The 57,427-nt window shown below is 67.7% G+C and carries 50 protein-coding genes (2 of these 50 only partly in view); 26 read left to right on the top strand and 24 right to left on the bottom strand.

The genetic code is table 11. The features are described 5' to 3' along the window. The 6 genes in view from AAIL17_RS07160 to mnhG are tightly spaced (each overlapping or abutting the next) and all read left to right on the top strand, a layout consistent with a single transcriptional unit that may run on beyond the window. Positions 1-2,573 carry the 3' portion of a monovalent cation/H+ antiporter subunit A gene (locus AAIL17_RS07160; protein WP_424682142.1) on the top strand. 313 nt of this gene lie to the left of the window's left edge, so the window shows 2,573 of its 2,886 coding nt (coding positions 314-2,886); its start codon lies off the left edge, out of view; its stop codon occupies positions 2,571-2,573. Next, positions 2,573-2,911 carry a Na+/H+ antiporter subunit C gene (locus AAIL17_RS07155; RefSeq protein ID WP_424682141.1) on the top strand — a complete coding sequence of 113 codons (339 nt, stop codon included), beginning with the start codon at positions 2,573-2,575 and terminating at the stop codon, positions 2,909-2,911. Before AAIL17_RS07160 ends, AAIL17_RS07155 begins: the two co-directional genes overlap by 1 nt. After that, the gene (locus AAIL17_RS07150) at positions 2,908-4,473 is read left to right on the top strand and encodes a monovalent cation/H+ antiporter subunit D (RefSeq protein WP_424682140.1); all 1,566 of its coding nucleotides are present in this window, start codon (positions 2,908-2,910) and stop codon (positions 4,471-4,473) included. Before AAIL17_RS07155 ends, AAIL17_RS07150 begins: the two co-directional genes overlap by 4 nt. After that, complete coding sequence (locus AAIL17_RS07145; protein ID WP_424682139.1) at positions 4,470-4,985, top strand: Na+/H+ antiporter subunit E; 516 nt, start codon at positions 4,470-4,472, stop codon at positions 4,983-4,985. Before AAIL17_RS07150 ends, AAIL17_RS07145 begins: the two co-directional genes overlap by 4 nt. Beyond that, entirely contained in the window at positions 4,982-5,263 is a 282-nt protein-coding gene (locus tag AAIL17_RS07140; RefSeq protein WP_424682138.1) for a K+/H+ antiporter subunit F, read from the top strand. The genes AAIL17_RS07145 and AAIL17_RS07140 overlap by 4 nt, the downstream gene beginning before the upstream one ends. Beyond that, positions 5,260-5,601, top strand: a complete 342-nt coding sequence (gene mnhG, locus AAIL17_RS07135; RefSeq protein WP_424682137.1) for a monovalent cation/H(+) antiporter subunit G — start codon at positions 5,260-5,262, stop codon at positions 5,599-5,601. Before AAIL17_RS07140 ends, mnhG begins: the two co-directional genes overlap by 4 nt. A 229-nt stretch (positions 5,602-5,830) precedes the next feature. On the opposite strand, the gene AAIL17_RS07130 is transcribed toward mnhG, so the two are convergent. Next, positions 5,831-6,946 carry a PilT/PilU family type 4a pilus ATPase gene (locus AAIL17_RS07130; RefSeq protein ID WP_424682136.1) on the bottom strand — a complete coding sequence of 372 codons (1,116 nt, stop codon included), beginning with the start codon at positions 6,944-6,946 and terminating at the stop codon, positions 5,831-5,833. A gap of 98 nt (positions 6,947-7,044) precedes the next feature. Here AAIL17_RS07130 and AAIL17_RS07125 point away from each other — a divergent pair, with 98 nt between their 5' ends. The 5 genes from AAIL17_RS07125 (at position 7,045) to glmS (ending at position 12,255) form a co-directional block, all read left to right on the top strand. Next, entirely contained in the window at positions 7,045-7,626 is a 582-nt protein-coding gene (locus AAIL17_RS07125; RefSeq protein ID WP_424682135.1) for a DUF4398 domain-containing protein, read from the top strand. Further along, positions 7,623-8,288, top strand: coding sequence for a hypothetical protein (locus AAIL17_RS07120; protein WP_424682134.1), 666 nt, complete (start codon positions 7,623-7,625; stop codon positions 8,286-8,288). Before AAIL17_RS07125 ends, AAIL17_RS07120 begins: the two co-directional genes overlap by 4 nt. A gap of 314 nt (positions 8,289-8,602) precedes the next feature. After that, positions 8,603-8,830: a YdcH family protein gene (locus tag AAIL17_RS07115; RefSeq protein ID WP_424682133.1), complete on the top strand. Its 228-nt coding sequence runs from the start codon at positions 8,603-8,605 to the stop codon at positions 8,828-8,830. Between the two features lie 154 nt (positions 8,831-8,984). After that, positions 8,985-10,355: a pyridoxal-phosphate dependent enzyme gene (locus AAIL17_RS07110; protein WP_424682132.1), complete on the top strand. Its 1,371-nt coding sequence runs from the start codon at positions 8,985-8,987 to the stop codon at positions 10,353-10,355. Between the two features lie 70 nt (positions 10,356-10,425). Further along, positions 10,426-12,255 (top strand): glutamine--fructose-6-phosphate transaminase (isomerizing), encoded by a 1,830-nt coding sequence (gene glmS, locus AAIL17_RS07105; protein ID WP_424682131.1) that lies wholly within the window; start codon positions 10,426-10,428, stop codon positions 12,253-12,255. Between the two features lie 17 nt (positions 12,256-12,272). Here the strand turns inward: glmS and AAIL17_RS07100 are convergent, their stop codons facing one another. From AAIL17_RS07100 to rfbB, 8 genes are all read right to left on the bottom strand, one after another. After that, a complete protein-coding gene (locus tag AAIL17_RS07100; protein ID WP_424682130.1) occupies positions 12,273-13,958 on the bottom strand; it encodes a hypothetical protein in 1,686 nt (561 codons plus the stop codon). 98 nt (positions 13,959-14,056) lie between these two features. Next, complete coding sequence (locus AAIL17_RS07095; RefSeq protein ID WP_424682129.1) at positions 14,057-14,212, bottom strand: hypothetical protein; 156 nt, start codon at positions 14,210-14,212, stop codon at positions 14,057-14,059. A 59-nt stretch (positions 14,213-14,271) separates the two neighbouring features. Further along, entirely contained in the window at positions 14,272-14,679 is a 408-nt protein-coding gene (locus AAIL17_RS07090; protein WP_424682128.1) for a hypothetical protein, read from the bottom strand. A 31-nt stretch (positions 14,680-14,710) separates the two neighbouring features. Beyond that, entirely contained in the window at positions 14,711-16,894 is a 2,184-nt protein-coding gene (locus AAIL17_RS07085) for a TIR domain-containing protein (protein WP_424682127.1), read from the bottom strand. 114 nt (positions 16,895-17,008) lie between these two features. After that, the gene (gene rfbD / locus AAIL17_RS07080) at positions 17,009-17,929 is read right to left on the bottom strand and encodes a dTDP-4-dehydrorhamnose reductase (RefSeq protein ID WP_424682126.1); all 921 of its coding nucleotides are present in this window, start codon (positions 17,927-17,929) and stop codon (positions 17,009-17,011) included. Next, a complete protein-coding gene (gene rfbC / locus AAIL17_RS07075; protein ID WP_424682125.1) occupies positions 17,926-18,483 on the bottom strand; it encodes a dTDP-4-dehydrorhamnose 3,5-epimerase in 558 nt (185 codons plus the stop codon). The genes rfbD and rfbC overlap by 4 nt, the downstream gene beginning before the upstream one ends. After that, entirely contained in the window at positions 18,480-19,367 is an 888-nt protein-coding gene (gene rfbA, locus AAIL17_RS07070; protein ID WP_424682124.1) for a glucose-1-phosphate thymidylyltransferase RfbA, read from the bottom strand. The genes rfbC and rfbA overlap by 4 nt, the downstream gene beginning before the upstream one ends. Positions 19,368-19,377: 10 nt before the next feature. Then, the gene (rfbB, locus tag AAIL17_RS07065; RefSeq protein ID WP_424682123.1) at positions 19,378-20,427 is read right to left on the bottom strand and encodes a dTDP-glucose 4,6-dehydratase; all 1,050 of its coding nucleotides are present in this window, start codon (positions 20,425-20,427) and stop codon (positions 19,378-19,380) included. Positions 20,428-20,585: 158 nt separating this feature from the next. Between rfbB and AAIL17_RS07060 the strand changes: the two genes are divergently transcribed. From AAIL17_RS07060 to AAIL17_RS07030, 7 genes are all read left to right on the top strand, one after another. Then, on the top strand, positions 20,586-21,749 hold the full coding sequence (locus AAIL17_RS07060; RefSeq protein ID WP_424682122.1) for a trans-sulfuration enzyme family protein: 1,164 nt from the start codon (positions 20,586-20,588) through the stop codon (positions 21,747-21,749). A 19-nt stretch (positions 21,750-21,768) separates the two neighbouring features. Continuing rightward, positions 21,769-22,614, top strand: coding sequence for an ABC transporter permease (locus AAIL17_RS07055; protein ID WP_424682121.1), 846 nt, complete (start codon positions 21,769-21,771; stop codon positions 22,612-22,614). A 73-nt stretch (positions 22,615-22,687) separates the two neighbouring features. After that, positions 22,688-24,004, top strand: coding sequence for an ABC transporter ATP-binding protein (locus tag AAIL17_RS07050; RefSeq protein ID WP_424682120.1), 1,317 nt, complete (start codon positions 22,688-22,690; stop codon positions 24,002-24,004). After that, complete coding sequence (locus tag AAIL17_RS07045) at positions 24,001-27,309, top strand: glycosyltransferase (RefSeq protein WP_424682119.1); 3,309 nt, start codon at positions 24,001-24,003, stop codon at positions 27,307-27,309. Before AAIL17_RS07050 ends, AAIL17_RS07045 begins: the two co-directional genes overlap by 4 nt. A gap of 54 nt (positions 27,310-27,363) precedes the next feature. Then, positions 27,364-28,476 carry a non-hydrolyzing UDP-N-acetylglucosamine 2-epimerase gene (wecB, locus tag AAIL17_RS07040; RefSeq protein WP_424682118.1) on the top strand — a complete coding sequence of 371 codons (1,113 nt, stop codon included), beginning with the start codon at positions 27,364-27,366 and terminating at the stop codon, positions 28,474-28,476. A 101-nt stretch (positions 28,477-28,577) separates the two neighbouring features. Beyond that, on the top strand, positions 28,578-30,350 hold the full coding sequence (locus AAIL17_RS07035) for an LTA synthase family protein (protein ID WP_424682117.1): 1,773 nt from the start codon (positions 28,578-28,580) through the stop codon (positions 30,348-30,350). 65 nt (positions 30,351-30,415) lie between these two features. Then, a complete protein-coding gene (locus AAIL17_RS07030; protein ID WP_424682116.1) occupies positions 30,416-31,702 on the top strand; it encodes a glycosyltransferase in 1,287 nt (428 codons plus the stop codon). 13 nt (positions 31,703-31,715) lie between these two features. Here AAIL17_RS07030 and AAIL17_RS07025 read toward each other — a convergent pair whose 3' ends face one another. From AAIL17_RS07025 to AAIL17_RS06960, 14 genes are all read right to left on the bottom strand, one after another. After that, positions 31,716-33,227, bottom strand: a complete 1,512-nt coding sequence (locus tag AAIL17_RS07025; RefSeq protein WP_424682115.1) for a hypothetical protein — start codon at positions 33,225-33,227, stop codon at positions 31,716-31,718. Positions 33,228-33,247: 20 nt separating this feature from the next. After that, positions 33,248-34,396 carry a dTDP-4-amino-4,6-dideoxygalactose transaminase gene (gene rffA, locus AAIL17_RS07020; protein ID WP_424682114.1) on the bottom strand — a complete coding sequence of 383 codons (1,149 nt, stop codon included), beginning with the start codon at positions 34,394-34,396 and terminating at the stop codon, positions 33,248-33,250. A 20-nt stretch (positions 34,397-34,416) separates the two neighbouring features. Next, complete coding sequence (locus tag AAIL17_RS07015; RefSeq protein WP_424682113.1) at positions 34,417-34,725, bottom strand: DMT family transporter; 309 nt, start codon at positions 34,723-34,725, stop codon at positions 34,417-34,419. Further along, positions 34,722-35,111, bottom strand: coding sequence for a hypothetical protein (locus AAIL17_RS07010; RefSeq protein WP_424682112.1), 390 nt, complete (start codon positions 35,109-35,111; stop codon positions 34,722-34,724). Before AAIL17_RS07010 ends, AAIL17_RS07015 begins: the two co-directional genes overlap by 4 nt. A gap of 106 nt (positions 35,112-35,217) precedes the next feature. Beyond that, positions 35,218-35,460 carry an acyl carrier protein gene (locus AAIL17_RS07005; RefSeq protein ID WP_424682111.1) on the bottom strand — a complete coding sequence of 81 codons (243 nt, stop codon included), beginning with the start codon at positions 35,458-35,460 and terminating at the stop codon, positions 35,218-35,220. Then, complete coding sequence (locus tag AAIL17_RS07000; RefSeq protein WP_424682110.1) at positions 35,457-36,398, bottom strand: ketoacyl-ACP synthase III; 942 nt, start codon at positions 36,396-36,398, stop codon at positions 35,457-35,459. Before AAIL17_RS07000 ends, AAIL17_RS07005 begins: the two co-directional genes overlap by 4 nt. Beyond that, a complete protein-coding gene (locus tag AAIL17_RS06995) occupies positions 36,395-36,952 on the bottom strand; it encodes a hypothetical protein (protein WP_424682109.1) in 558 nt (185 codons plus the stop codon). The genes AAIL17_RS07000 and AAIL17_RS06995 overlap by 4 nt, the downstream gene beginning before the upstream one ends. Continuing rightward, complete coding sequence (locus AAIL17_RS06990; RefSeq protein WP_424682108.1) at positions 36,939-37,877, bottom strand: DapH/DapD/GlmU-related protein; 939 nt, start codon at positions 37,875-37,877, stop codon at positions 36,939-36,941. Before AAIL17_RS06990 ends, AAIL17_RS06995 begins: the two co-directional genes overlap by 14 nt. Positions 37,878-37,939: 62 nt before the next feature. Beyond that, positions 37,940-38,986, bottom strand: coding sequence for a glycosyltransferase family 2 protein (locus AAIL17_RS06985; protein WP_424682107.1), 1,047 nt, complete (start codon positions 38,984-38,986; stop codon positions 37,940-37,942). Further along, complete coding sequence (locus tag AAIL17_RS06980) at positions 38,983-39,861, bottom strand: class I SAM-dependent methyltransferase (protein WP_424682106.1); 879 nt, start codon at positions 39,859-39,861, stop codon at positions 38,983-38,985. Before AAIL17_RS06980 ends, AAIL17_RS06985 begins: the two co-directional genes overlap by 4 nt. A gap of 84 nt (positions 39,862-39,945) precedes the next feature. After that, positions 39,946-40,893 carry an electron transfer flavoprotein subunit alpha/FixB family protein gene (locus AAIL17_RS06975; protein WP_424682105.1) on the bottom strand — a complete coding sequence of 316 codons (948 nt, stop codon included), beginning with the start codon at positions 40,891-40,893 and terminating at the stop codon, positions 39,946-39,948. A 27-nt stretch (positions 40,894-40,920) separates the two neighbouring features. Beyond that, positions 40,921-41,667 carry an electron transfer flavoprotein subunit beta/FixA family protein gene (locus tag AAIL17_RS06970; protein ID WP_424682104.1) on the bottom strand — a complete coding sequence of 249 codons (747 nt, stop codon included), beginning with the start codon at positions 41,665-41,667 and terminating at the stop codon, positions 40,921-40,923. A 96-nt stretch (positions 41,668-41,763) separates the two neighbouring features. Then, positions 41,764-43,776, bottom strand: a complete 2,013-nt coding sequence (locus AAIL17_RS06965) for a glycosyltransferase (RefSeq protein ID WP_424682103.1) — start codon at positions 43,774-43,776, stop codon at positions 41,764-41,766. Between the two features lie 100 nt (positions 43,777-43,876). Further along, entirely contained in the window at positions 43,877-45,478 is a 1,602-nt protein-coding gene (locus tag AAIL17_RS06960) for a 4Fe-4S dicluster domain-containing protein (RefSeq protein ID WP_424682102.1), read from the bottom strand. Between the two features lie 150 nt (positions 45,479-45,628). Here AAIL17_RS06960 and AAIL17_RS06955 point away from each other — a divergent pair, with 150 nt between their 5' ends. From AAIL17_RS06955 to AAIL17_RS06920, 8 genes are all read left to right on the top strand, one after another. Further along, a complete protein-coding gene (locus AAIL17_RS06955) occupies positions 45,629-47,026 on the top strand; it encodes an amidase (RefSeq protein WP_424682101.1) in 1,398 nt (465 codons plus the stop codon). Positions 47,027-47,177: 151 nt separating this feature from the next. Beyond that, entirely contained in the window at positions 47,178-47,738 is a 561-nt protein-coding gene (locus AAIL17_RS06950; RefSeq protein WP_424682100.1) for a class I SAM-dependent methyltransferase, read from the top strand. 66 nt (positions 47,739-47,804) lie between these two features. Further along, positions 47,805-50,390 carry a sulfatase-like hydrolase/transferase gene (locus AAIL17_RS06945; protein ID WP_424682099.1) on the top strand — a complete coding sequence of 862 codons (2,586 nt, stop codon included), beginning with the start codon at positions 47,805-47,807 and terminating at the stop codon, positions 50,388-50,390. A 179-nt stretch (positions 50,391-50,569) separates the two neighbouring features. Then, on the top strand, positions 50,570-53,155 hold the full coding sequence (locus AAIL17_RS06940) for a sulfatase-like hydrolase/transferase (RefSeq protein WP_424682098.1): 2,586 nt from the start codon (positions 50,570-50,572) through the stop codon (positions 53,153-53,155). 136 nt (positions 53,156-53,291) lie between these two features. After that, positions 53,292-54,392, top strand: a complete 1,101-nt coding sequence (gene gcvT / locus AAIL17_RS06935; RefSeq protein WP_424682097.1) for a glycine cleavage system aminomethyltransferase GcvT — start codon at positions 53,292-53,294, stop codon at positions 54,390-54,392. A gap of 83 nt (positions 54,393-54,475) precedes the next feature. Beyond that, positions 54,476-54,871 (top strand): glycine cleavage system protein GcvH, encoded by a 396-nt coding sequence (gene gcvH, locus AAIL17_RS06930; RefSeq protein ID WP_424682096.1) that lies wholly within the window; start codon positions 54,476-54,478, stop codon positions 54,869-54,871. Between the two features lie 485 nt (positions 54,872-55,356). Further along, a complete protein-coding gene (gene metJ, locus AAIL17_RS06925; protein ID WP_424682095.1) occupies positions 55,357-55,890 on the top strand; it encodes a met regulon transcriptional regulator MetJ in 534 nt (177 codons plus the stop codon). Positions 55,891-56,164: 274 nt separating this feature from the next. Further along, positions 56,165-57,157 carry an energy transducer TonB gene (locus AAIL17_RS06920; protein WP_424682094.1) on the top strand — a complete coding sequence of 331 codons (993 nt, stop codon included), beginning with the start codon at positions 56,165-56,167 and terminating at the stop codon, positions 57,155-57,157. A 146-nt stretch (positions 57,158-57,303) separates the two neighbouring features. On the opposite strand, the gene AAIL17_RS06915 is transcribed toward AAIL17_RS06920, so the two are convergent. Further along, positions 57,304-57,427: the 3' end of a serine hydrolase domain-containing protein gene (locus AAIL17_RS06915; RefSeq protein ID WP_424682093.1), read on the bottom strand. It continues 1,178 nt past the right edge of the window; 124 of the gene's 1,302 nt are visible here — the last part of the coding sequence; its start codon lies beyond the right edge, outside the window — the gene reads right to left on this strand; it ends in the stop codon at positions 57,304-57,306.

The raw sequence follows: 57,427 nt of genomic DNA, 5'->3' as shown, positions 1-57,427 counted from the left end.
AGGATCCACTTTCGCGCTTCTATGCGCTGCTGCTGGCGTTCATGGGCTCGATGCTGGGCGTGGTGATGTCCGGCAACGTGATCCAACTGGTGTTCTTCTGGGAACTTACCAGCCTGTTCTCGTTTCTGCTGATCGGCTACTGGAACCAGGGCGCGTCGGCGCGCGAGGGCGCGCGCATGGCGCTGATCGTCACTGGCGGCGGCGGCCTGTGCTTGTTCGCCGGCATGATGCTGCTGGGCCACATCGCCGGCAGCTACGACCTGGACGTGATCCTGGCCGCCGGCGAGCGCGTGCGTGCCTCGGCGTTGTACACGCCGATGCTGGTGCTGGTGCTGCTGGGCGCGCTGACCAAGAGCGCGCAGTTCCCGTTCCACTTCTGGCTGCCGCAGGCGATGTCGGCGCCGACGCCGGTGTCCTCGTTCCTGCACTCGGCGACGATGGTCAAGGCCGGCGTGTTCCTGCTGCTGCGCTTCTGGCCGGTACTCGCGGGCACCGAGGCCTGGTTCTGGATCGTCGGCGGCGCCGGCCTGCTCAGCCTGCTGCTGGGGGCGGCCGCGGCGGTGTTCCAGCAGGACCTGAAAGCCGTGCTGGCCTATTCGACGATCAGCCACCTGGGCCTGATCACCATGCTGCTGGGCCTGGGCAGCGCGCTGGGCGCGGTGGCGGCGATCTTTCATATCCTCAACCACGCCACCTTCAAGGCCTCGCTGTTCATGGCCGCCGGCGCGGTCGACCACGAAACGGGTACACGCGATTTGCGCAAGCTCGGCGGCCTGCGCCACGTCATGCCGATCACCGCCACGCTGGCGGTGGTCTCGGCCGCGGCGATGGCCGGCGTGCCGCTGCTCAACGGCTTCCTGTCCAAGGAGATGTTCTTCGCGGTGGCGCTCACTACCCATCGCGGCGTGATGGTCGATGCCCTGGCCGCCTCGATCGCGGTGCTGGCCAGCGCGTTCTCGGTCGTCTACTCGCTGCGCTTCGTGATCGGCGTGTTCTTCGGCCGGCCGCGCTCGGTGCTGCCGCGCCAGCCGCACGAGCCGCCGCGCTGGATGCGCCTGCCGATCGGCCTGCTGGCGCTGGCCTGCCTGTGGGTGGGCGTGCTGCCGGCGCTGGTGATCGGACCGTCGCTGCACGCGGCGGCGCTCGCGGTGCTGGGTGCGGCCACGCCGGCGTTCAACCTGATGGTGTGGCACGGGCTGACGCCGCCGCTGCTGATGAGCGCGGTGGCGTTCGCGTCCGGCTGCGTCGTCTATGCGCTGCTGCGTGGCTGGTTCGCCGGGCGCGAGACGCTGCCGCTGCTGGGGCGGTTGAGCGGCCGGCTGATGTTCGAGCGCCTGCTGGCGCTGCTCACCTCGACCTTGCCGGGCGTGCTGGAACGCGCCTTTCCCGGTCGCCGGCTGCAGCCGCAGCTGCTGCTGATCGTGCTGGCCGCGATGGTGGCGGCGGGACTGGCGATGTGGGGCACGCCGATGCGCTTCGGCCTGCGCGCCTCGGGCGTGGACCCGGCCTTCGCGCTGCTGTGGCTGCTCGGCGCCGCCTGCGCGGTCGGCGCGGCGTGGCAGGCCAAGTTCCACCGGCTGGTCGCGCTGCTGCTCACCGGCGGCGCGGGGCTGGTGTCGTGCGTGAGCTTCGTGTGGCTGTCGGCGCCGGACCTGGCGGCGACCCAACTGCTGGTGGAGGTGGTCACCACCATCGTGATCCTGCTCGGCCTGCGCTGGCTGCCCAAGCGCATCGCCGGACTGTCGCAGGACGCACCGCGCGCGCGGTGGCGCCGCCATCGCGACGTGCTGGTGGCCGCCGGCGCGGGACTGGGCCTGGCGGGGCTGGCCTACGCGGCGATGCTGCATCCGGTGGCCGATTCGATCTCGCACTTCTTCCTCGAGCGCGCCTGGCGCGAGGGCGGCGGGCACAACGTGGTGAACGTGGTCCTGGTCGACTTCCGCGGCTTCGATACGCTGGGCGAGATCAGCGTGCTGGCGATCGTGGCGCTGACCGTGTTCGCGCTGCTGCGTCGGTTCCGTCCCGCGGCCGAGAGCACCGGCGCGACCGCGCAGCAACGGCTGCAGGCGGCCTGGAACGAAGCGAACGGCGACGAGGTGCGGCCGGAGCTGGCCGACTACCTGCGCATCCCGGGCCTGATCATCCAGTTGATGGCGCCGGTGATCGTGCTGTTCGGCGTGCATCTGTTCCTGCGTGGGCACGATCTCCCGGGTGGCGGCTTCGCCGCCGGCATCACCGTGTCGGTGGCGCTGATCCTGCTGTACATGGCGCGCGGCGCGCGCTGGGTGGAAACGCGCCTGCGCGTGGCGCCGATGCGCTGGATCGGCGCCGGGCTGCTGCTGGCGGTGGCGACCGGCCTGGGCTCGATGCTGCTGGGTTATCCCTTCCTCACCTCGCATACCGGCCACCCGGTCGTGCCGTTGCTGGGCGAGCTGCCGCTGGCCACGGCGATGCTGTTCGACCTGGGCGTGTTCTGCGTGGTGGTGGGCGCCACTTCGCTGACGCTGGTGGCGCTGGCGCACCAGTCGCTGCGCCGTCCGCGCGTGCTGGCCGACGACGGGGAGGGCGGCTGATGGAGCTGGTGCTGGCGCTGGCGATCGGCGTGTTGGCGGGCTGCGGTGTGTGGCTGTTGCTGCGCCCGCGCACCTTCCAGGTGATCATTGGGCTGACGCTGTTCTCCTATGCGGTGAACCTGTTCATCTTCTGCATCGGCGGCCTGCGCACGGGCGCCGATCCGGTGCTGCGCGACGGCGCGGACCTCGCGCAGTACACCGACCCCCTGCCGCAGGCGCTGGTGCTGACGGCGATCGTGATCGGCTTCGCTACCACGGCGCTTTTTCTGGTGGTGCTGCTGGCCTCGCGCGGGTTGACCGGCAACGACCACGTCGACGGCAAGGACGGCACGCCATGAGCGCGCACCTGCTGGTCTGGCCGATCGTGCTGCCGCTCGTGGTCGGCGCGCTGCAACTGCTGCTGGGCGAACGCCGACGCGGCGCGGTGGCGTTGCTGGGCGCGGCCTCCTGCGTGGCGCTGGTGCTGCTGGCCGCGGCGCTGATGCTGCAGGTGGGCACGGGCGACGCAGTGGCCGCGGTCTACCGCATCGGCGACTGGCCGGCACGCTTCGGCATCGTGCTGGTCGCCGACCGGTTGTCGGCGCTGATGCTGCTGCTGACCGCAGTGCTCGCGCTGGCGCTGCTGCCGTGCGCGCTGGCGCGCTGGCGGCAACCGGGCGGGCCGGTGCAGCCGCTGGCGCAATTCCTGTTGATGGGCTTGAACGGCGCCTTCCTCACCGGCGACCTGTTCAACCTGTTCGTGTTCTTCGAGGTGCTGCTGGCTGCTTCCTACGGCCTGGCGCTGCACCGGCCGGGCGCGCGGCGGGTCAGCGCGGGCATGCACTACATCGTGGTGAACCTGCTCGCCTCGATGTTGTTCCTGGTCGGCGTGAGCCTGATCTTCGGCGTCACCGGCACGCTCAACATGGCCGCGCTGGCGAAGCTGGTGCCGCAGGTGCCACAGAACACGCGCGCGCTGTTGCACGCCGGCGCGGCGATCCTGGGCATTGCCTTCCTGGTCAAGGCGGCGATGTGGCCGCTGGGCTTCTGGCTGCCGCGTACCTACGCCGCCGCGCCGGCGCCAGTGGCGGCGATGTTCGCGGTGATGACCAAGGTCGGCGTGTACGTGCTGCTGCGGCTCAGCCTGCTGCTGTTCGGTGGCGATGCCGGTGCGGCCTCGGCGCACTTCGGTGCCGAGTGGCTGCTGTGGGGGGGCGTGGCGACGGTGGCGGTGGGCGTCGTGGGCATGCTGGGCGCGCGCGAGCTGGGCAAGCTGGCCGGCTACAACGTGCTGGTTTCCTCCGGCAGCCTGCTCGGCGCGATCGGTTTGCAGCAGCCGGCGGTGACGGCCGGTGCGCTGGCCTACCTGGTGATCTCAACGCTGGCGATCGCCGCGTTCTTCCTGCTGGCCGGTTTGATCGCGCCGCGTGAGGACACCGACGGCGCCTCGCTGCTGGAACCCTACGACCCGGCCGGCATGGCGCTTTACGCCGACGAGGACGAGAGCCATGCCACGGTGCCGGCGCCGGTGGCGCTGCTGGGCCTGTGCTTCCTCGCCTGCGCGCTGGTGCTCGCGGGCCTGCCACCGCTGTCCGGCTTCCTCGCCAAGTTCGCACTGCTGGCGCCGATGCTCGAGGCCGGTCCGCGCGTCGGCGCGGGGGCGGCGACGCTGTTCACGCTGGTGGTGGTGGCGGGCTTCTGCACGGTGGTCGCGATGTGCCGCACCGGCATCCAGATCTTCTGGGCTGACGAGGACTGGGTGTTCCCGGCCATCCGCCGCGGCGAGGCGGCGTCGGTGGTGATCCTGCTGGCACTGTGCCTGGGACTGACCGTGCTGGCCGAGGCGCCGCTGCGCTACGTCGCGGAGACAGCGGCGCAACTGCACGCACCATCCCGCTACATCCAGGCGGTGCTGCCATGAATCCTGCCGCCGCAGGGCCTTCGCGCATCCGGCGCTGGCTGCCGCATCCGCTGATGTCGGCCTTCCTGCTGCTGGCCTGGCTGCTGCTGCAGCGCAGCCTGGCGCCGGGCACGCTGCTGGCCGGCGTGCTGCTGGCGTTGGGCCTGGGCTGGGCCTTCGGCAAGCTGCGCCCGCCCGCGGCGCGCGTGCGCAACCTGCCGCTGCTGGTGCGGCTGCTGCTGCGGGTGGTGGTCGACATCGTGCGCTCCAACCTGGCGGTGGCGCGGATCGTGCTGAGGCCGCGCGGCCAGGTGCGCTCCGGCTTCGTGTCGATCCCGCTGGAGCTGACCGACCCCTACGGGCTGGCCGTGCTGGCGTGCATCATCACTTCCACGCCGGGCACCATCTGGGTGGACCACGACTCCGCACGCCGCGTGTTGCTGATCCACGTGCTGGACCTGGTCGACGAGGCGGCGTGGATCGGCGACATCAAGCACCGCTACGAGCGGCCGCTGCTGGAGATCTTCCAATGAGCCAGGGCTTCCTTGCGATCGCGATCGTCGTCGCGCAGCTTCTGCTGCTGCTGGCGATGGCCTGCGCGATCATCCGCATGGTGCGCGGCCCGCGCGCGCAGGACCGCGTGCTGGCGCTGGATGCGCTGTACGTCAACGCTATGCTGCTGCTGCTCTCGATCGGCATCCGCACCGGCAGCGTGCTGTACGTCGAGGCCGGGCTGATCATCGCGCTGCTGGGTTTTGCCGGCACGGTGGCGTTCGCCAAGTTCCTGCTGCGCGGGGAGGTGATCGAATGAATCCTCTCGATGCATTGCCGCCGTGGGTCGCCGTGCTGGTCGGTGTGATGGTGCTGCTGGGCGCCGGCTTCACCTTCGTCGGCTCGCTGGGGCTGCTGCGCCTGCGCGACTTCTACAAGCGCGTGCACGCGCCCACGCTCGGCACCACGCTGGGCACGTTCTTCATGGTGGCCGCGTCCATCGCGTGGTTTTCGGTGGCGCAGGGGCGGCCGGCCCTGCACGTCATCCTGATCGGCGTGTTCCTCACCCTGACCACGCCGATCACGCTGATGCTGCTGGTGCGCGCGGCGCTGTATCGCAACCGGGTGGAGGACCAGCGGCAGATGCCGCCGCAATGAACGCCTTGCCCCCTCTCCCCATCCCTTATCAAGGATGGGAGAGGGTTGGGATGAGGGGCGGGGCTCGGGGAAGCTTGTCTTTGCGACGAGCCAATAAAGCTCTTGCAGGCTCCGTCGGTACGCTACGGCCAGAGCGGCCCCTCACCCCAGCCCTCTCCCCGGAGGGGAGAGGGAGCCAAAAGAAAAGGCGCATCGCTGCGCCCTTTCTTCGATCCCGATAGGTCAGGGCTCAAAAGCCCAGCCCGTACGGATCGTTGCCCACCAGTTCGGTGTTCTCCGCACCGCCGCCTTCGGACAGCCGGATCTTCAGGGCCAGGCCGTCGCGCGAGTCGGCCTTGGCCAGCGCTTCCTCCAGTTCGATGCGGCCGTTCTTGTAGAGCTTGTACAGCGACTGGTCGAAGGTCTGCATGCCTTCCTGCAGGCTGCGGTCCATCGCCTCCTTGATCTCGTGGATCTGGCCGCGGCGGATCATGTCGCGGATCAGCGGCGTATTGAGCAGCACTTCCACTGCCGGCACGCGCCGCCCATCCTTGCCGATCACCAGGCGCTGGCTGATCACCGCGCGCAGGTTGAGCGCCAGGTTCATCAGCACGTTCTTGTGCGCCGATTCGGGGAAGAAGTTGAGGATGCGCTCCAGCGTCTGGTCGGCGTTGTTCGAATGCAGCGTAGCCAGGCACAGATGGCCGGTTTCGGAGAAGGCGACCGCCGCCTCCATCGTGTCGGTGTCGCGGATCTCGCCGATCATGATCACGTCGGGAGCTTCACGCATCGCGTTCTTCAGCGCCTCGTGATAGCTGTGCGTGTCCAGCCCGACCTCTCGCTGGTTGATGATCGACTTCTTGTGCCGGTGCAGGTACTCGATCGGATCCTCGATGGTGAGGATGTGGCCCGGCGAGTTCGAGTTGCGGTGGTCGAGCATCGCCGCCAGCGTGGTCGACTTGCCCGAGCCGGTGGCGCCGACCACCAGGATCAGGCCGCGCTGCTCCATGATCAGGTCGCGGAAGATGCTCGGCAGCTGCAACTGGTCGATCGAGGGGATCTCGCTCTTGATCGCGCGGATCACCATGCCCACTTCGCCGCGCTGCTTGAACACGTTGATGCGGAAGCGGCCGGCTTCCTTCACCGCCAGTGCCATGTTGAGTTCCAGGTCGCGCTCGAACTGCGGCACCTGGCCCTCATCCATCAGCGAGTAGGCGATCTTCTTGACCATGCCGCCGGGCAGGCCGGTGTTGCCCAGCGGGTAGAGCTTGCCCTCGACCTTGATGTTCACCGGGGCGCCGGTGGTCAGGAACATGTCCGACGCGCCCTTGTCTACCATCAGCTTGAGGAAGTAACCGATATCCACGAAGGACCCCTAGTTATCGCGCTTTCTTGCGGCGCGTTGCAAAGCAAGATTATGCCTGCCCACAATACGCGGCGACACTGCGCGAGGAATGAGTGATGGTGCACATCTTTTCCCGGCCGCCCGGGCGCTTCAAGCGTATCGGCAGGGCGTCGGGTGGCTTGACCCTGGTGGTGGCGCTGCTGGCGCTGGCCGGCTGTGCCAGCGTGCCCCCGCCGGACGCCTCGATGAACCAGGCGCAGGCCCTGCTGCAGTCCGCCCGCGACGCCGGCGCAGCCGACTACGATCCGGTCGATCTGGGCTTCGCCCAGGCCAAGTTCCAGCAGGCGCAGGCGGCCATGGCCGCGCGCAAGTACGCCGACGCGGCCAACCTGGCTGAGGAAGCCCGCGCCGACGCCGAGCTGGCGCGCACCCGCGCCCAGTTGGGCAGCGCACGGGCGCAGATCCAGGCCAAGGTGGACGAGAACACCCGCCTGCGCCAGCAGACCGAGCAGGCACCGGCGCAGCCGGCCCCGGCCCCGGCGGCCACGCCGGCCTCCGGCAGCAGCGCGCCGGAAACGCTGCAGGACATGCCGGCCCCGTCCTCGTCGGTGCTGTCCGCGCCGCTGCCGCAGGAAGGCGGTTTCCAGCCGGTCCCCGCGCCAGCCCAGAGCACCCAGCCGAACCAGGGAGGCCAGCGATGAAGCGCCTTGCCACCACCGCCTTGATCGGCCTGCTGGCGCTTGCCGGGCCGGCCCTGGCGCGCCAGGACGACATGGACGTCAACCGCCTCAATTCCAGCCTGAACCAGTTGGCCAGCGACCCGGTCCTGGGCACCTATGCCCAGGCCGAGCAGGCGCTGGCGCACGCCGCCATCGCGCGACTGGAGCAGGCCGGCCGCAGCGAACGGCCGCATGCCCTGTACCTGGCCGAACGCCGGGTCGACCTGGCCAAGGCCGCCGCCCAGTTGCAGGACGCGCAGGGCAAGCTGGCCCAGCTCGACCGTGAGCACGACCAGATCCTGCTGGAAGCCAGCCGCCGCGAGGCGGAAGCGGCCCGCATGGAGCTGGAGCGCCAGCGCATGCAGTACCAAATGGCGCAGGAAGAGGCCGCCCGTCTGCAGCAGCAGGGCATGGAGGCGTCGCAGGCCGCCGAGCAGGCGCGCGCCGAGGCCGAGCACGCCAAGAAGCTCGCCGCCGCGCAGAGCCGCGTCGCCCGCGCCGCCCGCAAGGAGGCCGAACTGGCCGCGCAGGCCGCACGCGCCATGCGGTCGCAGATGCAGGGCGACCAGTCGAACTCGTCCGAGCCCGAAAGGCCGGCGCCGACCAAGAAAAACTCCGGCAAGAAGACCTCCAAGGACCACTGAGCGTCCTTCGTCCCGCGCGGGCGGATGGCCGCCTGCGCCGGTGGATCGGCCCACCACGCAGGCGGGCTCGGCCGTGGGAAACGCCGCCCGTCGCGGGTTCCCGCGGTGGCTTGCGTGACCCTGGGGGCGGGAGTAGGGTCAGGGCTGCCATGGCGCACCCGTTCCATGGCTCACTGACCTGAACCATGCGCCCATTTCCCCCGCACGACTGGTCCCTGTTCCGCTTCCATGCGTACGGGGCGTGGGTGCGCGCGCTTCATCCGCCCGCGGGCGTGCCGATCACGCGCCCGCTCATCTCGCGAGGAGGTCGGATCATGTTCGAAAACCAGCAGCGTGACGACGTGGAAGCATTCATGAAGGCCGACGCCGAGTTCCGTCGGCTCTACCAGCATCACCGCGAACTCAAGAGCAAGGTGCATGACGCCGAGATCGGCGTGCTCCCCCTGGATGACGTCACCTTGGTCGGCATGAAGAAGGAAAAGCTGCACGCCAAGGAACGCCTGCAACGCATGTGGGATGCGCGCGTACCGCAGATGCACTGACTTTCCCCCTGTTTCCGATCGCGGCCCCGGCCCTTCCTGAGGAAGCGCCGGGGCCGCGTGTTTTCGGGGCTTCCACGCAACCGCAAACGGCGCCTCGGTTATCATCCACGGCTTCGCCGGCGCCCATTGGGCGCGGCCTTTCGACGGAGTCGCCATGACGGTTCACCAAAGCGTGCTGGAGCTGATCGGGCGGACCCCGATGGTCAAGGCCCAGCGCCTCGACACGGGTGCGTGCGAGCTGTTCCTCAAGCTCGAGAGCGCCAACCCCGGCGGCTCCATCAAGGACCGCATCGGCCTGTCGATGATCGAAGGCGCCGAGCGTGCCGGCAGGATCCGGCCGGGCGCCACGCTGGTCGAAGGCACCGCCGGCAACACCGGCCTGGGGCTGGCGCTGGTGGCGCAGGCCAAGGGCTACCGGCTGATCCTGGTGGTGCCGGACAAGATGAGCCGCGAGAAGATCTTCAACCTCAAGGCGATGGGCGCCGAAGTGGTGCTGACCCGCTCGGACGTCGCCAAGGGCCATCCCGAGTACTACCAGGACATGGCCGAGCGGATCGCCCGCGAGACGCCTGGCGCCTACTTCATCAACCAGTTCGGCAACCCGGACAACCCGCGCGCACACATCGAGACGACCGGGCCGGAGATCCTCGAGCAGATGGACGGGCGCGTCGACGCGGTGGTGGTCGGTTGCGGCTCCTCCGGCACCATGACCGGCCTCTCGCAGTTCTTCGCCGAACACTCGCCGCACACCGAGATCGTGCTGGCCGATCCGGTCGGCTCGATCCTTGCGCAGTACATCAACGAAGGCACGCTGTCGGACAAGTCGGCCAGCTGGATGGTCGAGGGCATCGGCGAGGACTTCCTGCCGACCATCAGCGACTTCTCGCGCGTGAAGAAGGCCTACGCGATCTCCGATCGCGAGAGCTTCCTGACCGCGCGCGAGCTGCTGGCCAAGGAGGGTGTGCTCGGCGGCTCCTCCACCGGCACTCTGGTCGCCGCGGCGCTCAAGTACTGCCGCGAGCAGATGCGACCGAAGCGCGTGGTGACGCTGGTCTGCGACACCGGCAACAAGTACCTGTCGAAGATGTACAACGACTACTGGATGCTCGACAACGGCTTCATCAAGCGCGAGCAGCATGGCGACCTGCGCGACCTGCTGCTGCGCCCGTTCGCCCAGCGTGACACGGTGGTGGTCGGGCCCAACGAGCTGCTGATGACCGCCTACACCCGGATGAAGCTGTACGACGTCTCGCAGCTGCCGGTGATGGACGGCAACCAGCTGGTCGGCATCCTGGACGAGTCGGACGTGCTGATGCACGTGCACGCCGACGAGGTGCGCTTCCGCGACCCGGTGTCCACCGCGATGATCACCTCGCTCAACAAGCTGGACGTGCACTCGCCGATCGAGGCGCTGCTGCCGGTGTTCGAGCGCGGGCACGTGGCGATCGTGGTCGACGGCGAGCAGTTCCTGGGGCTGATCACCCGCATCGACCTGCTGAACTACCTGCGGCGCAAGGTGCACTAAGGCTGTCGCGACGCCGTCTTCGCAGAACCGTAACTAGGCTCCGCCTCGCTCCGAAAGGAAACCAGACTCCATGTGTGGAATCGTTGCCGCCACCGCCCAGCGCGATGTCGCCCCATTGCTGATTGCCGGCCTCAAGGCGCTCGAGTACCGCGGCTACGACTCGGCCGGCCTGGCCGTGCTCGACGGCAGCGCCATCCAGCGCGTGCGCGCCAAGGGCAAGGTGCGCGAGATGGAGGCGCTGTACCTGGCCGATCCGTTGCGCGGTGGCACCGGCATCGCGCACACCCGCTGGGCCACCCACGGCGTGCCGAGCGAGGCCAATGCGCATCCGCACATGGTCGGCCGCGTGGCGCTGGTGCACAACGGCATCATCGAGAACTACGCCAGCCTGCGCGAGCAGTTGCAGGCGCGCGGCCACGTGTTCACCTCCGAAACCGACACCGAGGTGATGGCCGCGCTGATCGAGGAGCGCATCGCCGGCGGCATGAACCTGCGCGAGGCGGTGCTCACCACCGTGCGCGCGCTGGAAGGCGCCTACGCCATCGCGGTGGTCAGCCGCGACGAACCCGGCCACGTGGTCGGCGCCCGTCGCGGCGCGCCGCTGCTGGTGGGTGTGGGCATCGGCGAGAACTTCTTGGGCTCCGACGCGCAGGCGCTGATCCAGGTCACCAACCGCATGCTGTACCTGGACGAGGACGACGTGGTGGAGATCACCCGCGACAGCGTGCAGGTCTACGGCCTGGACGGCACGCCGGTGGAACGCGCGGTGCACCAGAGCGAGCTGTCCACCGATGCGGTCGAGCGCGGCGAATACCGCCACTACATGCAGAAGGAGATCCACGAGCAGCCGCGTGCGGTGAACGACACGCTGGAGGCGCGCATCGGCCCGCACGGCGTGCTGCCGAACATCTTCGGCGTCGGCGGCGACGAGCTGCTGGCGAAGGTGAAGGGCGTCCACATCGTCGCCTGCGGCACCAGCTACCACGCCGGCCTGGTCGCCAAGTACTGGATCGAGGAATACGCGCGGCTGCCGGTCAACGTGGAAGTGGCCAGCGAATACCGCTACCGCGATACGGTGGTGCCGCAGGACACGTTGTTCGTGGCCATCTCGCAGTCGGGCGAAACCGCCGACACGCTGGCGGCGATGCGCGAATCGCGTCGTCGCGGGTACATCGGCACGCTTGCGATCTGCAACGTGCCCGAGTCCTCGGTGGTGCGCGAGGCGGACCTCAAGCTGATGACCCGCGCCGGCCCGGAAATCGGCGTGGCGTCGACCAAGGCCTTCACCACCCAGCTCGCCGCGCTCGCCCTGCTGTGCCTGCGGCTTGCCGAACAGCGCGGGCTGGAGCGTGCGCGCTACGCGGACTTGTGCGCACAACTGGCGCACCTGCCGCGGGCGATCGAGCAGGCGCTCAGGCTCGAGCCGCAGATCGTCGAACTGGCGACGCAGTTCGTGCCGCTGGAGCACGCGCTGTTCCTCGGCCGCGGCGCGCAGTACCCGGTCGCGCTGGAAGGCTCGCTCAAGCTCAAGGAAATCTCCTACATCCACGCCGAGGCCTATCCGGCGGGCGAGCTCAAGCACGGTCCGCTGGCGCTGGTCGACGAGGCCATGCCGGTGGTCGCGGTGGCGCCCAACGGCCCGCTGCTGGACAAGCTCAAGTCCAACCTGCAGGAAGTGCGCGCCCGCGGCGGCCGGCTGATCGTCTTCGCCGACGACAGCGCCCCGATGGACGCCGGCAACGCCAACGGCACCACCCTGCGCATCGAAAGCGGCGGCAACTTCATCGCTCCGGCCGTGTTCACCGTGCCGTTGCAGTTGCTCGCGTACCACGTCGCCGTCCTGCGCGGCACCGACGTCGACCAGCCGCGCAACCTGGCCAAGTCGGTCACGGTGGAGTGAGCCTGGGCGGGCACGGGCTACATGGGCCCGTGCTCGACCTGCCGTTCTCGCTGCATGAGCGTCCACTCGGCGTGTTCGGTCAACGCGGCATGGCCGAGCGCGCGTAGGATGGAGCGTTGCTCGGCAGGGTCGTCGGTCTGGTCCAGCGCCGAGCGCGCGGTACCCAGGATGCGCTCCATGAAGCGGTACTGCTTGAGCAGCACCTTGTCCGCCTTGCGGTAGGCGTAGGCCTCGCGCACGGCGGCGATGATCGAGAGGATGCCCATCACCGCGACCAGGCTGGCCTTGGTCTCATCCTCCAGGCGCAGCGCGAACAGCGCCAGCAGCACACTGATCGATACGCCGCCCCACAGGCTCAGCGCGCCCAGCGCCTCGGTCACGCGGTGCAGCCCGGCGCATTCGATGCTCTTGCGCTCGTAGTAGTGCAGCTGGCCCGAGCGGCCCGGCTCGCCGACCCATTCGGCGATCACGCCGGCCAGCTCCGCGGTGCTGGCCGGCGGCGCGTGGCTGGGCGGCAGGCCGGAGGCACGCATCACGTTGCGGATCCAGCCCAGCTCCACGTTCTGACGCTGCAGGAAATCGTCGTGCGCAAAGGCGTGGTCGCGGGTGAGCGATATGCCCGCGCGGCGCCAATACGACTGAATCCGCAGCCCCTCGGCCAGCGCCCGGTAATCGAGGTACTTGCGGTGCCAGCCGCGGCGCTTGGCGATCGCGGTCATGGTGGTGCCGAGTGCGAACAGCAACAGGAACAGGTAGATCAGGTAGTTCTGCGCGGCGAAGTGGGCGTAGCAGGTGAACGCGATGCCCATCAGGGCGGCCAGCGTGTAGATCGTGCGCATGGCCAGCAGCACGCGGTGCTGGAAGTGCATCGCGAGCCAGTCGGCCTCGCGGAAGGTGCGTTCGATGCCCATGCGTGCCGATGCCGGCACGGGGGCGGCGGATGGCACGCCGGTGCGCGCAGCCGCGTCGATCGCGGCGGCGTAGGTGACGCACTCGTCGTTGAACTCGGCCATGCGGTCGAACATCAGCCGAAACGGCGCCGGCAAGTGTTCCTCCGGCGTTGCCGCCGAGGCGTGCCGCCAGGTCGCCGTGACCGCGGGGCGCTCCGCCGCGTCGGCTCGCCCGCACAGCACGTGGTAGAGCAGCCGTTCGTCGCCGGCGGCCAGGATGTGGTGCGGGTCGCGCTCCTCGCTGGGCGGCCCGGGCAGGGCGCCGCGCAGGTGATAGCGCACGATCTGCGCCGTGCCGCCGAGGCGGTCGGACGGCTGGCCGTCCCAGATCGCCAGCAGGATGTGGCAATGGCTGGCGATGTACACGCCAGCCTGTGCGTATTGCTGGTCGCGCGCGGTGCCGGGGTTGCCCACCTCGCGGTGCGAGCGTCCCTTGCGTACCGGCAACACCATGACCTCGGCCTGCCGGCACAGGGCCTCGAATTGGATGCGCGCCGCCGGGTCCTCGAAGTCCTCGATGTAGAGCTCGCGCGGCAGCGGCAACGGGGCGATCAGCCGTGCGCCCTGCGCCAGCGCCTCCTCGGCCGCCAGTTGGTCGCCGCCCTCGGCCAGCGCGGACAGCACCACCAGCGACAGCGAGGGCCAGGCGTGCCGCAGTTCCCCGAACAGCTTCCGCACGGCCTCGCGAACGGCGCCCGTGTCGGCCGGCGGCAGGTCGCGATGGCTGGTCACGCCGATCACCAGGGGCGTCATGGGTGCTCCAGGGCTTGCGGCCGGATGCGCCGCGGCGGCCGGCCGCAAGCCGGTCGCCGCTCCTTGCGCAACCGCGGCGCGGCTGCGCGGCGAGTGCGCTAGTGGTTGACGATCGACGGGTCTCTTGCGGAGCTGGCCTGAGCCAGCGTGTCCTCCGGAATCGTCAGGTCCGTCGGCGCGTCTTCGGGCGACGTGCTGTCGGCGGTCGGCTGGAGTTCTTCCGGAGTGCCCTGGATGGTGTGTGGCTTGGACATGGTAAGCCTCCGATGGGCGGCGGCCGGATGGCCGCCGTGTGCGTGTACGTCTTGCCTCGTTACGGCCCGGTGACGCCCGTGCGACGGGGAGCGGTCGGCCTTGCCCGAGAGGTGGACGGTGATTTCGCCGGGCAGGATTTCGCGGTCGAGTACCGCTTGCCGTCGAGCATCAGGCACAACAGGTAGGTCCACGAGCCTCGCGATTCCGCGTGGTGGTTGAAGTCGGTCATGGTCATGCGCTTGCCGTTCGAATCCAGCTTGGGTTCGCCGAAGATGCCTTTCGGCGGTTGCCTGATCCATTGCAGCGGCAGCAGGGCACCGCCTGCTGCGTTGCCGGTCAATTTCCAGGTCAGCGTCTGCCGTTTCCGATGACGGTAGACATGGTTGGCATGGCCGTGCGGGTCGACGAGAACCGACCAGGGCGTGGTGGACTTGTCTAGACTGACGCTGAGTACGTGCGGCTCCATGGTGCTCTCCGGTTGGATCGGGTGGGACCGGTCAGCGCGCGAGTGCGAGCGCACGCTGGTCGAGGACATCCTGCAAGCGTTGCTCGAAGGCAGGATTGGGTGGAAACGCGATGTGGGCCGATGCCAGGCTCTGAGCCAGCGCCGGCTCGCGATAGCCCGACAGCCATAGCCGACGGACCAGCGGCCGGGCCTCGTCGATGCGGCCGAGCGCCAGCAGGGCATCCACCTGTGCGGCGAGCAGGCGTACGTCGCCGGCGCCGCTGTGGACCCCGCGCAGGCTCTCCAATGCGGACAGCCGCAGGTGCTCGGCCGCCCGGCCCGATTGCAGGCTGGCCAGTTGCAGGCGGGCACGGGCGGTAGACAGCAGCAGGCTGCGCTCGTCCGGTTGGTCGGCCAGCAAGGGCGCGAGCACCGCGAGGGCCGCCTGGGCATCGCGGCGCGCATCGTCGCGATGCCCGGTCGCCTGCAACCATGCCGCCCGCTCGACCCGGGCCTCGGCCAGGTCCTGTTGCCAGCCGGTGTTGCTTGGATCGTGCCGCGCCAGTTCGTCCAGCGCGCGCAGCCCGCGCACCAGCGGTGCATGGGATGCACCCGTATCGCCCTGCACGCGGCGCAGGCGGGCCAGCTGGATCGAGTACAGCCCGAGGTTCTCCTTGGCATCGGTCAGGCTGGGGTCGAAGCGATGGATCTCCTCGATCACGGCGAGGGCCTGCTCGGTGTCGCGATCCGCCTGCGCGGCCCGGCCGGCCAGCGCCAGCGTGCGGGCCAGGATGGCGCGTACGCGCGCCATGTTCTGGCGCTGGCCGTTGTCCTGCGGATGGTTCTCGCTCAGCTTGGTTTCGATGCCGTCGTCGGCGGCGTACTCGGCGATCGCCGCGAGCAGGTCACCGCGCATCAGCGCCATCTTGCCCAGGTTGTTGTGCGCCTCGCCCAGGTGTTCGAACCATTCGCTATGCGGCGCGGGATGGGCGACCAGCAGCCGGCAGCGCTCGAGCATGCGCCTGTAGTGCAGTTCGGCCTCGTCCAGGCGGCCACGCGCTTCGAGCACGTGGCCGATGTCGTTGTCCAGTGTGCTCAGCTCGAACAATACCCGCGGGTCGGTGCGCGCCGGCGCGCCCATCCGCTCGAGCGTGGCTTGCGCCGCGGCGAAGGAGCGGCCAGCCGCTTCCAGATGGCCCTGGTACCAGTCGCTCATGCCGAGGAAGGCCTGGACCCGCGCGTAGGCGATCTGCCGCTCGCGATCGGCCGGCGCGGCCCGTGCCAGCGCGTTGGCCAGCGGCTCGGCCGCCAGGTAGGCGCTGGTGGCGGCGGCTAGGCGTCCCTGGTCCATTCGCACGCTGCCGATCTTCTCCAGCGCCTTGGCGCGCTGTTCGAGCACGTCGTCGGTGACGTCCGTGGCGGGGAGCGACCGGAAATAGGCCATGGCCTTGTCGTCGACCGCCTCCAGGATGTCCAGCCGCTGCACCTGGCCCAGCTTGTCGTTGAGGTCGCCGAGCATGAAGCCGACGAGCGCCTCGGCCTGTTTCTGCCGGCGCTCGGCGGCGCGACGGGCGATCATTGCGTCGATCGCCAGCAGCGTGGTCACCAGCATGACCAGCGTGGACAGCGCGGCGGCGACCGCCAGCCGCCGGTTGCGTCGCTGCAGCTCGCGCCGGCGCAACTGGTCCAGTTCCAGGCCGAGCAGGCCGGCGACGAGCTTGAGCTTGGCGGAGTGCCTGCCGTCCTTGCCGGGGCGCACGTCGGCGGCGACCGGCTCGCGATCGGCAGGGACGCCGTCCTCGGCGAGCGGGCCGCACAGGGCAGCCGAAAGGCATTCCTCGGTGCGCTGCGCGGCCGGCGCATTCGGCTCGCCCGCCACGATCAGGCAGAAGATCCGGTCGCTGCGGCCCAGCCGCCGGAACGCCCGCACTTCCGCGCCGACCCAGCGCGAGGTCGCCGCCGCGGGGGAACAGACCACGATCAGGTTGGCCGACTGCGCAAGTGCCAGGTCGACCTTGCCGCCCAGGTCGCTGGAACTGGCCAGTTCCTCGCGGTCGCGGAAGATCGGCGCCAGCCGGCGCGGAACCGTGCCGGCGGCCGTGACCAGGCCGACCAGGCGCGAGGGCACACGGTAGGTTTCCAGCGCGCGGTGCAGCCATTCGGCCCACCGCCGGTCGCGATGGCTGTAGCTGATGAAGGCGCGATAGCGGAAATCGGTGGGGCAAGCCTGGTTCATCGCACGACCCTCGCGAGGTCGCACAGCCCCCTGGCGCTGGCGGCGCGGCGAAACTAGCACGCCGGGCGTGATGCACGCTTCACGGCGCGGCGTGGCGGTCTCCGCCGAAGGCGATCAGCTGGCGAGCCGGTCCATCACTTCGCGCAGGCCTTCGCGCCAGTCGAGCAACGGGGCTCCGAGCAACTGGCCCAGGCCGGTGTTGTCCAGTACCGACCAGGCGGGCCGGCGCGCCGGGGTGGGGTAGTCGGCGGTGGCGATGGGCTGCACGCGGGGCACGCGCGGGAGCAGGCCGCGGGCATGCGCTTCGTCGAAGATCGCAGTGGCGAAGCCATGCCAGCTGATGTGGCCGCTGGCGACCAGGTGATGGGTGCCGCGCAGTCGGGCGCGTGCGTCCGGTTGCGCAAACCAGCGATCGAGCAGGGCCAGGCTCGTGCGCACGATGAGTGCGGTGGAGGTAGGGGCGCCCTGCTGGTCGGCGACCACGCGCAGTTCGTCGCGCTCGGCGCCCAGGCGCAGCATGGTGCGCAGGAAATTGTTGCCGTGCGGGGCGTACACCCAGGCGGTGCGCAGGATCAGGTGGTCGGCGCTGCTGGCGCGCAGTGCATCCTCGCCAGCCAGCTTGCTGCGGCCGTAGGCGCCCAACGGCCCGGTCGGCGCGTCGACCGGGTAGGGCGCGGTGGCGCTGCCGTCGAACACGTAGTCGGTCGAGTAGTGCAGCAGCAGCGCGCCATGCGCCCCGGCCCAGGCGCCGAGCTCGCCGACGGCCTCGCCGTTGACCCGGGTGGCCAGCGCCTCTTCCTGTTCGGCACGGTCGACGGCGGTGTATGCGGCGGCGTTGACGATCAGGTCCGGCGCCAGCCGGTCGAGCAGGCGGTCGAGGCCCGGCCGGGAAAGATCGGCCGCCTCGGCGCGCTCGCCGTCCCACAGCGTGCCGTCCCGCGTGGCCACGATCAGCTCGCCGCGCGCGGCAAGCCCGCCATCCTCGACGAAGCTGCGGCCGAGCTGGCCGTTGGCGCCCAGCAGCAGGATCTTCATGGGACGTAGACGGGCAGGCGCTCGGCCGGGACGTCCTTCAGGAACGGCGCGCGGGTGTCCTTGTCCGACAGCAGCGGCGCGCCGACCGGCCAGTCGATGCCGATGTCGGCGTCGTTCCAGCGGATGCCCGCATCGTGCTCGCGCTCGTACAGCGCGGTGCACTGATAGGTGAAGATGGCGGACTCCGACAGTACGCAGAAGCCGTGCGCGAAGCCCTCGGGGATCCAGAAGTGGCGGTGGTTGTCGGCGGTAAGCATGGCGCCGACCCAGCGTCCGAAGGTGGGCGAGCCGCGACGGATGTCCACCGCCACGTCGTACACCTCGCCTTCCAGCACGCTGACCAGCTTGCCCTGTGGATTGGGCCACTGGTAGTGCAGCCCGCGCAGCACGCCGCGGGCCGAGCGCGAGACGTTCGACTGCACGAAGCGCGCGTCGATGCCGGCTTCGCGGTACTTCGCCTCGTTGAAGCTTTCGTAGAAGAAGCCGCGGGCGTCGCCGAACACCTGCGGTTCGATCACCACGGCGCCGGGCAGGGCGGTCTGGACGACCTTCATCGTGCCAGGCCCTGGTCGACCAGGTTCTTCAGGTACTGCCCGTAGCCGGTCTTGGCGAGCGGCTCGGCCAGGCGCAGCAACTGCTCGGCGCCGATCCAGCCCTTGAGGAAGGCGATTTCCTCAGGGCAGCACACCTTCAGGCCCTGGCGGTGCTCGATGGTCTGGATGAAGTTGCCAGCCTCCATCAGCGATTCGTGCGTGCCGGTGTCCAGCCACGCGTAGCCGCGCCCCAGTTGCTCCAGGTGCAGCTCGCCGCCGCCGAGGTAGCAGCGATTGAGGTCGGTGATCTCCAGTTCGCCGCGCGGTGAAGGCTCGAGCGAAGCGGCGAAGTCGCAGGCGCGTTCGTCGTAGAAGTAAAGTCCGGTGACGGCGTAGTTGGATTTCGGCCTGGCCGGCTTTTCTTCCAGCCCGACCACGCGGCCGCCGGCGTCGAATTCAGCCACGCCGTAGCGTTCGGGATCGCGTACCCAGTAGCCGAACACGGTGGCGCCGCGCTCGCGCGACGCCGCACGCTGCAGGCGCTCGGACAGGCCCACGCCATAGAAGATGTTGTCGCCCAGCACCAGGCAACTTGGCGCGCCGGCGAGGAATTCGCGGCCGATCAGGAACGCCTGCGCCAGGCCGTCGGGCGAGGGCTGCACGGCGTAGTGGATGTCCATGCCCCACTGCGAGCCGTCGCCGAGCAGCCGCTGGAACAGCGCCTGCTCGTGCGGGGTGTTGATCACCAGCACTTCGCGGATGCCGGCGAGCATCAGCATCGCCAGCGGGTAGTAGATCATCGGCTTGTCGTACACCGGTAACAGCTGCTTGCTGATGCCCTGGGTGATCGGATACAGCCGCGTGCCGGAACCGCCGGCCAGGATGATGCCCTTGCGTGCGCTCATGCGAGGCTCCTCACGATCCCAGCCGTTCCATGCGGTAGCTTCCGTCGAGCACGCGCTGCACCCACAACTGGTGGGCCAGGTACCAGTCGACGGTATGTGCCATGCCGCTGTCGAAAGTTTGCGTCGGCGCCCAGCCGAGTTCGCGCTGGAGTTTGCCCGCGTCGATGGCGTAGCGGCGGTCGTGGCCCGGGCGGTCCTTGACGAAGGTGATCAGCGACTCGCGCGGGCGTCCGTCGGCCAGCGGCCGGCGCGCGTCCAGCAGCGCGCAGATGGTCCTGACCACCGTGATGTTCTCGCGCTCGGCGTTGCCGCCCACGTTGTAGGTCTCGCCCACGCGGCCGGCCTCGAGCACGCGCCGGATCGCGCTGCAGTGGTCGCCCACGTAGAGCCAGTCGCGGATGTTCATGCCGTCGCCGTACACCGGCAGCGACTCGCCGGCGAGCGCCTTCTGGATCACCAGCGGAATCAGCTTCTCGGGAAACTGGTACGGCCCGTAGTTGTTCGAGCAGTTGGTGGTGAGTGTGGGCAAACCGTAGGTGTGGTGGAAGGCGCGGACCAGATGGTCGGAGGCCGCCTTGGAGGCCGAATAGGGCGAGTTGGGCGCGTACGGCGTGGTTTCGGTGAACTTGCCTTCGGCGCCGAGCGAGCCGTACACCTCGTCGGTGGACACGTGCAGGAAGCGAAACGCCTCGCGGGCATCGCCTTCCAGGCCGCGCCAGTAGTCGCGGGCGCATTCGAGCAGGCCGAGCGTGCCGACCACGTTGGTCTCGACGAAGGCGGCCGGACCGTCGATCGAGCGGTCCACGTGCGATTCGGCGGCGAAGTTGACGATCGCCCGCGGCCGGTGTTCGGCCAGCAGCCGGGCCACCAGCGCGCGGTCGCCGATGTCGCCCTGCACGAACAGGTGCCGGTCGCTGCCTTCCAGCGAGGCCAGGGTGTCGAGGTTGCCGGCATAGGTCAGCTTGTCCAGGTTGACCACGCGCCGGCCGTCGGCCACCGCCTGCAGCACGAAATTCGCGCCGATGAAGCCGGCGCCGCCAGTGACTAGCAAGGTTTCCATGGGGTCCGTTCGTGTTCTTCCAAACCACGCATTGTGCCATCGGCGGGCTGGCGCCGGGGCCTGAGCGGCACCTCCGGCTGATGAAAATTAAGGAAAAAGCAGGCTTCGCGGTTAAGATGGCAGCCCCATCATCGCCGGCACACCCCGCCGCTCCCATCATGCCCAAGAAGAATGTCGCACCCCTCGGACTCGGTACCCGCGCGATCCACGCCGGACAGCATCCCGATCCGAGCACCGGCGCGATCATGACGCCGATCTACGCCACCTCGACCTACGTGCAGGAAAGCCCCGGCAAGCACAAGGGCTACGAGTACTCGCGCACGCAGAATCCGACGCGGATGGCCTACGAGCGTTGCGTGGCGGATCTGGAAGGCGGCGTGGCGGGTTTCGCGTTCGCCTCCGGGCTGGCCGCGGCGGCCACGGTGCTGGACCTGCTCGATTCGGGCAGCCACGTGATCGCCATGGACGACCTCTACGGCGGCAGCTACCGGCTGTTCGAGCGGGTGCGCCGGCGCTCCGCGGGCCTGGACTTCGAGTTCGTCGACCTGAACGACGCCAAGGCGCTGAAGGCCGCGCTCAAGCCCAACACCCGCATGATCTGGGCCGAGACGCCGACCAACCCCATGCTCAAGCTGGTGGACCTGGCCAAGGTCGCCGCCTTCGCCAAGAAGCACGGCCTGATCCTGGTGGTGGACAACACCTTCTGCTCGCCGATGGTGCAGCGGCCGCTGGAATTCGGCGCCGACCTGGTGCTGCATTCGGCCACCAAATACCTCAACGGCCATTCGGACATGGTCGGCGGCATCGTGGTCGCCGGCAACCAGGAACTGGCCGAGAAGATGGCCTTCCTGCAGAACTCCGTGGGCGCCATCGCCGGCCCCTTCGATGCGTTCCTGGCCATGCGCGGCCTGAAGACCCTGCACCTGCGCATGCAGGCGCATTGCCAAAGCGCGATGGAACTGGCGCAGTGGCTGGAGAAGCACCCGGCGATCGAGCGGGTGATCTATCCGGGCCTGAAGAACCATCCGCAGCACGCGCTGGCGCGACGCCAGATGCACGGTTTCGGCGGCATCATCACGATCGAGGTCAAGGGCGGCCTGCGCAAGGCGCGCCGCATGCTGGAGCGCTGCGAACTGTTCGCGCTGGCCGAATCGCTCGGCGGCGTGGAAAGCCTGATCGAGCATCCGGCCATCATGACCCACGCCTCGGTGCCGCCGGCCAACCGCAAGCGGCTGGGCATCAGCGATGGCTTGGTACGCCTCTCGGTGGGCGTGGAGGACGTGCGCGACCTGCGCGACGAGCTCGCCTTTGCCCTGGCTTGACCGGCAGTTCGGATAACCCGTGAAAAGTGCTGTCCTATCGACCCCCGCCGTCGGGCCCTCCTGGCTCCAGCGGGGACCTTTCGCTGCCCTGGGCGCCTACCGGTCGCTGACCTGGGAACTGGCCAAGCGTGACGTGCTCGGCCGCTACCGTGGCGCGAGCTTCGGGCTGCTGTGGTCGTTGCTCAGCCCCTTCCTGATGCTGATGGTCTATTCGTTCGCCTTCGGCTTCGTGATGAAGGCGCGCTGGCCGGAGGCCGAAAGCGGCGGCACGCACTATTCGATCATCCTGTTCATCGGCCTGATCGTGCACGGCTTCTTCGCCGAATGCCTGAACCGCGCACCGCACCTGATCACGGACAACGTCAACTTCGTCAAACGGGTGATCTTTCCACTGGAGATCCTGCCCTGGCCGATGGTGATGTCCGCGCTGTTCCACACCGGCATGAATACGCTGGTGTTCCTGGCGCTGCACCTGTTCCTGGACCACCAACTGGCCTGGACGACGGTGCTGCTGCCGCTGGTGCTGCTGCCGCTGGTGGTGCTTTCGCTGGGCGTCTCCTGGCTGCTCGCCGCGCTCGGGGTCTACCTGCGCGACATCGGACAGGTCACCGGCGTGCTGGCCACCGCCATGCTGTTCCTCTCTCCCGCGATGTACCCGATGGACGCGCTGCCGGCCGCCTGGCGCTGGCTGCTGCAGCTCAATCCGCTCACCTTCATCATCAACCAGGCCCGCGCGGTCACCTTGTGGGGCACGCTGCCGGACTGGCAGGGGCTGGGCATCTACATGGCGTGTGCGCTGGCAGTGCTGGCGGCGGGTTATGGCCTCTTCGGCCTCACCCGGCGGGGGTTCGCCGATGTCATCTGAATCTGGCATCCGGGTCGCCGGCCTCCACAAATCCTTTCCCATCTACGAGCGCCCGGTCCACCGGTTGCTGCAGATGCTTTCTCCGCGGGGCACCAAGCAGCGCTGGTTTCGCCAGTTCCATGCGCTCAAGGGGATCGACCTCGAGGTGCGCAAGGGCGAGACGCTGGGCATCGTCGGCCGCAACGGCTCGGGCAAGTCCACCTTGCTGCAGATCATCTGCGGCACGCTGGAGCCCTCTGCCGGCACGGTGCAGGTCCAGGGGCGCATCGCCGCCCTGCTCGAACTCGGCGCGGGTTTCAACCCGGACTTCACCGGGCGCGAGAACGTGTTCCTCTACGGTACGGTGCTGGGCCTGACCCGGGCGGAGGTGCAGGCGCGCTTCGACGACATCGCCGCCTTCGCCGACATCGGCGATTTCATCGACCAGCCGGTGAAGACCTATTCGAGCGGCATGTACGTGCGCCTGGCCTTCGCCGTGGCGATCAACGTGACGCCCGACATCCTGGTCGTCGACGAGGCCTTGTCGGTCGGCGACGAGGCGTTCCAGCGCAAGTGCTTTGCGCGGATCAACCGGATCCGCGACGAGGGCGCCACCGTGCTGTTCGTCTCGCACTCGGCCGGCGTGGTGACGCAACTGTGCGACCGGGCCGTGCTGCTCGATCGTGGCGAACTGCTGCTGGAGGGCTCGCCCAAGTTCGTGGTTTCCCGTTATCAGAAGATGTTGTACGTACCGGCCGAGCGCGCCGAGGCCGTGCGGGAGGCGATCCGTGCCGAGCGCGAGGATCCTTTGGAGGTCGTGGCGTCGGACGAGTCGGCGATCGACGCGAGCGATGCGCAACTGGTCAGGGAAGCTTCGGCTGATGGTGCGCGGCTGGCCAAGCCGGCAGAGGACTGGTTCGACGAGGGCATGACGCCCAAGAGCACCATGCGTTATGACAGCCGCGGCGCCACCATTGCGGACCCGCACATCGAATCGCTGGACGGGCGCACGGTCAACGTGCTGCGCGCGGGACAGGACTACGTCTATGTCTATCGCGTGGATTTCGAGGTCGCCATGCGTGGCGTGCGTTGCGGTATGTTGGTCAAGACCCTCACCGGCCTGGAGCTCGGCGGCGCGGCGAGCAGCCCGGCCCGGCAGCCGATCGCCCGGGTCGACGCCGGCGGCAGGGTGGAGGCGCGCTTCCGCTTCCGCTGCCTGCTGGACGGGGGCACCTACTTCCTCAATGCCGGGGTGCTGGCGATGGTGGGTGAACAGGAAACCTACGTCGACCGGCTGATCGACGCCGCCATGTTCCGGGTGCTGCCGCAACCGGAACGGCAGGCCACTGGCTTCGTGGATTTCTGCGTGCAGCCCTCCGCACGCGTCTTAGGGACCGAGTTGGCTTCATGAACGACCTTTCCAGCCCTGACCAGCGGCGCGCCATCCTCATCGTCGGCATGCACCGCAGTGGCACCTCGGCGCTGACCCGCGTCATCAACCTGCATGGCGTCCCGCTGGGCCGGCAGTTGCTGGAGGCCGCGTTCGACAACGAGGCCGGCTTCTGGGAGAACCAGGCCATCGTGCATCTGCACGAGCGCATCCTCGACCACCTGGGTTCCAGTTGGGACGACCCCCGCGAGCTGCCGGCCGGCTGGCTGGAGGAGGTCGAGGGGGCCGGCTTCCTCGATGCGCTGGTGGCGGCCATCCGCGAAGAGTTCGGCGACGCTCCGCTGTGGGCGGTGAAGGATCCCCGCCTGTGCCGGTTCCTGCCGCTGTGGCTGAAGGCGCTCGAGTCCCTGCGGATCGAACCGCGACTCGTGTTCGCGGTACGCCATCCGGCCGAGGTCGTCGGTTCGCTGGTGCGACGCAACGGCCTGTCGCCGGCGGTCGCTTCCATGCTGTGGCTGCGCCACCTCGCCGAGCCGCTGCGTGCCTCGCGCGGCAGCCTGCGCTGCGTCACCGACTACGCCGGCCTGCTTGCCGACTGGCGCGCCTGCATGGACTCCCTGGCACGGTGCCTGGCGGTCGAGTGGCCGGCCCGTTCCGCGGCAGTGGCGAGCCAGGTGGAGGCCAACCTGCATCCGGACCTCAAGCACCAGCATGCCGCGGTAGCCGAGGAACTCCTGCCGGGCCCGTGGCGTGCTGGCATGCTCGGCATCCACGCCGAAAGCCTCCAGGTGATGGCGGGAGAGCGGGACTGGGGCACGTTGGAGGCATCGATAGAGGCGTTCCTCGATCGACTGGCGTTCGCGTTGCCGTTGATGAGCCAGTTGCAGGTCAAGTCCCGGTTCGACCGCCTGGAAGGCGAGCTTGCCGTGGCGCAGCAGGCCCGGGAGGTTTACCGCTGCGAGGCAGAGAGACTGTTCGCCGAGAGCAGCGCCTCGCTCGAAGAGGCGAGCAAGGCCAAGCAGGAGGCGAACCAGGCGAAGCAGGAGGCCGAACGCATCCGCAAGCTTGCCCTGATGCATGAGGAGGACGCCTGCGAGTACGAGGAAAGGGCTGCTCGCCTGCATGACGACGAACTGCGCGAAGTCGAGGCCGCACGCCAGGAGGTTGCGCGCGCCAAAGTGCTGCTGGTTGCCGCGCGGGGGGAACTGGTCAAGCGTGAGGCTCGCATCAATACGCTGGAGCTGGCGCGGCAGGAACTGGAGCTGATCAAGGGCAGTTGGTCCTGGCGGATCACCCGTCCCATCCGTGTCGCCAAGCGGTTGTTGCGCGGAGGTGGGCGCCTGGGCGCGGCGGACCGCGAGCAGTTGCTCCGGTTGCTCGGACGCGCTCCTGCGCAGGCATCCCAGGGCGCCGGGGCGGTGCAGGTATTGCCCCCGTTGACTCCGCAGGCCGCGGGCTTCCGCGACATTTTCGTCTGGTCGGTCATCGACTGGCACTTCCGCATCCAGCGTCCGCAGCACCTGGCCAAGGAGTTGGCCCGGGAAGGGCACCGGGTGTTCTACGTTTCCTGCCAGTTCGTCAATGCAGGCGAGGCGGGTTTCCAGGTCGAACCATTGGACGATGCCGGACGCCTGTTCCGGATCCAGTTCAATCTCGCCGGGGCGCCCGGCATCTATCACACGGTGCCGACACCGGACGACCACGAGCAACTGCGCGAAAGCCTGGGCACCCTGCTCGCCTGGACGCGAAGCCGCTCGTGCCTGTCGCTGGTGCAGCATGCCTGGTGGCTGGAGCTGGCGCAGCAACTGCCGAACATGCGGCTGGTCTATGACTGCATGGATCACCACGGCGGCTTCGACGAGATCAGCCCGGACATGCTCGCCCGCGAAAGCGAGCTGATGCGCACGGCCGATCTGCTGGTGGTGACATCGCAATGGCTGCAGGAGGAGACCCGCGCACTCAACCCGCGCACGCTGATCGTGCGCAACGCCTGCGAGTACGACCATTTCGCGACGCCGGCCGATCCCTGCTTCCGCGACGAACGGGGCCGCAAGGTGATCGGCTACTACGGTGCCATCGCCGAATGGTTCGACGTGGACCTGCTCGAGGCCGTGGCGCGGCGGTTCCCCGATTGCCTGGTGCTGATGGTCGGCAACGACACGGTCGGCGCGGGCAAGCGGCTGGGTCACCTGGACAACGTCCGCTTCACCGGCGAGGTGCCCTACGACAGATTGCCGTTCTTCCTGACCGGTTTCGACGTCTGCCTGCTGCCTTTCCAGGTCATCCCGCTGACCTTGGCGACCAATCCGGTGAAGGTCTACGAGTATTTGAGCGCCGGCAAGGACGTGGTGGCGATCGACCTGCCGGAGATGGCCCAGTTCCACGGGCTCGTGCGCACCGCGAGCGACCATGCCGGCTTCATCCGGCAACTCGCCGAGGCCCTTGCCGCCGCGCCGGATGCGGAACTAGTGGCGCGGCGCCGGCAGTTCGCCTCCGAGCAGACCTGGTCGCACCGCGTGAAGGACCTGGTCGACGCCATGGCTGCCGTGCCGGAGCCGCGCGTGTCGGTGATCGTGGTCACCTACAACAATCTCGATCTGACCAAGGCCTGCCTGCGCAGCCTCGAGCTCTACAGCGATTACTGCAACCTCGAGGTCATCGTGGTCGACAACGCGTCGGCTGACGACACGCCCGCGTTCCTCACCGCATGGGCAACGCAGGGCGAAGGTCGTCGGGTGATCCTCAACGAGGACAACCGTGGCTTCGCCGCGGCCAACAACCAGGGCCTGGCGGTAGCCGACGGCGACTACCTGGTGATGCTGAACAACGATACCCACGTCACGCCCGGCTGGATCGCCACGCTGGTCGCGCACCTGCGCCGCAGCGGCACGCTGGGCATGATCGGTCCGGTGACCAACAACATCGGCAACGAAGCGCGCATCGACATCCGCTACGACGACATGGACGGCATGCTGCAGGCGGCGGGTGACTACACTGCACGCCATGTAGGCCAGCTCACGCCGCTGCGCACGGCGGCGTTCTTCTGCGTGATGATGCGCCGCGAGGTCTACGAGAAGGTCGGCCCGCTGGACGAGGCGTTCGGCATCGGTTTCTTCGAGGACGACGACTACTGCCGCCGCGTCGACCAGGCAGGCTGGTCGATCGCCTGCGCCGAGGACGTGTTCGTCCACCACCAGCTTTCCGCCTCGTTCAACAAGCTCAAGCAGGAGCGCCGCGCGCAACTGTTCGAACAGAACAAGGCGCTGTACGAGAAAAAGTGGGGCCCGTGGGAGCCGCATCGCTACCGGCCGGGCGTGCTCGGCTGACAACAGTCCCGCTCCCCGAGTACCCCCGCATTCCTTCCATTCCCAGGTTGATCCATGGCAAGCGCTCGCAAGCACATCGTCTGCATCGTCGGCACCCGTCCTGAAGGCATCAAGATGGCGCCGCTGATCAAGGCCCTGCAGCGCGAGCCGTGGGCACGGGTGACCGTACTGGCGACGGCGCAGCACCGAGGCCTGCTCGACCAGGTGCTGGCGCTGTTCGACATCGTGCCGGACGTCGACCTGGACATCATGCGGCCGGGCCAGGCGCTGCCCGAACTCACCGCGCGCCTGATCACCGGGCTGGACGAAAAGTTCGCTGCGCTGGCGCCGGACGTGATCCTGGCGCAAGGCGATACCACCACGGTGATGGCCGCCGCGATGGTGGCGTTCTACCGCCGCGTGCCTTTCGGGCACGTGGAAGCGGGCCTGCGCACGCACGACCTGGGCAACCCGTTCCCGGAGGAAATGAACCGGCTGCTGGCCGGGCACCTGGCGCGCTGGCACTTCGTGCCCACCGGGCGCGGGCGCGAGAACCTGCTGCGCGAAGGTATCGATGCCGCGGCGATCCACGTCACCGGCAACACGGTCGTCGACGCGTTGCTGGACGTCGCCGCCGCCAATCGCGCGCTCGACCTTCCGCTGGATCCGTCGAAACGGCTGGTCCTGCTCACCGCGCATCGCCGGGAGAACTTCGGCGAGCCGCTGCGCGAGGTATGCCGCGCGGTCCTGGAGCTGGTCGAGCGCCATCCCGATATCGAGGTGCTCTATCCGGTGCACCCCAATCCCAACGTGTTGGGCGTGGCACGCGAACTGCTCGGCGGACGGGAACGCATCCATCTGTGCGAGCCGCTGGACTACGCGCCTTTCGTCGAGGTGCAGAAGCGCGCGTACCTGATCCTCACCGATTCCGGCGGCGTGCAGGAGGAGGCGCCGGCACTGGGCAAGCCGGTACTCGTGCTGCGCAACGAGACCGAGCGGCCCGAGGCCGTCGACGAGGGCGTCGTGCGGCTGGTCGGTACCGACCGGGAGCGGATCGTGGCCGAGGCCAGCCGTCTGCTGGACGATCCCTCGGCCTATCAGGCGATGGCCCGCGGCGTCTCGCCGTACGGCGACGGCAAGGCCTCCGAACGCATCGTCGCCGTGCTGCGCCAGGCATTGGCGTCCTGATCGAAGCATAATGCCCGGATCCTGGGCCAAGCCGCGCATCCTGTTGTAATATCTCCGCTTTTGCGGGCAGGGGGCAGGAGATGGCGCAGCCGGATGGGCGCATGCAGCGCATGTGGCGGTCGATAACAGGGCGATCGTGCCTTGTCTTGGCCGCGGTGGTGATCGTGCCTTTCGCGCTGGTGTGGTGGCTGGACCCCGCCGTCGCCAAGTTGCCCGGCATCCTGTTGTGGCGTAATGCGCTTCCCCTCGTCCTGCTCGCGTTGCTGGTCCTGGCACTCAGCGGCCGCGCGCTGGTCACCGCTCTGCTGACCGGCGGCCTGGTGCTCGCCATTTTCCGCGTAAATGCCATCAAGGAGCTCAACATGAATGAGCCCTTGTTGCCCGGCGACGTGGTGCTGCGCCACCAACTGGCGAACAACCTGGAGTTCTTCGGCCGTTACCTGGGGCACAGTGCATTGCCGTGGATTGCCGCGGTGCTCGGCCTGCTGGCGCTGTTCTGGCTGTGGCGCCTGGAGCGCAGCAACCGGCTGGCCGTCGCGCCGCGCCTGGCCGCGCTGGTGGTTGCGCTGGTCGGGCTGGTTACCCTGTTCCACGGTGACGGCCCCTTGCGCACGGCTTACGCGGACCAGCACATGCCGGCCTTCCCGCTCTGGCACCCCATCGAGGGCGTCAGGCGCGACGGGCTGATGGCGGGCCTGGTGCGCCTGTCGCAGGAAGCCCGAGTGACGATCCCGAAGGCGAACGCTGCGCCAGTGCGCACCTTCGTTTCGGCGCACGCCCAGGAACTGAAGGCCCGGACCGAGCGCGCGGTGCCGGCCGAACTTCCGGACATCGTGATCGTGCAGAGCGAGGCGTTCTTCGAACCCGGTCTGCTCAAGGGCGTGGAGTTCGGTGACTATGCGCCAAACTTCGCCCGCCTTTCCGCCCAGGGCATCAGCGGCGCGCTCGGCACGCCGGCCTATGGCGGCGGCACGATACGCACCGAGTTCGAGACGCTGACCGGCTATCCGGTTCAGGCATTCCCCGCGGTGGCCTACCCCTACTACGGGCTGGCGGCCAGCTGGATGCCGAGCATGCCGCGCCGGCTGCATGAGTTCGGTTACGAGACGCGACTGCTGCACCCGTTCAAGTCCAGTTTCTGGAACCGCTCCCAAGTGATGCCGCTGCTGGGTTTCAAGCACACCGATTACGAAGAGAGCTTCAAGGACGCCGCGCATGCCGGCTACTACGTCGGCGACCAGGCCTTGTTCGACCACGTGCTCTCCACTTTGGAAAAGCACACGGACAAGCCGCAGTTCGTCATGGCCATCACGATGGAAAACCATGGGCCGTGGGGCGGCGACGTCGGTGACTTCGGCAAGATCCTCAAGGACAGGCCGATTCCACAAGGCCTCTCGAACGAAGCACGGTTGGAGCTCACCCACTATCTCTCGCACCTGGTCAATGGCGACCGCGCGCTGGGCGATTTCGCCGCCCGTCTGCTCGCGAGGCCGCGGTGGACGGTGTTGCTGTTCTACGGCGACCATCTGCCCTCGCTGCATCACGCTTTCCAGGAGGTCGGCTTTGACGACGGGCAACCGGGGCCGGCGCAGCACACCCGTTACGTGCTGCTCTCGAACAGGAACCTGACCGCCCACGCGCTGGATCTGAAAGCCTATGACCTTCCGGGACTGGTCTTCGACACGATCGGGTTGCCGGAAGACGGTTACCTTGCCATCGAGGCCGAAGTGCGCAAGACCATCCAGCAGGATCCACAGGCGGATGTCCCGGCCTACGGCCAGGTGGTCTTCAATGCGGCCCGACTGGCGGTGAACTGCCGCAAGACGCTGACGATCGAGGCGCGCTGTCCCACGGAGCTGGCCGGAGCACCCTAGCGGCGGCGCCGGCGTGGCGGAAGCGGCCGACCTTCAAGCTACGCAGGACAACCGCGGTCCAAAGCATGCGCATCCTCCTGCTCGCCTACAACTACCCGCCCCTTGCCTCGCCGCAGGCGATCCGCTGGTACTACCTGACCCGTGAACTGGCGAGGCAGGGGGCCTCGGTACATGTCCTGGTGCCTGACCTGCCGGGCTCTCCCTGCACGTCCCTGCCGGTGCCCGAGGGCGTCGTGGTGCATCGATGCGACGCCGGCGGGCTGGCTGCCTGGTTCGCGCGCAGGCGCAAGGCCGCAACGCCCGGAACCGACGATGCGCGCGTTCGGGGCAGGCAGACGCAGGCACTCCGCTTGAACTGGAAGGGACGCCTGTATCGCCTGCTCGACCGGCTCATTTCCCTCTATTGCTATCCCGACAGCCGCGGGCAATGGCGGCACCCGGCGCAAAGCGCGCTCGATCGGCTGCTCGATGAGCTCGCCCCCGACGTGCTCATCAGCTCGCATGAACCGCCGGCACCGCTGCAGCTCGGCCTGGCGGTGGCGGCCCGCGTGCCGGTATGGCTGGCCGACTTGGGTGATCCCGTGCTGGCGCCCTACACGCCCGGACGTTGGCGCCGACGCGCGTTCCGACTGGAGCGTCAGGTCTGCCGCAGGGCCACCGCGCTCAGCGTCACCACCGAACGCACGCGACAACTGCTGATCCAGCGGCATGGAATCGACCCTTCCAGGGTGCAGGTCCTGACCCAGGGCTTCGACGACACACTGCCGACCACGGTGTCGGCGGTTGTCCCGCGGTCACCCGACAGTCCGCTGCACCTTCTGTACGCGGGCCGGTTCTATCCCTTCCGCAGTCCCGCGCCATTGCTGGAGGCGGTCTGTGCCGTTCCCGGCATCCGCCTGACCATCGCCGCGCCGGAAGTGGATCCCAAGTACCTGGCGATGGCCGCGCGCAGCGGTGGCCGCATCGCCTTCCTGGGCGAACAGCCGCACGACGTGGTGCTGCGCATGCAATTGGAATGCGACGTTCTGGTGAACATCGGCAACGCGCTGGAGGCCCAGATACCGGGCAAGCTCTACGAATATCTGGGGAGCGGCAAGCCCATCCTGCACCTGGCATCGACCGGAGACGATCCGGTGGTTCCCCTGCTCGCCGAGTGGGGCGTGGGCTGGTCGTGCGCCAACACGGCGGAAGCCATCGGAGGACTGCTGGCCAGTATGCCGGATGCGTTCCCGTCGCTGCAGGCGCAGCTTCGCCTGGGCAAGGAACAGGCGCGTGCGTTCGGCTGGTCAAGCCTTGCGGCGGGATTGCTGCAACGCTGCCACCAGCTTCTGCAGGCGGCTCGCGGAGGCTGAAAGAGGCGCCGCCTCAGTACGGTGGCGGCTTCCTCATCATGCGGTTCGCACGCTGGAATTCCGGCGAGAACACGTTCAGTCGATGCACCTGCAACATGTGGATGAGATCCTTGCGCGTCTGCTCCGAGTAACCACAGACAGTGAGAAGCGGCAGACACTTCTCGGGGGGCAGCGTGCCGTGATCGGCCATGTACCAGATCTGCCGGGCCATTTTCTGGTGATAGAGCGACCCATACGGCGCGCTTCGCCAAGCCTTGGCGGAGTACGGCAACTGCAGCGCGACGAGTGCGATGCAGGCGGAGGCGACAAGAAACCCCTTTGCCCTAGTGGATGCCTGCACCGTGCGCATGTCACCGGCACACATGAGCAGCAGCGCGATGAGATTGAAGCCATAGAACATCACGTAGCGGGATTGGTTGAGGTAACCGTTGCCGTACGTGGGGATCCGGCCATAGATGATGCCGGCCAGGAGTGCATAGAAAAACAGCATCAGCAGCACGCCGACAAACATCGGTGCGTTGATGGGGCTCTTGCGGAGTGCGCGCCACCAGAACCATAGATGCGCAAGTGCGAGAAGGGCGCCGATGACGAGTTGGACCGCCAGCGCACCGTCGCCGACCATGGACTGCAGCGGAAGGATGTAGGCAACAGAGGAAGCGAGCGGGATTGCCCACCATTGCCACCAGCCGCCATCGACGAATGCACTGGCCAGTTTAGCGACCCGTGCGCCAAGCGGCATGCTTGCGTAATCCGGTACGTGGTAGAGCATCGCCAGTGCGATGCGGCCAACCACCAGGCACAGCAGCAACACCAGAGCGCATTTCCAGGCATGGGGCCGGACTTGCGGAGAACGTAGCGCGACGACGCCGAGCGCCAACCATGCGGCGGCCGTGGCGAGCATCGCCGTATCGTCGGCCGCCAGGTCCAGAATCAGCGCCGACAGGATCAGCCAACCGAGGGTGCCATTTGCAAGCCCGCGCCAGAGTGTCATGCAGAACGCGAACAACAGCACGTAGGTCGTGTAGGCGCTGCACACCAGTGGCCACGTCCAGACCCCGGAACTATTGAGGGAAAAAACCACCGTGATAGCAGCAGCCCACAGCAGCACCGGACTCGCCACTGCCGGCCCGTCTACCCAGCGCATGACCTTCCGTATCATCAGCAGGCACAGCAATGCGCAGGCCACCCCGAGCATAGCTTCGGTGCGGAAGTCCAGATGGAAGTAGTTCAGTTCGCCAAGCAGGATCAGTTTGCGCAACGGCTGTGCATGATCCAGTCCGACCCGTCGAGCAAAGTAGTCGCCGATGGTCAGAGTCCCATCCAGCGCCTTGCGTACGAAGGTATCCAGGAAATACCAGGCGTCACTAGAAACGACCGGGTTGCTGTAGTTGACGACGAAGGCGGTGACGTTTGCGCACGCCACGACCAGCACCAGCCAACCCCAGGCTTCCGATGCGTTGCACAAGGCGTCCAAGCTCGCCTTCCAGCGCGTCAACATGGCGTTCCGTAAGGCATGCAGTTCCATCGTATCTCCGACCGGGATGTTCAAGCCGCTCGTTCGATTGCCGAGACCAGTGCGCGCTGCGCTGTGGCCAGGACCTCGTCCAGGTGGTCCTCCAGACCCAGCCACAAGGGCATGCGCACCAGGCAATCGCTGACCTTGTCGGTCACACCCATCGGCCCTGAGATACGGCCCAACCGTTGTCCGGCCGGCGACGAATGGAGCGGGATGTAGTGGAAGACGGCAACGATCCCCTCGTCCCGCAGGCTCTGGATGAAATGCGTGCGCACATCGAGGCTGGGGAGTAGCAGGTAGTACATGTGCGCGTTGTGCACGCACTCGTCAGGAATGATCGGCCGCCGAACCAGGCCCGCGGCTTCCAGAGGCGCGGCCCACTGGTGGTAGTGGTTCCAGATAGACAGCCTTCGTTCGGTGATCGCCTCGGCCGCCTCCAATTGCGCGGACAGGAACGCGGCGATGATTTCGCCCGGGAGGTACGAGGAACCGGTATCGACCCATGTGTACTTGTCGACCTGGCCGCGGAAGAACTTGCTGCGGTTGGTGCCTTTCTCGCGGATGATTTCCGCGCGCTCGATCAGCTCGGGCCGATTCACCAGCAGCGCGCCGCCTTCTCCGGAAACGACGTTCTTGGTCTCATGGAAGCTCAGCGCACCGAGTGCACCGATAGAGCCCAAGGGCCGCCCGCGGTAGGTCGACAGAATGCCCTGCGCCGCGTCCTCGATCACGACCAGGCCATGGCGCCGTGCGATCGCCATGATCGTATCCATCTCGCAAGATACCCCTGCGTAGTGGACCACGCAGATAGCGCGGGTCTTTGGGGTGATCGCCGCTTCGATCAGCCGTTCGTCGATGTTGAGCGTGTCCGGGCGGATGTCGACGAATACCGGCGTGGCGCCGCGCAGCACGAACGCGTTGGCCGTCGAGACGAAAGTGAAGGAGGGCAGGATGACTTCATCGCCCGGCTCCAGGTCGAGCAGGAGCGCCGACATTTCCAACGCGCCGGAGCAAGAGTGGGTCAGCAGCGCCTTACGGCAACCGGTGTTCTGCTCGAGCCACGTATGGCAGGCCTTGGTGAACTCGCCATCGCCGGATAGGTGGCCCTTGGCGTGTGCCTCGCCGATGCGGGCCAGTTCCCGGCCGGTCATGTAAGGCCGGTTGAAAGGAATCTTCATCTTCGGTTTCCCTGCGGAACTCAAACGCTGTAGAGGGCAATGCCGGCCACGATAACCGCCAGCGCTGTCCACTGCGACCGGCGTAGCTGTTCGCCGAACAGCCACACCGCGGCCAGCGGCGTAAGGACATAGGACAGCGCCGCCCCGATGTAGACCCGACCGATGCCCAGGTCGCGGGTGGCAAGCAGCGTACATGGCACGGCCGCGCAGAACAGACCGATCGCAACCAGCAGATAGAAGCGGCGGCCGGCCAAATGATTCAGTTTGAAAAATAGCTGTGCCGTCACCGTGGCGAGGATCGTGAGCAGCAGGAAGAGCCACCCGCTCATGCGGTGATTTCCTCCTGTTCGGCGTCCGTGCGGATCAGCATCAGTACCCCCAGCGTGACCAGCACCGCCCCCAGCGCCTGCCGCAACGAAACCGGCTCGCCCAGGAACCAGGCCAGCGTGACGAGGCAGGGAAAAAACAGTGCCGTGGCCGGATACGCCACGCTCACCGGAAAACGCCGATGCATCGCATGCCAGGCGGCAAAACGGCCCAGGCTGAGCGTCATGACCACGGACAGGACACCCAGCAAGGCCCAGATCCGGGCGTGGTCCAGTCCTGCGGCGTACTTGATCAGCGATGCGCTGGTCAGTTGCAGGACGATGTTGATCCCGACCAGTGCAAGCAGCAGCGTGTTGTTGGGGAGGGTGGGTTTGGCGGAAGGGCCCATGGCACGGTGCGTCTTCGTGGGTGAACGGCCGGTCCGCGCCGGCGGCAGGTCGAGCCGGACAACGAGGGGATGCGAAGCCGGGAGCGCCACCGCCGCCCGGCAGGTGTCAGGCCGACAGCTCCTGCGCCTTGGCGTAGAACTTGTCGATGGTATTGGCGGAGGACAAGTCGAACTCGCCGAAATTGATGCCGGTCTTCGATTCGACTTGCAGCACCAGGTCCATGCCGTCGAGCGAATCGAGCCCTGCGACCGAAAATTCCTCGTCGTTGCCGAGGTCGACCGTGTCCACGTTCTTGATCTTCTTGATGCTGTCGATGACGGCTTCGCGGAATTCGGCCTTGCTGATCACTGGTGTGGTCCCCGGATGCGTTCAAGCACCATTGTAGCCCACGACAGGCCGACGCCGAAGCCGCTCATGAGCACGCGTGGCGGTGGCGCGTCCATGTGGTCCCCGAGCAGGAGCGGGATCGAGGAGGATACGGTGTTGCCCGTCCGGCTGGCGCCGAAGGGCACTTTCTCCAGGGGCAGGCCCATGCGCTTGGCCATGCTTTCCACGATGAAGCGGCTGCCTTGGTGGAGCAGGAACAGGTCGATCCCGTCCGCCGTCAGGCCTTCCCGTTCGAGATAACGCTGGATCTGTTCGGGCACCACCGTCATGGTGAACTTGAAAACGTTGCTGCCGAGCATGCGCAGCTTTTCGCCCGGCGCGGGCACCGTGATCGAGTGGCCAAGGCTCCCATCCGTACCGAACATGGCCGGGCGGCAGGCGTAGAGCGGTTCGTCGGTCAGCCACGTCACGGTGGCGGCATCGCCGAACAGCAACTCGGTGTCCCAGTCCGACGGATCGAGGATTTTCGAATACGGGTCGGCGGTGAACAGCAGGCCATTGCGCAAGCCATTGGTCTGCATGAAGGCGGTCGCCACCGCCAGGCCGTAGACATAGCCCGAACAGCCGAGCGAGATGTCGAAGCTGGCGACCTGGTTGCCCATGCCCAGCTTCTTGTGCACTACCGCGGAGGTATGCGGGATGCCGTGGCCATCGGGATTCTGCGTGCAGACGATGACGCAATCGATGGCGGCCGGGTCCAGGTTGTTCCTCGCTTTCAGATCGGCGAAGGCCTCGACGCACAGATCGGAGGACTCCTGCGACGGCGCGCGACGCGCCAGGCACTGGAAGCCGATCTTGTCGGTAATGAAGGCTGCATCCTTGCCCGCTTCGCCTGCCCGGTCGAGGTTGGAAACGCAGGTGTCGGGGATGTAGCTGCCGATGGCGCGGATGCCGATCATGTCCAGATCCCGAAGAAAATCTGCCCCAGCAACTTGCCGTCCTCGAGGATGTCCCCCTGGGAAAAGGCGCCGATGTCCCGCGCGTAGGTGATGCTGGTGGCACCCTCGGGTACGTGGGCGAGGCGGATACGGACGAAGGCGTGCTTGCGGCCTGCGTCGAGCGGCGAAACCTGCTGCAGCAAGTGCTTGAAACCGGCGACCAGCGCGTCGATTCGGCTGAAACCGCCGAGCTCGGCCGGGATGTGCACCGTGCGGCCGTCAAGCGCGAATCGGGAAACCAGCGCCGCCTCGTCGTAGCCCACCGCCTCCCGGATCGGTTCATTGCGCTCGACCACGTACAGGCGCCCGTCGGCGTCCGACCATTCGGCGACCAGCACGTCCGCGGGTCCAGGCAGCGTATCGAGATAGCTCACCTGCTTGCCGGTCTTGTGGGAAAAGCGGAAGTCGATCTGACGTGGCGAAGCGCCGCGGAAAGCCACCAGGTCATCGAAGAGCGACGTGCTGTGCAGGTAGTCGCGCTTTGCCTTGAAGGTGAAATGCCTATCGCTTCTCACGGGTCGCCTCCCTCGTATAGGCCCGCATCGCCTGGGCGTGATCGATGGCGAAGTTGCCGCTGGATACGTCCGCGCCGGCGGCCACGTCCCGCACCACCACCGAGCCGATCCGGATCTTGGCGCGGTCGCCGACCGACACCGCGTTGGAAAGCGTGGCCGACGCACCGATCCACACGTCCGCACCGACACGCGCACGACCGGCGATGACGACGTTGCTGGAGATGGTGGTGCGCGCACCCACCTGGACATCATGTCCCACGTTCGCCATCACGCCGACGTGAGTTTCCGGTCCGATCGAGGTCGCTTCGCCTGCGATGGCCGACCGCACGATCACCGCACCGGCGTGAATGAAGGCGTCCGCGCCGATGGCCACGCCACCGTAGTGGGGAATGTGCCGGCGCCTGCCGGCCACGTCCTTGGCATAAAGCCCGTCGCAGCCGATGATGGCGCCCGCTTCTACGTGAACTCCGCGGCCGAGGACGGCCGGGCCACTGATGACTACGCGGGGTCCGATCCAGGCGTCGGCCTCGATCCGTACATCGCCGTGCAGCACGGCCGAAGCATCGACGGTCGCCGTTGGGTCGATCTGCGGCGAGGCCGTCCCCGTAGGTGTCTGCTGGTGCAGGTGCATCCAGAGGTAGAGCTCGTCGGGTCGGTCGCAAACGATCAGGCACGGGGTCGCAGCCTCGAAGTCCCTGCGGGCCACCTCTTCACTGGTGACGACGACAGCGACATCCGGATTGGCGCGTGCCAGGGAGAGGTAATGACGGTTCGCCGCCAGACATACCACGCCGGGCTGGCGCGTCCAGACGAACCCGGTCTGCCGTGCGGATCGCAGCAACTCGGGGCGGGTGATACGGGCGATGCGAAACTCGGCGGCCACGCGCTCGAGCATCGCTTCCAGGCTTTCCGGCCAGCCGGCCATAGCTAGTATCTCCAATGACTTGGGCCGGCGATGGCCAGTGGGTCCGGCGCAGGTGCTGGACCTCAGGGGCTCGTGCCGGCGGTCGTGTTTTCACCGGTCCGCTGCGTCGCTGCCCCCGTGCTCTCGCCGAACTGGCGACGCACGATATAGAGCGGCTGCCCCTTGCTTTCACCCAGGATGCGGATCAGGTACTCGCCAATGATACCGACAGCCAGGAGGCTCAGCCCGCCGTAGAAGTTGATCGCCAGGAACAGGCTGGTCCAGCCGGTGGCGCCGGTGCCGCGCAGCAGGCGGATGGCCAGGAACACGGCACCCACGATGACGCTGACCGCCGCCACGCCCACGCCGACCATCGAGATGATCTGCAAGGGCAGAGCGCTGAAGTTCAACACGTTGTCCAGCGTGGTGCGGACGAGGCGCCCGAACCGGTAGTTGGAAACCCCGTGCCGCCGGGCGTCGTGCTGCACCGGGACATTGGCGATACGGCGCGTGCTGCTCAGGATCAGCGGGCCGATGACCGGATAGCGCGTGCGATGCGCGAGCAGCGTGTCGACAAGTTCCCTTCGCAGGCAACGGAACGAGGACATCACCAGGCCCGGTGGCTTGCCGAAGACGTAGATATTGACCGTACGGATGAACAGGCTGCCCAGGTTGCGGCCGGAGGAGTGCTGCTTGGTGATATAGGCGCCAAACACTGCATCGAGTTCGGGATGTTCGGCCAGATGCCGGTAGATCTTCCCGATCTCCTCCGGCGGGTGCTGCAGGTCATCGTCCATGGTGACGACGTAGCGTCCACGCGCATGTGCAAAGCCGCACATCAACGCGCGGAACTGGCCCACGTTGAACATCAGTTCGATGAATCGCACGTGCGGATGCCGTGCAACCTCTGCAGCGGCGACGGTGGCCGTGGCGTCGGGGGAGCAGTCGTCGACCAGCACGATCTCGTACGACTGGCCCAGGGCCTCCAGGCTCCGATGCAGCCGTTCGAGCAATTCGGGCAAGGCGCGTTCTGTCCGATAGCAGGGGATCACCACCGAAAGTTCAGGAAATGATTGGGTATCCATGGTCTCGAAAGCCGTCGGTGTCTCGTTGCCCTGCGTCTCGCTCAATTCGCTTTGGCTCGCGCCGCCACCAGTCGCGACCCGCCGGCTGGAAAACGCAGGCCGGCACGGATCAGCGCGCCCTCGGCCTGCAATAACCGGTACAGGATCTGGTTGGTTGCAGTACCCACCGACATTTCATCCTCGATGGCAAGCTCGTCCCCGACGCGCTTTTTTCGTCGGGACAGATAGAGCAGGGGCAGCAGCAGGCTCACGAACGAGGTGGAGAAAAGTACTTCGAAACCGGCTCGCTGCAGCTTGGCCTCCAGCTCCCCCCGGCGGTAACGCCGTTTGTGGCAGGCATGTTCATCCTGCGCGCTCCACAACGAGGGATGCTGCGGCACGGTGAAGATGGCCCCACCGCCAGGGACCACCGCCGCATGGATTTCGCGCAGTACCGCTTCGTCCTCTTCGATGTGCTCGATCACGTCAAACGCACCCAGCAGGTCAAACTCGTTGCGGAACGGAATGTGACGTGCGTCCATCTGGAACAGGTCGGCATCCGGCATGCGCTGGGCAGCGAAGCCAAGACCCTGGATGAATATCTCGCTGCCGCTCATGGCCAGGTTCGGAAAACGCTGCGCCAGCGAGCTCAGTACAAAGCCCGTGCCACAGCCGATCTCCAGAAAGTTCCGCGCCGCCGGAAAGTACCTGCGCACTACGAAAGCAATCAGTTCCGAACGGGCGCGAAACCAGAAGTGCCCACTCTCCCGCTGGGCCAGCCATGCGAACCCTTCGGGATTGAAGCCCGACGACTCGCGCGCCAGCTCCGGCGCGTAGCAGGACACGCCTTCGAGCACGGCCACGGCCTGTCCGCATCCCGGGCAGGGCTGCGTGTGTGCTTCCGCACGGAACAACGTGCCGCAGGACAGGCAGCGTCTCATCGGTCTCTCCCTCCAGTCCGCCGATGATGGCATGGCCATCACGCGCCGCGGTAGGAGAAACCCGCGGCGTTTCCCGGGTGGCGCTTATGCGCCCAGCGCCTGTTCGAGTTCCGGGATGATCTTGAACAAATCGCCCACCAGCCCGATGTCCGCCACCTCGAAGATCGGCGCCTCGGCATCCTTGTTGATCGCCACGATGGTGCCGGCGTCCTTGATGCCGGTCAGGTGCTGGATGGCGCCGGAGATGCCGATCGCCATGTACAGCTCCGGCGCGATGATCTTGCCGGTCTGGCCTACCTGCATTTCATTGGGCACGTAGCCGGCGTCCACCGCGGCTCGCGAGGCGCCCACGGCCGCGCCGATCCGGTCGGCGAACTTGTAGATGATCTCGAAGTTCTCCTTCGAGCCGACGCCGCGGCCGCCGGAGACGACCTTGCTGGCGCTCTGCAAGTCCGGGCGGTCGCTCTTGCCTTGCTTGAGCTCGACAAAGCGGGTGTGCGAGGGCAGCGCCACGTCGAGGTTGAGCGCTTCGACCGGGGCGCTGTTGGCGCCGGTGGCGGCAGCCGGCCAGGAGGCGGTGCGGATGGTGGCCACCACGGTCTGCGCCGGATCGGCTTCCACCGTGACGATCGCGTTGCCGGCGTAGATCGGGCGCTTGAAGGTGTGGCTGCCCTCGACCGACATCACGTCGCTGACCTGCGCCACGCCGAGCAGCGCGGCCACGCGCGGGGCGAGATCCTTGCCGAAGGTGGTGGAGGGCGCGAACACGTGGCTGTAGCCGGCGGCGGCCTTGGCCACCTGCGGCGCCAGCACGGCGGCGAGCGCCTGCGCGTTCTCGGCGCGGCTAGCGGTGAGCACGCGGCTCACGCCTTCGATCTTCGCGGCCTCGGCGGCGATGGCGTCGGCGCTTTCGGCCAGCACCAGCACGTCGATGGCCTCGGGCTTGGCCGCCGCGGCGGCGCTCACCGCGCGCGCGGTGGAGGGGTTGAGCTTGCCGTCCAGGTGTTCGGCGATGACGAGGATCTTGCTCATGTCTTCTCTCCAGTTCCCGGCGGCCGCTTACAGCAGGCCTTTCTGCTTGAGGGTGGCGACCAGCTCGGCCGCGTCCTTCACCATCACGCCGCGGCTGCGCTTGGGCGGCGCGGCGTAGTGGGTGGTCTTCAGGTGGTCGCCGCCGTCGACGCCGAGCGAGCCGAACTCGATCACGTCGATCGGCTTGGACTTGGCCTTCATGATGTCCGGCAGCTTGATGAAGCGCGGCTCGTTGAGGCGCAGGTCGGTGGTGATCACGGCGGGCAGGTCGGCCTCGATGGTTTCCAGGCCGGCGTCGACCTCGCGGGTTACCGTCGCCTTGCCATCGGCGATCTCCACTTTGCTGGCGAAGGTAGCCTGCGGGCGATCCCACAGCGCGGCCAGCATCTGGCCGGTCTGGTTGGCGTCGTCGTCGATCGCCTGCTTGCCCAGGATCACCAGGCCCGGCTGCTCCTTCTCGATCAGCTTGAGCAACACGCGCGCGGCGGTAAGCGGCTGGATGGCATCGGCGGTGGTGACGTGGATGGCGCGGTTGGCGCCCATCGCCAGGCCGTTGCGCAGATGCGCGGTAAGGTCGGCCGGACCGATGCCGACGATCACCACTTCCTCGGCCACGCCCTTCTCGCGCAGGCGCAGGGCCTCTTCCAGGGCGATGTCGTCGAACGGATTGGCGGAAAGCTTGACGCCCTCGGTCACCACGCCGGTGCCGTCGGGCTTGACCTGGATGCGGACGTTGTAGTCCACCACGCGCTTGTAGCCGACCAGAATCTTCATCGATGGGGTCCTTGCGTTTGGATGCAGCGCCATGAGGCGCCCGAAACGCCCATTCTAGCGTGAGCACCGCATGCGGGGTGTCGCCGCGGCGTTCGCTCAGGCCAGGGCGCGGTCGAGCGCCTGGCGTGCAGCGTCGAAGGAGAAATGCCGTCGGACGTTGGCCAGGCCGGCCTCGGACAGCCGCATCCACAGCGCTTCGTTGTCGTAGAGGCGCAACACCGCCTCGGCGAAACCCTCGGCATCGTCCGCCACCAGCACGTCCTGCCCGTCGGCCAGGTTCATGCCCTCGGCGGCGATCGAGGTGGCCACCACGGGCAGGCCGTGGCTCATCGCCATGTTGACCTTGCCTTTCACGCCGGCGCCGTAGCGCAGCGGTGCCAGCGCGATGCGGCAGCCGGACAGCCACGGATCCAGTTCCTCGACCCGGCCGTGCGCGCGGATGCCGGCGGCGGCCAGGCGCGCGCGTTCGGGCCCGGGCATGTCGCCGATCAGGTGCAGCTCGATGTCGGGCCGGCGCGCACGGATGCGCGGATAGATGTCCTTCGCCAGCCATTCGATGGCATCGATGTTGGGCGGGTGGGCGGAGCCGCCGACGAACATCAGGCCTGCCCGGTCGCCGAAGCCGCGGCTGCGCCCGGGCACGTCATGCACGTTGGACAGCAGTTCCACGCGTGCCTGCGGCAGCTCTTCCATCAGCAGCTCGCGCTCGATGGGGCTGACCACCAGTGTGACGTCGGCGGCGCGGATCAGCCCCAGTTCGGCCTGTCGCGAGGCCTGCGCCTGCCTTGCCAGCGCCGGGTTGGCGGCGTGTTCGGCGGCGCGCTGCTCACGCAGGAAATGCAGGTCCACCGTGTCGAACAACACCTTCGCGCGCGGCGCCAGGCGGCGCACCAGCGACAGGTGGGGCAGGGCGATGTAGTGGCGACAAAGCATCACCGCGTCCAGGCCCTGGCCTTCGCGCGCCAGCCAGGCCGACAGCGGCGGCGTCCAGGGTTTGCACAGCACGCGCACGCCCAGCCGCCCGAGCCGCTCGATCTCCGCCGGCGTGGCGCGACGGTTGTCCGCCATGAAGCTGACCTGCCAGCGCCGTTCGCGCAGCAGCCGCATGATGTTGACCAGCCGCAGCGAACCGGAGTCGCGCGTGGGGTCGGGGGTCAGCGCGTCGACGATGAGGATGTGTCTGCGGCTCCAGCCAAGCGCTTCCTCCACGCGGGTGCGGGCGGGCGGCTGCCGTTCGAGCGCAGCGCGCCATTTGTCGACGAACTTGGCCTGGTTCACCTGCTGGTATTGCTTGACGCCGGCGAAGGGATCCAGGCCGGAAGTGATGCCTTCGCAGTGCACCACCACGCTGGCCGGCTCGTACAGCACGCGCTTGCCGGCCGCTCGCGCCGCGAACGCCAGGTCCATGTCCTCGCAGTAGGCCGGCGCGTAGCGTGCGTCGAATCCGCCGATCGCACGAAACAGCGCGGCGTCGATCATCAGGCTGGCGCCGGACACGTAGTCGGCATCGCGGCGGTAGAGGAAGCGCGGGTCGTCCGGCAGTTCGAAACGGCCGTAGTTCCAGGCCTGGCCGTCGGCATACACGATGCCGCCGGCTTCCTGCAGCCGTCCGTCCGGATACACCAGCCGGCTGCCGGCGATGCCGCAACCGGGCTCCTCGGCCAGACAGTCGTGCAGCCGGTCCAGCCAGCCCGGCGTGACCTGGGTGTCGTTGTTGAGGAACAGCAGATACTCGCCACGCGCCGCCGCGGCGCCCGCGTTGGAGCTGCCGATGAAGCCGAGGTTGGCGGCATTGCGCAGCAGACGCAGGCCCCCGATGCCGGCCAGCACTTGCGCCGTCTCATCGGGCGACGCGTCGTCGACGACGATCACCTCGAACGGCGTCCGGGCACCATGGCGTGCGATCGAACGCAGGCAGGCCACGGTGTACTCGAGCTTGCCGTGCACCGGGATGATCACCGAGACCCGCGGCGCTTCGCTGCACGGCAACGCCGAAGGCGGCACGCCGCTGCCCAGCGGTTCGACATCGAAGGTGGCGGCGGCCTGCCGGCGCGGCCGCAGTTCCTGCCGGATGCGATCCATGGTGCCGCGCAGGCCGCGCTGGGCCATGCTGCCGCTCACGCGCTGCAACAGGTAGCGGGCGCGGCGGAGGTGCCAGCGGAAGGTACTGCTCAGGGTCGGGTCCTCGGGTGTGCGTCGCGCAGGGGCATTACATGTTCTGGTAATTCGGACCCGAGCCACCCTCGGGCGTGACCCAGGTGATGATCTCGTACGGGTCCTTGATGTCGCAGGTCTTGCAGTGCACGCAGTTGGCGGCGTTGATCTGCAGGCGCTTGCCTGCCTCATCCTCGACGATCTCGTACACGCTCGCCGGGCAGAAGCGCGTGCACGGGTTGCCGTACTCCGCGGTGCACCGGTCGACGCAGATGGTGGTGTCGGCCACGTGCAGGTGGATCGGCTGGTCCTCGTCGTGCTCGGTGGCGGCGAAGTAGACGCCGGCCAGGCGGTCGCGCGGGGGCAGCTCGCGCGTCACGTAGTCACGCCTGGGTTCCTCGTACTCGCCGATTTTCTCCAGCGAGGACCAGTCCGGCTTGTTCTTCAGCGTCCAGGGCGAGGCACCGCGCGTGACGGTTTCCCAGGCGGCGTTGAACATGCCGAACCACAGGCCTTTCTTGAAGCCGGGCTTGATGTTGCGCACCTGCTTCAGCTCTGCCATCGCAGGCGAGGCGCGCAGTGCGGCGTCGAAGCCGGCGGGATTCAGGCCGTTCGCGGCCAGGTGCTCGGCGGCGAGCATGCCGCTGCGGATCGCCTGGTGGGTGCCCTTGATCTTGGGCACGTTGAGCAGGCCCGCGGTGTCCCCGATCAGGATCGCGCCGGGCATCTCGACCTTCGGCAGCGACTGGTAGCCGCCGGTGACGATGGCGCGTGCGCCGGCCGAGAGGATGGTGCCGCCCTCGAGCAGCGGCTTGACGTGCGGGTGGTTCTTCCATTGCTGGAAGGCTTCCCACGGCTTGTAGTTCGGGTCGCGGTAATCCAGGCCGCTGACGTAGCCCAGCGCGATGCGGTCGCCATCCAGGTGGTACAGGAAGCTGCCGCCATAGGTGTCGTTGTCGGCCGGCCAGCCGAAGCTGTGCACGATCTTGCCCGGAGTGACGCGGCCGGCCGGCACCTGCCACAGTTCCTTGATGCCGATCGAGTAGCCCTGCGGGTCCGAGTCCCTGTCCAGCGCGAAGCGCTTGATCAGCTGCTTGGTCAGGCTGCCGCGCGCGCCTTCGGCGAGCACGGTGACCTTCGCCTTGATGTCGATGCCCTGGGTATAGCCGGCCTTGTGCGTACCGTCCTTGGCCACGCCCATGTCGCCGATGCGCACGCCGGCGACCGAGCCGTCCTCGTTATAGATGTTGTCCGCGGCGGCGAAGCCGGGGAACACGTCCACGCCCAGCGCCTCGGCCTGCGGCGCCAGCCACGCGCACATGGCGCCCAGCGAGACGATGAAGTTGCCGTGGTTGTTCATGCCCGGCGGCACCGGCAGCTTGCGGCCGCCGGTCTTGGTCAGCAGCCAGAACTCGTCCTCGCCGGCCGGCACGCAGACCGGCGGCGGGTTGTCGCGCCAGCCGGGCAGCAGCGCGTCCAGCGGACCGGGCTCGATCACCGCGCCGGAGAGGATCTGGGCGCCCACGGTGGAGGCCTTCTCGATCACGCAGACGGTGGTATCCGGCTGCAACTGCTTGAGGCGGATCGCGAACGACAGCCCGGCCGGGCCGGCGCCGACCACGACCACGTCGTATTCCATCGTTTCGCGTTCGCTCATGGCGGACTCCGTGCTGCATACATATAAGGAAGGAGCGGCATTGTCCGGTTTCGCGCGGCCGGCGGCAAACCGGACTCTTCACCAACGACCGCTTGCAATCGCTTTGCGGCCCGTGGCGATAATCGGGGAATCGACCGCAAAGGATGAGGCATGAATTCACCCGCACCGCTCGCCGACATCGACCTGCGCCGCGCCAGCGTGTGCCAGCTGCTGCACTGGCTGGCGGTAGGACGCGTGCAGCCACAGGCGTTGGCCGATGCCTACCAGGGGGCGATCGAGCGGATCAATCCGGAACTCAATGCCTACGTCGACCTGCGCCCCGGCCTGCTGCAGGAGCAGGCGCGCACCGCCACCCACCGGCGCCGCGACGGCGTGCTCGGTCGGCTGGACGGCATTCCGATCGCGCTGAAGGACAACTTCGACATGGCCGGCTGGCCGACGCGCGCCGGGCTGCCGGGGCGTGAAGCGCCGGTGCAGGAAGACTCCCACGTGGTCGCGCGCCTGCGCGCCTCCGGTGCGGTGCTGGTGGGCAAGACCAACATGGACGAGGCGGCGCTGGGCGCGGCCACCGATAACCCGCACCACGGGCCCACGCACAATCCGTACAGGCATGGCTACAGCGCCGGCGGTTCGTCCGGCGGCGCCGCCGCGGCGGTAGCCGCCGGCCTGGCGGCGGCAGCGGTGGGCTCGGACAGCCTCGGCTCCATCCGCATTCCGGCCAGCTACTGCGGCGTGTATGCGCTCAAGCCGACGCATGGCGAGATCTCCACCCGCGGCATGTTGCCGGCGGCGCGCCGGCTCGATGCCGTCGGCCTGCTCGCGCGCAGCGCGAACGATCTGACCGTGCTGCTCCAGGTGCTGGCCGGCTACGACGCCGACGACGCGCGCTCGCGCCGGCGCCGCGTCGCCTTCTCGCCGCCGGACTGGGAGCCGGGCAACCTGCGCGCGGGCCTGTTGCCGGACCTGGCGGCGGTGGGTGTGCAGCCGGAGGTGATCGAGGTGTTCGAGACGGCGCTTGCGCGCCTGCCGCGCGAGCTGGGCGAGCGGCGCACGGTGGATTTCTCCGACTGGAACTTCGCGCGCACGCGCCGCGCCGGCCTGCTGCTGATGGAGGCGGAGATGCTCGGCACCTTCGCCGCCGACGTGGCCGATACCGCGCGGCCGGTCTCGCCGCGCCTGCGCGAGATGCTTGGCTACGCGGAGCGCAAGAGCGCGGCCGATTACGCCATCGCCGACCGCGTGCTCGATGCGGCGACGCTGAAGATGCGCCGGCTGTTCGCGCAGATCGACGTGCTGGTGCTGCCGACCACGCCGCAGGGTGCGTTCCCGCTGGACGGTCCCGCGCCCGATTCGGTCGCCGACCTGACCAGCTTCGCCAGCCTCGCCGGCTGTCCGGCGGTGAGCATCCCGATGGGCGCGCTGCCCGATGGCCGGCCGATCGGCATGCAGTTCGTCGGCGCGCGCGGTTCGGATCTGCGTCTGCTGGAACTGGCCGCGGTGTGCGCCTCGACGCTGGACGTGGAGCCGACCTACCCGGCGATCGCCTGACGCAGCCGTCCCACGGGCGTACACATAATTTTCACGTGGCATAATAGTGGCCTCAAGGGGAACCCAAGAAGCCAAGAACATGGATGACATGGAAATCGTCGGGGTAAGTCCCCCGGCGCTTGATGAGGCGGCTGCCTCGCGACCACGCTGGATGACCTTCATTCAGCAGTGGTGGAAGAACCCTCTCGCCATGTCCTCGGTGGCGCCGTCGGGGCGTCAGCTGGCGTCCCTGATGGTCGATGCCCTTCCCGCAGGCGCGCGTCGCGTCGTGGAGCTGGGTGCCGGCACCGGCGCGATCACCCGTGCGCTGGTCGATCGCCCGGCTGGCGCGGACCACCTGCTGGTGGTCGAGATGAACCCCGTGTTGCACGAGATCCTGCTGCAGGAGTTTCCCTGCGTCCGGGTTGCCTGCGGCGACGCGCGGCAACTGGACGAGCTGCTGCTCCAGCATGGCGCGTTCGAACCGGGCCACGGCGATGCGGTGGTCAGCAGCCTGGGGCTGTTGCCGATGCCGGTGTCCGTGCAGCGCACCATCATGGCCGCCGCGTTCGAGGCCATGCATCCGGAAGGCGTGTTCGTCCAGTACACCTACGGGCTGGCGCCGCCGGTGGCGCCGGAAGTCGCCGAGGACCTGGGACTGCGTTGCGAGCGGCTGGGTACCGCCTGGCTGAACCTGCCACCGGCACGCGTGTTCGTCTACCGACGCGCCTGAGGTCCGGACAAACAGGCTCGATGGTCGATCCGCCTGCGCGGCGGAAGGTTACAGGGGAACAAGACGATGCGGATCCAAGTGACCGGCGCCACTGCGTTGCAGGTGGCTTTGCTGGCAGCACCCTTCATGGCGATCAGCCTGTGGCTGGGCGTTTCCGTCGAATCGTTCGGGGTCGTCAAGGCCGTTCAGGGCGTGCTGTTCGCCGGGATGCTTGCTCTGGCGGTGTTGCTGCTGGGCCGTCGGTTCGGCTCGCGCGGCGTGCTTCCGGCCGTGCTGCTGTACCTGCTCAACCTCGTGCTGACCGTAGCTGACGCTGCGTCCTGGTACATGCAGGGCAGCTCGTTCAACGAGCGCTTCTTCATCCACGTCAATCCGGACAACATCCGGGTCAGCCTGGAAGCCTATCCGGTCGCCATCGTGGGCGCGCTCGTGGGCGTGGTGTTGCTGGTGGCGTACGTGGTCCTGGTGATGCGCCGGGTCACCCGTCGCCGCGTCGCCGGCTGGGCGTGGGTGCCGGCCGTGCTGCTGATGGTGTTGTCCCTGGGCATCGACGCCTCGCCGCATCGCCTGTATGCGTATTTCGCCAACGCCGAGCACAGCGAGGGCCTGGTCCACTCGGCGGCGGGGGACGGCATCCTGGCGTTGATCGACCCGGAGCCGACGCGGCCCGCGGAAGTGGTCGCCAGACCAGGTCGCAACCTCGTCTTCGTCTACCTCGAGTCGCTCGAGCGCAGCTACACCGACGAGCGCCGGTTCCCCGGCCTGGTTCCGCAGATCAACCGCCTGCGCAGCCAGGGCCTGGACTTCTCGGGCTTCCGGACATTCCCGGGGGCGACCTACACCATCTCCGGCATTTTCTCTTCGCAGTGCGGCGCTCCCTATTTGTCGCCGTCCATCTTCGGTGCGGAGGTCAGCATGCCCGGCTTCGTGCCCGGCAACGACAACACGACCGCCGACAGCTTCCACCCCGGGCTGGCTTGCCTGGGCGACGTCCTGCATGCGGCCGGCTACGACCAGACCTATCTGAGCGGGGTGATCCTCAGTTTCGCCAACACGGACGTGTTCTTCCGCCTGCACCACTACGATCGCGCCCTGGGCAAGCCGCAGATCGAGCAACTGTACGCGGATAAGCTTCCGACCGAAGGCTGGGGCCTGCTGGATGGCGACATCTTCGACCAGGCGCTGGCGGAATTCCGCGAGAAGCAGGCGACCGGAAAGCCGTTCAGCGTCGTGCTTTCCACCATCGATACCCATCCGCCGCGGGGTTACCTGCTGCCTGGCTGCAAGCCTTACGCGCCGATCCGGAACGACATGCTCGATGCGGTGCATTGTTCGGACCGCTTGCTCGGGCAGTTCATCGATCGGCTCTCGCGCGAACCGGGCTGGAAGGACACCGTGGTGGTGGTGATGAGCGATCACGTCGCCATGCGCAACGTCGCCTCGCGGCTCTATCCGCCGAAGGACCAGCGGCAACCGCTCCTGTTCGTGCTCAATGCCGGCCAGGGTGAGCGCGCGTCGCGCATGTACCACATGGACATCGCCCCGACCGTGCTTTCGCTGCTGGGCGTGGAGTCGAACGTGCGCTTCATGGCCGGGGCCGACCGCAGCCGGGCCGGATCGGCCGATTCGCGGCTGCCTGCAAACGACGTCGCCGAGGCCGTGCTGCGAGAGGCCCTGTGGAGCTCACGCAAGCCGCCGGTGTTGTGCGACGGCGGTACCCTGGCGCAGTGGAATGCCAAGCATGGTTTGCAGGTCGGCGACTGGACGCTTCCGTTGATGCGTAGTGGCTGGCACGTGGGCCGGCTTCTGCCCACCGACACCCTGCTGGTTTTCGTGGACTCGCAGAAGGCCGAACTGCAGATGCTTCCCCGTGGGGAGGAGCGCCCATGGATCGAGCGTGCACTGGCGAACAAGGGCAGCGTGTTCCAGGCGACGCCCTTCCTCGATGCACGGGGCAGACAGCGGCTGGCGCTCGACTGGCTGGCTCCGGACGGTGCGTGGGCCAGCCTCGGATCGGTCGCGCGGGTGCAGGACATCCGCCTGCATAGCCCCCAGTGTCACTCGCTGCTGCAGACGCTGGAAGCGGCGACGCCCGGCACGCGGCTGGATTTCAGCGAGGTGCTCGGCTTGCCTTCGATTCCCGCCAACCTGGAGCGGCGTCCAGGTTACGTGGTGTCGGACACGCCGCCCGACGGGGCTCCGGCTGACCTTGCCGCTTTCATGTATTCCCGTCTGACGAATGAATCGCCGGGTTACGGCAGCGTCCATGTCGACCGCATGAAGCGCATTACCCTCATGCCTTCGCGCAAGCGCCAGGCCATGGCCGTGTTCGACGTGTCGAGACTGGCCAGTCTCGAACTGGTGCCGCGGATCGACAATCTCATGGGTTCGTGCCTGCGACGTACCGATACCGGCATCGTCGGCGTGCAACTGTCGCTCGACGGAAAGCCGGTCATGCCCCGGTTCGTCGTGGACCGCAATTTTTCGCAGGCGATCACGGTGGACACCCGCGGGCATCACGAGCTCAAGGTCGAGGTGGACGATGGCAACGCCACGCCCGATTGCGACTACTTCGCCACAGGCTTTTCGAACGTGGTCCCCGACATGCAGGCCATGGCGGCTTCCGCGGCGCGCATCCGTGCGCCCGACTGACCACGGTCGCGGCCTGGCGCCTGCCTGGCGCGGGCACCCCCGTGGCAGTGCCGGCGCGTCGAGGTTGTGTCGGTCGTGAATTCAGCCGGCGGGCTCTGTATCGTTGACCGGGGGTTCGGACCGCTGCCGCATCACCTGGCGCCTGGCCGTCCGAATGAATCGCAAGGGGGCGTTTTCGTATGAGTAGCAGGCGACCCGGCGTCGTGACGGCGCTGGTGGCAGGGCTTGCCATGCCGTTCGTGGCCGTCAATGTCTGGTTGGGACTGGCGGTCGCCGCTTTCGGCATGGCGGGCGCCGCGCAGGGGGCGATCGGTGGTGTGGCGGTGGCCTGCGCCGCGGTCCTGGTGGCGCGTGCCTTCGGCAGTCGGGGCGTGGTGTTGGCCGCGGTGCTCTATCTGGCCGGCGTGTTGACGTGTGCGGCCGATGCCGTGTCGTGGATCATCCAGGGCAGCTCGTTCAACGACCGCTTTTTCGCCCACCTGAACGCCGGCAACCTTCCTGTCGCGTTCGAGGCCTATCCATGGGCTTCGCTGGTGACCGTTTTTGTTCTCGTGGCCGTCTTCGTGGCGGCATTCATGGCTCTGCGCCGCGCGTCCCGCCATCACGTGGCGAGGATCGCCGGCTTTGCGGCGCTGGTGTTCGTCGCTCTGGCTTGCGTGGTCGATGCGGCGCCGCGTCGCCTGTATGGCTATTTCACGCATGCCGGGCGCACCGAGAGCCTGGCCAACTCCGCCTACGGGGCGCACATCCGCTCGATGCTCGACGGCGACCCGAGCGAGCCGGCCGACGTAGTCGCGACACCGGGCCGCAACCTGGTGTTCGTCTACCTGGAATCGGTGGAGCGCACCTATACCGACGAAACGCGCTTTCCGGGGCTGACGCCGAACCTCAACCGGTTGCGTGCGCAAGGGCTGGACTTCTCCGGCCTGGCGACCTTTCCTGGCGTCACCTACACGATCGCGGGCCTGTTTTCCTCGCAATGCGGTGCGCCCTATCTGATCAGCAGCATCTTCGGCGACGACTTCGGCAAGCTGGGTTTCGTGCCCAACAACGACAACACCACGGCGAGCAGTTTCCATCCGGAACTGGCCTGCCTCGGCGATGTGCTGCGTGCGGCGGGCTACGACCAGACGTTCCTCAGCGGCGTGGCGCTCAGCTTCGCCAACAAGGGCGATTTCTTCCGGATGCACGGCTTCGACCACTTACTTGGCAAGCCGCAGATCGAGGCTTTGCACGACGGCAAGCTCGCAAGCCAGGGCTGGGGGCTGCACGACAGCGACCTGTTCGACGAGGCGCTGGCCCAGTACCGCCGCAAGCAGGCGTCAGGCAAGCCGTTCAGCGTGATGCTGTCCACCGTCGATACGCATCCGCCCAAGGGCTATCTGCTGCCCGGTTGCGAGCCGTACGCGGCTATACGCAACGCCATGCTCGACGCCGTGCATTGTTCGGACACATTGCTTGGCCGCTTCGTCGCGCAGCTTTCGGCCGAGCCGGGCTGGAAGGACACGCTGGTCGTCGTGATGAGCGACCACGTCGCGATGCGCAACGCCGCCTCCGCGCTGTATCCGCCGGACGACCAGCGCCAGCCGTTGCTCTTCGTCCTCAACGCAGGGCAGGGCGACCGGCCCGTGCGCATGTACCACATGGATGTTGCGCCGACGGTGCTGGGCTTGCTCGGGGTGCGCTCCAACGTGCGCTTCATGGCGGGCGCCGACCGGGGCGCGGCCGGCGCTGCGGACGCCACGCTGCCTGCCGACGAGGTGGCGCAGGCGGTGACGCGGCGCGCACTCTGGGAAGAACGGCAACCGCCCGCGTTGTGTTCCGGCAACGTGCTGGTCGAGTGGGACGGCAACGGCCACCTCGACGTCGGCGGCTGGAAGTTGCCGCTCATGCTGGGTGGATTCCCGGTCAGCCGGATTCCCGATCCCCGCGTGCTGCTGGTCTTCGTGGACGCGCACGGCGCGCAACTGCAGCTGCTTTCGAAAGGGCAGCAGGTGCCCTGGCTGAAGCGTGCGCGCGAGCGCGGCGGCAGCATCTTCGAGGCAACGCCTTTCATCGACGCGGACGGCACGTCGGCGCTGGCGCTGAACTGGCTTGCGCCGGGAGGCGGCTGGGCAAGCCTCGGCAAGGTCGCCCGCGTCCAGGACATCCGGCTGCAATCGCCGCAGTGCGAGCACAAGCTCCGTGCGTTGGCGAGCGCGCGGCCGGGCACAAGGTTGGACTTCAGCGATGTCTTCGGTACGGCAGCGATACCGGCGGCAAGGGAGCGCCGCCCGGGCTTCGTGACCTCCTCGCACATTGCCGTCGGAGCCCCGCCAGTCCGCGCCAGCGTCTTCATGTTCGCCAGGTTGCTGGACGAGCGGGCAGGCACCGGCACGGTGCACCTCAACGCGAAGAAGCGCGTGGCCCTGTCGCCCTCGCGCAACCGTGAGGCCATGGCCGAGTTCGACGTATCGGGCCTGGCCTCGCTCAGGCTCGAGCCAAGGATCGACAACCTGTTCGGACGCTGCCTGCAGCGAAGCGATACCGGTGTCGTCGGCGTACGCGTGTCGCTGGACGGCCGGCCGGTGGAACCACGCTTCATCGTGGACCGGCAGTACGCAGGCGGGCTCGATGTCCAGGTAAATGGCGGGCACCGGCTACGGGTCGAAGTCGACCACGGCAACGCGACGCCCGACTGCGACTATTTCGCCATGGGTTTCTCCAGCATCGTGACGGCGACCGCCGATGCCACGGCGCCGACCGACATGGAGGCGCTCGACTGAGGGGCTTGGCCAAGGCGGCTGCCGGCCGAGGAGCTTGGTGGCCAGGTAGGCCGGGGTTTGCCGGGGACGCATGCGCTTGGCTTTGCCGCCGCCCGACGGCGATAATGAAAATTCCCCTCCAGCCCGGCAACAAGCCATGACCGAGAAGACCGTACTCAACGACATCCATCGCGCGTCGGGCGCCCGCATGGTGGACTTCGGCGGCTGGGACATGCCGATCAACTACGGCTCGCAGATCGAGGAGCACCATGCGGTGCGCCGCGACGCCGGCATGTTCGACGTTTCGCACATGACCGTGGTCGACCTGCACGGCGAGCGCACGCGCGAGTTCCTGCGCCACCTGCTGGCCAACAACGTCGACAAGCTCAAGGTGCAGGGCAAGGCGCTGTACTCGTGCATGTTGAACGAGCAGGGCGGCGTGATCGATGACCTGATCGTCTATTTCTTCGACGAGGCGCACTTCCGGCTGGTAGTCAACGCCGCCACGCGCGCCAAGGACCTGGCGTGGATCGAGCAGCAGGCCAGCGCCTACGGCGTGGAAGTGAAGGAGCGCCCGGACTTCGCCATGGTCGCCGTGCAGGGACCGAACGCGCGCGCCAGGGTGATCGGCCTGCTGCACGAGGTCGACCGTCCGCGCATCGAGAAGCTCGGGCGCTTCGCCGCCGCCGCGGCACAGGGCCCGCACGGCATGCCGCTGTTCATCGCGCGCACCGGCTATACGGGCGAGGACGGCTTCGAAATCATCGTGCCGGCCGAGCATGCAGTCGCGCTGTGGCAGGCGCTGGCCGATGCGGGCGTGAAGCCGGCCGGCCTGGGCGCGCGCGACACACTGCGCCTGGAAGCGGGCATGAACCTCTACGGCCAGGACATGGACGAAACCGTGTCGCCGTGGGAGGCCAACCTGGGCTGGACCATCGCGCTGGACGAGGGCCGCGACTTCATCGGGCGCAAGGCGCTCGAAGCGCAGAAGGCCGCCGGCGTACCGCGCGTGATGGTCGGCCTGGTGCTGGACGAAAAGGGCGTGCTGCGCCACGGCCAGAAGGTGCTGACCGCCAACGGCGAGGGCGAGATCCTGTCCGGCAGCTTTGCGCCCACGCTGGACAAGGCGGTGGCGTTCGCGCGCATCCCGGCCGGCGAGCCGGGCGACGTGCGCGTGGACATCCGCGGCCGCGAGGTGCCGGTGCGGGTGGTGAAGTACCCGTTCGTGCGCGACGGCAAGCCCTGCGAAGGCATCTGACGGCACCCTCTCTCCATATAGAGTTACCGCCGGAGCGGCTAGAATCGCCGCTCCATTCCACGAACGAACGACTGGACCCGACCATGAGCGAGATTCCCGGCGATCTGAAGTTCCTCAAATCCCACGAGTGGGCCCGCGTCGAAGACAACGGCATCGTCCGCGTGGGCATCTCCGACCATGCGCAGGGCCAGCTCGGCGACCTGGTCTACGTGGAGCTGCCGGAAATCGGCGCGAGCGTGCAGGCCGGCACCGGCGTGGCGGTGGTCGAGTCGGTGAAGGCCGCCTCGGACATCTATTCGCCAGTCTCCGGCGAAGTCGTCGAGGTCAACGAACTGCTCAACGACAAGCCCGAGACCATCAACGAGGATGCCTTCGGCGAGGGCTGGATCTTCGCCGTGCGCATCAGCGACCGCGGCGAACTCGATGAGCTGCTCGACGCCGACGCCTACGCCGAGCAGATCGAGAACGAGGACCACTGACGGTCTTTTCGTCGTGCGTCGCTCCGGCTGCGCACGACGTGCCCGCGGGTTGCCGCGCATCGGTGGCTTCCGCGATCGGGACCCGAAGGACAGGTTTCCGGTCGCTGCCGACGAATCGGCCATAGCCTTCGAGCGCCTCCGGTCGACTCCCGTTCATTCGAACGCGGGCTTTTGATAACGCCTTCCACGCCGTGTGCGCGCCATGCATCTGCGCGCGGCAGGAGTGCGGGTTGCCGATGATGGATATGCCGCAAAGCCTTGTGTACCAATGCTTCGCGGCCTTTCGGCCATTATCTTGGTGATTTTCAAATGGGCGTTTATACGTCTATTTGAAAATGCCGATGACCATCCGCCAAGCCTTGCTGGGCGGCGCTTTGCAGCCCCCGGGTAGGCCTTTTGGCCATGGTAATTCGATGGTCGAAATCAATTGACAGTTGAAATCTTCAGGAATAGCTTTCGCTTCAGATCGAGGGGAACAGGTACACATGGCTGCACCGAAATTCATAACGCCTTATGTCGGTCACGGCGAGAAGGCCGGCGCGGTGCGCAAGATCACCGTGTCGATTCCGCTGCATGTCCTGCGTCTGCTTTCGGACGAGCGCACCCGTCGCCAGGTCAACAATCTTCGGCACGCCACCAACAGCGACTTGCTGGTGGAGGCGTTCCTGCACGCTTTTACTGGGCAACCACTGCCAACTGATGAGGAGCTGAGACGAACTATGGCCACTGCCAAGAAGACTGCTGCAAAGAAACCGGCCGCCAAGAAGGCGCCCGCCAAGAAGACCGCTGTGAAGAAGGCTGCCGCGAAGAAGCCGGTTGCCAAGAAGCCGGCTGCCAAGAAGGTCGCCGCCAAGAAGGCCGCCCCGAAGAAGGCTGCCGCCAAGAAGCCGGCCGCCGCCAAGAAGGCTGCCGTCAAGAAAGTCGCCGTGAAGAAGGTTGCCGCCAAGAAGGCCGCCCCGAAGAAGGCCGCGCCGGCCAAGGTGGTCAAGGCCACCAAGACCGCCAAGGCGAAGAAGTAAGACCTACAAGACCAACTAGCTGTATCGACTTTCTCTCCCTGCGGTGCCCAGCGCAGGGAGATACTTCGAAGAGCGATTCGTCCCGGCCCCGGCCGGGACGCTTCGTTTTCAGGGGCCGGAAAAAGCGGACCCCGCTCCGTCCCACGCCGATTTGCCGCAACGGCACAATGGCGGTAAGTTGTGCGCACTCGCGCCGCGCACGTCCAGGGGGACGGCCGCTCCTACAGGGGGAAACAGCGCGGGTATCTGATGCCAGCCAAGCGGTGAACGTCCCATGGATACCCGTTCCAGTTCTATGCGCGCGCATGCGCGCGGGGCCGCCCGGCCCACCTTGATCGCCATCATCGCCATTTTCGTCCTGCTGGCCGTGGCCAGCTGGTTCCTGATCCTGCAGCCGCACCAGGAACTGGTCATGCAGGATGCCGGTGGCCATCCGTCCACGCCGGTTTCCACCGACAAGATCGCGGTGCCGCCGCCGGCCAACGTGGAGGCGATGGACCTGAACCAGCTGCTTGCCGAGGCGCGCAAGGCGATGAACGACCATCGCGTGCTGGCGCCGGCCGGCAACAACGCCTTCGAGTTCTATCTGAAGGCGTTGGAAAAGCAGCCGGGCAACCCGGTGGCCACCGATGCGCTGCGCGAGACCTTCCCGTTCGCCGCGAGCGGCGCCGAGCAGGCGATCAACTCGCGTGACTTCAACGAAGCCCAGCGCGAGATCGACCTGCTGGCCAAGGCCGATCCGGCCAACTACACGCTGACGATCCTGCGTTCCAAACTCGATGCCCAGCGCAAACTGCTGGACAAGGAGCAGCAGCAGGCGCTCGACCAGCAGCGCCAGCAGCAACTGGCCGCCGAGAAGGCCGCCGCGGACAAGGCGGCGGCCGACAAGCTGGCTGCCGAACAGAAGGCGCAGCAGGCCGAGCAGAAGCCGCAGGCCGAGGTTGCCGCCAACACGCCGGCGGCCACCGAGCCGAGCAAGCCGGCCGTGCAGCAGGTGGTGAGCACCGATCCGGTGATGACCAAGTACGTGCAGCCGCGCTTCCCGACCCAGGCACAGCGTACGCGCACGGAAGGTTGGGTCGTGGTGGGCTACACCGTGGATGCCGAGGGCAACGTCAGCAGCGCCCGCGTCGTCGACGCCCAGCCGCGGCACCTGTTCGACCGCGAGGCGATCAACGCGGTCGAGCGCTGGAAGTACAAGCCGGCCACGCGCAACGGCACGCCGGTGGAGGCGAAGCTGCAGCGCAGGATCGAGTTCAAGCTGTAAACCGGACTCCGAAGGCAGAAACAAAAAGGCGGCGCTCGCGCCGCCTTTTCTTTTGTTCTGATGCTCGAAGAGCGGGGAAGGCCATTTGGCTCCGACCATCCCCTTTGAAGGAAGGCACGCCGTGCCCGAACGATGGCCGGCAACCCTCAGTGGCGACGGTGGCGCCTGGGGCGGGCCTTGCGCGGCTTGGTTGGCGCGCGGTCGGGAACGTTCTTCTCCAGCCCCGCCCAGTCCACGTGCGGCAGGCCGAGCAGACTGTCGAACACCATC

Origin of the sequence: Frateuria sp. YIM B11624, from assembly GCF_049727805.1 — a bacterium.
Classification (GTDB): domain Bacteria; phylum Pseudomonadota; class Gammaproteobacteria; order Xanthomonadales; family Rhodanobacteraceae; genus Frateuria_A.
This window is presented reverse-complemented; position numbering and strand designations above follow the sequence as displayed.

Coding starts and splice junctions, on each gene's coding strand:
- AAIL17_RS07155 (WP_424682141.1), top strand. CDS start 2,573: ATGGAGCTGGTGCTGGCGCTGGCGATCGGCGTGTTGGCGGGCTGCGGT.
- AAIL17_RS07150 (WP_424682140.1), top strand. CDS start 2,908: ATGAGCGCGCACCTGCTGGTCTGGCCGATCGTGCTGCCGCTCGTGGTC.
- AAIL17_RS07145 (WP_424682139.1), top strand. CDS start 4,470: ATGAATCCTGCCGCCGCAGGGCCTTCGCGCATCCGGCGCTGGCTGCCG.
- AAIL17_RS07140 (WP_424682138.1), top strand. CDS start 4,982: ATGAGCCAGGGCTTCCTTGCGATCGCGATCGTCGTCGCGCAGCTTCTG.
- mnhG (WP_424682137.1), top strand. CDS start 5,260: ATGAATCCTCTCGATGCATTGCCGCCGTGGGTCGCCGTGCTGGTCGGT.
- AAIL17_RS07120 (WP_424682134.1), top strand. CDS start 7,623: ATGAAGCGCCTTGCCACCACCGCCTTGATCGGCCTGCTGGCGCTTGCC.
- AAIL17_RS07115 (WP_424682133.1), top strand. CDS start 8,603: ATGTTCGAAAACCAGCAGCGTGACGACGTGGAAGCATTCATGAAGGCC.
- AAIL17_RS07110 (WP_424682132.1), top strand. CDS start 8,985: ATGACGGTTCACCAAAGCGTGCTGGAGCTGATCGGGCGGACCCCGATG.
- glmS (WP_424682131.1), top strand. CDS start 10,426: ATGTGTGGAATCGTTGCCGCCACCGCCCAGCGCGATGTCGCCCCATTG.
- AAIL17_RS07100 (WP_424682130.1), bottom strand. CDS start 13,958: ATGACGCCCCTGGTGATCGGCGTGACCAGCCATCGCGACCTGCCGCCG.
- AAIL17_RS07095 (WP_424682129.1), bottom strand. CDS start 14,212: ATGTCCAAGCCACACACCATCCAGGGCACTCCGGAAGAACTCCAGCCG.
- AAIL17_RS07090 (WP_424682128.1), bottom strand. CDS start 14,679: ATGGAGCCGCACGTACTCAGCGTCAGTCTAGACAAGTCCACCACGCCC.
- AAIL17_RS07085 (WP_424682127.1), bottom strand. CDS start 16,894: ATGAACCAGGCTTGCCCCACCGATTTCCGCTATCGCGCCTTCATCAGC.
- rfbD (WP_424682126.1), bottom strand. CDS start 17,929: ATGAAGATCCTGCTGCTGGGCGCCAACGGCCAGCTCGGCCGCAGCTTC.
- rfbC (WP_424682125.1), bottom strand. CDS start 18,483: ATGAAGGTCGTCCAGACCGCCCTGCCCGGCGCCGTGGTGATCGAACCG.
- rfbA (WP_424682124.1), bottom strand. CDS start 19,367: ATGAGCGCACGCAAGGGCATCATCCTGGCCGGCGGTTCCGGCACGCGG.
- rfbB (WP_424682123.1), bottom strand. CDS start 20,427: ATGGAAACCTTGCTAGTCACTGGCGGCGCCGGCTTCATCGGCGCGAAT.
- AAIL17_RS07060 (WP_424682122.1), top strand. CDS start 20,586: ATGCCCAAGAAGAATGTCGCACCCCTCGGACTCGGTACCCGCGCGATC.
- AAIL17_RS07050 (WP_424682120.1), top strand. CDS start 22,688: ATGCTTTCTCCGCGGGGCACCAAGCAGCGCTGGTTTCGCCAGTTCCAT.
- AAIL17_RS07045 (WP_424682119.1), top strand. CDS start 24,001: ATGAACGACCTTTCCAGCCCTGACCAGCGGCGCGCCATCCTCATCGTC.
- wecB (WP_424682118.1), top strand. CDS start 27,364: ATGGCAAGCGCTCGCAAGCACATCGTCTGCATCGTCGGCACCCGTCCT.
- AAIL17_RS07035 (WP_424682117.1), top strand. CDS start 28,578: ATGCAGCGCATGTGGCGGTCGATAACAGGGCGATCGTGCCTTGTCTTG.
- AAIL17_RS07030 (WP_424682116.1), top strand. CDS start 30,416: ATGCGCATCCTCCTGCTCGCCTACAACTACCCGCCCCTTGCCTCGCCG.
- AAIL17_RS07025 (WP_424682115.1), bottom strand. CDS start 33,227: ATGGAACTGCATGCCTTACGGAACGCCATGTTGACGCGCTGGAAGGCG.
- rffA (WP_424682114.1), bottom strand. CDS start 34,396: ATGAAGATTCCTTTCAACCGGCCTTACATGACCGGCCGGGAACTGGCC.
- AAIL17_RS07015 (WP_424682113.1), bottom strand. CDS start 34,725: ATGAGCGGGTGGCTCTTCCTGCTGCTCACGATCCTCGCCACGGTGACG.
- AAIL17_RS07010 (WP_424682112.1), bottom strand. CDS start 35,111: ATGGGCCCTTCCGCCAAACCCACCCTCCCCAACAACACGCTGCTGCTT.
- AAIL17_RS07000 (WP_424682110.1), bottom strand. CDS start 36,398: ATGATCGGCATCCGCGCCATCGGCAGCTACATCCCCGACACCTGCGTT.
- AAIL17_RS06990 (WP_424682108.1), bottom strand. CDS start 37,877: ATGGCCGGCTGGCCGGAAAGCCTGGAAGCGATGCTCGAGCGCGTGGCC.
- AAIL17_RS06980 (WP_424682106.1), bottom strand. CDS start 39,861: ATGAGACGCTGCCTGTCCTGCGGCACGTTGTTCCGTGCGGAAGCACAC.
- AAIL17_RS06975 (WP_424682105.1), bottom strand. CDS start 40,893: ATGAGCAAGATCCTCGTCATCGCCGAACACCTGGACGGCAAGCTCAAC.
- AAIL17_RS06970 (WP_424682104.1), bottom strand. CDS start 41,667: ATGAAGATTCTGGTCGGCTACAAGCGCGTGGTGGACTACAACGTCCGC.
- AAIL17_RS06965 (WP_424682103.1), bottom strand. CDS start 43,776: ATGGCCCAGCGCGGCCTGCGCGGCACCATGGATCGCATCCGGCAGGAA.
- AAIL17_RS06960 (WP_424682102.1), bottom strand. CDS start 45,478: ATGAGCGAACGCGAAACGATGGAATACGACGTGGTCGTGGTCGGCGCC.
- AAIL17_RS06955 (WP_424682101.1), top strand. CDS start 45,629: ATGAATTCACCCGCACCGCTCGCCGACATCGACCTGCGCCGCGCCAGC.
- AAIL17_RS06950 (WP_424682100.1), top strand. CDS start 47,178: ATGACCTTCATTCAGCAGTGGTGGAAGAACCCTCTCGCCATGTCCTCG.
- AAIL17_RS06945 (WP_424682099.1), top strand. CDS start 47,805: ATGCGGATCCAAGTGACCGGCGCCACTGCGTTGCAGGTGGCTTTGCTG.
- AAIL17_RS06940 (WP_424682098.1), top strand. CDS start 50,570: ATGAGTAGCAGGCGACCCGGCGTCGTGACGGCGCTGGTGGCAGGGCTT.
- gcvT (WP_424682097.1), top strand. CDS start 53,292: ATGACCGAGAAGACCGTACTCAACGACATCCATCGCGCGTCGGGCGCC.
- gcvH (WP_424682096.1), top strand. CDS start 54,476: ATGAGCGAGATTCCCGGCGATCTGAAGTTCCTCAAATCCCACGAGTGG.
- metJ (WP_424682095.1), top strand. CDS start 55,357: ATGGCTGCACCGAAATTCATAACGCCTTATGTCGGTCACGGCGAGAAG.
- AAIL17_RS06920 (WP_424682094.1), top strand. CDS start 56,165: ATGGATACCCGTTCCAGTTCTATGCGCGCGCATGCGCGCGGGGCCGCC.